Annotated in this window: 46 protein-coding genes, 1 tRNA gene and 1 pseudogene (1 of these 48 cut by a window edge); 24 read left to right on the top strand and 24 right to left on the bottom strand. The window is 69.9% G+C overall.

Features of this window, described 5'->3' with window-relative positions; translation table 11 throughout:
* Window positions 1–367: the 3' portion of a cadherin repeat domain-containing protein gene (locus ACZ6ZQ_RS05695; protein WP_469767267.1), read on the top strand. Its footprint begins 347 nt before the window's first position; only the last 367 of its 714 coding nucleotides appear in the window; its start codon lies off the left edge, out of view; it ends in the stop codon at window positions 365–367.
* A gap of 227 nt (window positions 368–594) precedes the next feature.
* A complete protein-coding gene (locus ACZ6ZQ_RS05690) occupies window positions 595–1041 on the top strand; it encodes a lamin tail domain-containing protein (RefSeq protein ID WP_469767266.1) in 447 nt (148 codons plus the stop codon).
* Between the two features lie 91 nt (window positions 1042–1132).
* On the opposite strand, the gene ACZ6ZQ_RS05685 is transcribed toward ACZ6ZQ_RS05690, so the two are convergent.
* Both ACZ6ZQ_RS05685 and ACZ6ZQ_RS05680 read right to left on the bottom strand, forming a co-directional pair.
* Window positions 1133–1738, bottom strand: coding sequence for a gamma carbonic anhydrase family protein (locus tag ACZ6ZQ_RS05685; protein ID WP_469767265.1), 606 nt, complete (start codon window positions 1736–1738; stop codon window positions 1133–1135).
* Between the two features lie 180 nt (window positions 1739–1918).
* Window positions 1919–2047, bottom strand: coding sequence for a hypothetical protein (locus ACZ6ZQ_RS05680; protein WP_469767264.1), 129 nt, complete (start codon window positions 2045–2047; stop codon window positions 1919–1921).
* 80 nt (window positions 2048–2127) lie between these two features.
* Between ACZ6ZQ_RS05680 and ACZ6ZQ_RS05675 the strand changes: the two genes are divergently transcribed.
* Both ACZ6ZQ_RS05675 and ACZ6ZQ_RS05670 read left to right on the top strand, forming a co-directional pair.
* Window positions 2128–2274, top strand: coding sequence for a hypothetical protein (locus ACZ6ZQ_RS05675; protein ID WP_469767263.1), 147 nt, complete (start codon window positions 2128–2130; stop codon window positions 2272–2274).
* A complete protein-coding gene (locus ACZ6ZQ_RS05670; RefSeq protein WP_469767262.1) occupies window positions 2271–2555 on the top strand; it encodes a hypothetical protein in 285 nt (94 codons plus the stop codon). Before ACZ6ZQ_RS05675 ends, ACZ6ZQ_RS05670 begins: the two co-directional genes overlap by 4 nt.
* A gap of 270 nt (window positions 2556–2825) precedes the next feature.
* Here ACZ6ZQ_RS05670 and ACZ6ZQ_RS05665 read toward each other — a convergent pair whose 3' ends face one another.
* The 5 genes from ACZ6ZQ_RS05665 to ACZ6ZQ_RS05645 all read right to left on the bottom strand — a co-directional run bounded on the left by ACZ6ZQ_RS05665 (window position 2826) and on the right by ACZ6ZQ_RS05645 (window position 15914).
* Complete coding sequence (locus tag ACZ6ZQ_RS05665) at window positions 2826–3143, bottom strand: hypothetical protein (RefSeq protein ID WP_469767261.1); 318 nt, start codon at window positions 3141–3143, stop codon at window positions 2826–2828.
* Complete coding sequence (locus ACZ6ZQ_RS05660; RefSeq protein WP_469767260.1) at window positions 3140–13813, bottom strand: LamG-like jellyroll fold domain-containing protein; 10674 nt, start codon at window positions 13811–13813, stop codon at window positions 3140–3142. Before ACZ6ZQ_RS05660 ends, ACZ6ZQ_RS05665 begins: the two co-directional genes overlap by 4 nt.
* A gap of 235 nt (window positions 13814–14048) precedes the next feature.
* Window positions 14049–14687: a BMP family ABC transporter substrate-binding protein gene (locus tag ACZ6ZQ_RS05655; protein WP_469767259.1), complete on the bottom strand. Its 639-nt coding sequence runs from the start codon at window positions 14685–14687 to the stop codon at window positions 14049–14051.
* On the bottom strand, window positions 14684–14977 hold the full coding sequence (locus tag ACZ6ZQ_RS05650; RefSeq protein WP_469767258.1) for a hypothetical protein: 294 nt from the start codon (window positions 14975–14977) through the stop codon (window positions 14684–14686). The genes ACZ6ZQ_RS05655 and ACZ6ZQ_RS05650 overlap by 4 nt, the downstream gene beginning before the upstream one ends.
* Before the next feature lie 172 nt (window positions 14978–15149).
* Window positions 15150–15914: an N-acetyltransferase gene (locus ACZ6ZQ_RS05645; protein WP_469767257.1), complete on the bottom strand. Its 765-nt coding sequence runs from the start codon at window positions 15912–15914 to the stop codon at window positions 15150–15152.
* A gap of 141 nt (window positions 15915–16055) precedes the next feature.
* On the opposite strand from ACZ6ZQ_RS05645, the gene ACZ6ZQ_RS05640 reads away from it, so the two are divergent.
* Window positions 16056–16658, top strand: coding sequence for a Type-2Aa cytolytic delta-endotoxin (locus tag ACZ6ZQ_RS05640; RefSeq protein ID WP_469767256.1), 603 nt, complete (start codon window positions 16056–16058; stop codon window positions 16656–16658).
* 277 nt (window positions 16659–16935) lie between these two features.
* Here the strand turns inward: ACZ6ZQ_RS05640 and ACZ6ZQ_RS05635 are convergent, their stop codons facing one another.
* Both ACZ6ZQ_RS05635 and ACZ6ZQ_RS05630 read right to left on the bottom strand, forming a co-directional pair.
* Window positions 16936–17730: an HNH endonuclease family protein gene (locus ACZ6ZQ_RS05635; RefSeq protein ID WP_469767255.1), complete on the bottom strand. Its 795-nt coding sequence runs from the start codon at window positions 17728–17730 to the stop codon at window positions 16936–16938.
* Between the two features lie 27 nt (window positions 17731–17757).
* Window positions 17758–18451, bottom strand: a pseudogene (locus ACZ6ZQ_RS05630) (SCO6745 family protein); the annotation flags it as partial.
* 13 nt (window positions 18452–18464) lie between these two features.
* Here ACZ6ZQ_RS05630 and ACZ6ZQ_RS05625 point away from each other — a divergent pair.
* On the top strand, window positions 18465–18947 hold the full coding sequence (locus ACZ6ZQ_RS05625) for a TetR-like C-terminal domain-containing protein (RefSeq protein WP_469767331.1): 483 nt from the start codon (window positions 18465–18467) through the stop codon (window positions 18945–18947).
* Between the two features lie 162 nt (window positions 18948–19109).
* On the opposite strand, the gene ACZ6ZQ_RS05620 is transcribed toward ACZ6ZQ_RS05625, so the two are convergent.
* The gene (locus ACZ6ZQ_RS05620) at window positions 19110–19499 is read right to left on the bottom strand and encodes a cupin domain-containing protein (protein WP_469767254.1); all 390 of its coding nucleotides are present in this window, start codon (window positions 19497–19499) and stop codon (window positions 19110–19112) included.
* Window positions 19496–23056, bottom strand: coding sequence for a transcription-repair coupling factor (gene mfd / locus ACZ6ZQ_RS05615; RefSeq protein ID WP_469767253.1), 3561 nt, complete (start codon window positions 23054–23056; stop codon window positions 19496–19498). The genes ACZ6ZQ_RS05620 and mfd overlap by 4 nt, the downstream gene beginning before the upstream one ends.
* A 215-nt stretch (window positions 23057–23271) precedes the next feature.
* Here mfd and ACZ6ZQ_RS05610 point away from each other — a divergent pair, with 215 nt between their 5' ends.
* Together ACZ6ZQ_RS05610 and ACZ6ZQ_RS05605 are read left to right on the top strand one after the other, a co-directional pair.
* Window positions 23272–23793: a SigE family RNA polymerase sigma factor gene (locus ACZ6ZQ_RS05610; RefSeq protein WP_469767252.1), complete on the top strand. Its 522-nt coding sequence runs from the start codon at window positions 23272–23274 to the stop codon at window positions 23791–23793.
* A complete protein-coding gene (locus ACZ6ZQ_RS05605) occupies window positions 23786–24292 on the top strand; it encodes a hypothetical protein (RefSeq protein ID WP_469767251.1) in 507 nt (168 codons plus the stop codon). The genes ACZ6ZQ_RS05610 and ACZ6ZQ_RS05605 overlap by 8 nt, the downstream gene beginning before the upstream one ends.
* 189 nt (window positions 24293–24481) lie before the next feature.
* Here ACZ6ZQ_RS05605 and ACZ6ZQ_RS05600 read toward each other — a convergent pair whose 3' ends face one another.
* From ACZ6ZQ_RS05600 to ACZ6ZQ_RS05590, 3 genes are all read right to left on the bottom strand, one after another.
* Entirely contained in the window at window positions 24482–25051 is a 570-nt protein-coding gene (locus ACZ6ZQ_RS05600) for a phospholipase (protein WP_469767250.1), read from the bottom strand.
* Window positions 25052–25312: 261 nt separating this feature from the next.
* Entirely contained in the window at window positions 25313–27886 is a 2574-nt protein-coding gene (locus ACZ6ZQ_RS05595; protein WP_469767249.1) for an ABC transporter permease, read from the bottom strand.
* The gene (locus tag ACZ6ZQ_RS05590) at window positions 27883–28671 is read right to left on the bottom strand and encodes an ABC transporter ATP-binding protein (RefSeq protein ID WP_469767248.1); all 789 of its coding nucleotides are present in this window, start codon (window positions 28669–28671) and stop codon (window positions 27883–27885) included. Before ACZ6ZQ_RS05590 ends, ACZ6ZQ_RS05595 begins: the two co-directional genes overlap by 4 nt.
* A 357-nt stretch (window positions 28672–29028) precedes the next feature.
* Between ACZ6ZQ_RS05590 and ACZ6ZQ_RS05585 the strand changes: the two genes are divergently transcribed.
* The 3 genes from ACZ6ZQ_RS05585 to ACZ6ZQ_RS05575 all read left to right on the top strand — a co-directional run bounded on the left by ACZ6ZQ_RS05585 (window position 29029) and on the right by ACZ6ZQ_RS05575 (window position 33006).
* On the top strand, window positions 29029–30669 hold the full coding sequence (locus ACZ6ZQ_RS05585) for an MFS transporter (RefSeq protein WP_469767247.1): 1641 nt from the start codon (window positions 29029–29031) through the stop codon (window positions 30667–30669).
* Window positions 30670–30943: 274 nt separating this feature from the next.
* Window positions 30944–31396, top strand: coding sequence for a DUF485 domain-containing protein (locus ACZ6ZQ_RS05580; RefSeq protein WP_469767246.1), 453 nt, complete (start codon window positions 30944–30946; stop codon window positions 31394–31396).
* A complete protein-coding gene (locus ACZ6ZQ_RS05575; RefSeq protein ID WP_469767245.1) occupies window positions 31393–33006 on the top strand; it encodes a sodium/solute symporter in 1614 nt (537 codons plus the stop codon). The genes ACZ6ZQ_RS05580 and ACZ6ZQ_RS05575 overlap by 4 nt, the downstream gene beginning before the upstream one ends.
* A 334-nt stretch (window positions 33007–33340) precedes the next feature.
* On the opposite strand, the gene ACZ6ZQ_RS05570 is transcribed toward ACZ6ZQ_RS05575, so the two are convergent.
* Window positions 33341–36121 (bottom strand): SUKH-4 family immunity protein, encoded by a 2781-nt coding sequence (locus tag ACZ6ZQ_RS05570; protein ID WP_469767330.1) that lies wholly within the window; start codon window positions 36119–36121, stop codon window positions 33341–33343.
* 8 nt (window positions 36122–36129) lie between these two features.
* Window positions 36130–37107 carry an SMI1/KNR4 family protein gene (locus ACZ6ZQ_RS05565; RefSeq protein ID WP_469767244.1) on the bottom strand — a complete coding sequence of 326 codons (978 nt, stop codon included), beginning with the start codon at window positions 37105–37107 and terminating at the stop codon, window positions 36130–36132.
* A gap of 253 nt (window positions 37108–37360) precedes the next feature.
* On the opposite strand from ACZ6ZQ_RS05565, the gene ACZ6ZQ_RS05560 reads away from it, so the two are divergent.
* Together ACZ6ZQ_RS05560 and ACZ6ZQ_RS05555 are read left to right on the top strand one after the other, a co-directional pair.
* Complete coding sequence (locus tag ACZ6ZQ_RS05560) at window positions 37361–37870, top strand: YwqJ-related putative deaminase (RefSeq protein WP_469767243.1); 510 nt, start codon at window positions 37361–37363, stop codon at window positions 37868–37870.
* Between the two features lie 10 nt (window positions 37871–37880).
* Window positions 37881–38375 (top strand): SUKH-3 domain-containing protein, encoded by a 495-nt coding sequence (locus ACZ6ZQ_RS05555; RefSeq protein WP_469767242.1) that lies wholly within the window; start codon window positions 37881–37883, stop codon window positions 38373–38375.
* A gap of 30 nt (window positions 38376–38405) precedes the next feature.
* On the opposite strand, the gene ACZ6ZQ_RS05550 is transcribed toward ACZ6ZQ_RS05555, so the two are convergent.
* Entirely contained in the window at window positions 38406–39722 is a 1317-nt protein-coding gene (locus ACZ6ZQ_RS05550) for a sensor histidine kinase (protein WP_469767241.1), read from the bottom strand.
* 211 nt (window positions 39723–39933) lie between these two features.
* Between ACZ6ZQ_RS05550 and ACZ6ZQ_RS05545 the strand changes: the two genes are divergently transcribed.
* The 7 genes from ACZ6ZQ_RS05545 to ACZ6ZQ_RS05515 all read left to right on the top strand — a co-directional run bounded on the left by ACZ6ZQ_RS05545 (window position 39934) and on the right by ACZ6ZQ_RS05515 (window position 45635).
* Window positions 39934–40005: transfer RNA gene (locus tag ACZ6ZQ_RS05545), tRNA-Gln, on the top strand.
* A 118-nt stretch (window positions 40006–40123) separates the two neighbouring features.
* Window positions 40124–41572, top strand: coding sequence for a bifunctional UDP-N-acetylglucosamine diphosphorylase/glucosamine-1-phosphate N-acetyltransferase GlmU (gene glmU, locus ACZ6ZQ_RS05540; RefSeq protein WP_469767240.1), 1449 nt, complete (start codon window positions 40124–40126; stop codon window positions 41570–41572).
* A 117-nt stretch (window positions 41573–41689) separates the two neighbouring features.
* Window positions 41690–42664, top strand: coding sequence for a ribose-phosphate diphosphokinase (locus tag ACZ6ZQ_RS05535; RefSeq protein WP_469767239.1), 975 nt, complete (start codon window positions 41690–41692; stop codon window positions 42662–42664).
* A gap of 220 nt (window positions 42665–42884) precedes the next feature.
* Entirely contained in the window at window positions 42885–43490 is a 606-nt protein-coding gene (locus tag ACZ6ZQ_RS05530; RefSeq protein WP_469767238.1) for a 50S ribosomal protein L25/general stress protein Ctc, read from the top strand.
* A gap of 103 nt (window positions 43491–43593) precedes the next feature.
* Entirely contained in the window at window positions 43594–44193 is a 600-nt protein-coding gene (pth, locus tag ACZ6ZQ_RS05525) for an aminoacyl-tRNA hydrolase (RefSeq protein ID WP_469767237.1), read from the top strand.
* Window positions 44194–44258: 65 nt separating this feature from the next.
* The gene (locus tag ACZ6ZQ_RS05520) at window positions 44259–44729 is read left to right on the top strand and encodes a hypothetical protein (RefSeq protein ID WP_469767236.1); all 471 of its coding nucleotides are present in this window, start codon (window positions 44259–44261) and stop codon (window positions 44727–44729) included.
* Between the two features lie 222 nt (window positions 44730–44951).
* Window positions 44952–45635, top strand: a complete 684-nt coding sequence (locus ACZ6ZQ_RS05515; RefSeq protein WP_469767235.1) for an LPXTG cell wall anchor domain-containing protein — start codon at window positions 44952–44954, stop codon at window positions 45633–45635.
* 166 nt (window positions 45636–45801) lie between these two features.
* Here the strand turns inward: ACZ6ZQ_RS05515 and ppc are convergent, their stop codons facing one another.
* Complete coding sequence (ppc, locus tag ACZ6ZQ_RS05510) at window positions 45802–48531, bottom strand: phosphoenolpyruvate carboxylase (RefSeq protein ID WP_469767234.1); 2730 nt, start codon at window positions 48529–48531, stop codon at window positions 45802–45804.
* 217 nt (window positions 48532–48748) lie between these two features.
* Between ppc and ACZ6ZQ_RS05505 the strand changes: the two genes are divergently transcribed.
* Window positions 48749–49729, top strand: a complete 981-nt coding sequence (locus ACZ6ZQ_RS05505; protein WP_469767233.1) for an acyl-CoA desaturase — start codon at window positions 48749–48751, stop codon at window positions 49727–49729.
* The gene (locus ACZ6ZQ_RS05500) at window positions 49726–50397 is read left to right on the top strand and encodes a TetR/AcrR family transcriptional regulator (RefSeq protein WP_469767232.1); all 672 of its coding nucleotides are present in this window, start codon (window positions 49726–49728) and stop codon (window positions 50395–50397) included. Before ACZ6ZQ_RS05505 ends, ACZ6ZQ_RS05500 begins: the two co-directional genes overlap by 4 nt.
* A gap of 324 nt (window positions 50398–50721) precedes the next feature.
* On the opposite strand, the gene ACZ6ZQ_RS05495 is transcribed toward ACZ6ZQ_RS05500, so the two are convergent.
* Together ACZ6ZQ_RS05495 and ACZ6ZQ_RS05490 are read right to left on the bottom strand one after the other, a co-directional pair.
* Window positions 50722–51096 (bottom strand): VOC family protein, encoded by a 375-nt coding sequence (locus ACZ6ZQ_RS05495; protein WP_469767231.1) that lies wholly within the window; start codon window positions 51094–51096, stop codon window positions 50722–50724.
* 18 nt (window positions 51097–51114) lie between these two features.
* A complete protein-coding gene (locus tag ACZ6ZQ_RS05490; protein WP_469767230.1) occupies window positions 51115–51936 on the bottom strand; it encodes a trans-aconitate 2-methyltransferase in 822 nt (273 codons plus the stop codon).
* A 131-nt stretch (window positions 51937–52067) separates the two neighbouring features.
* On the opposite strand from ACZ6ZQ_RS05490, the gene tamR reads away from it, so the two are divergent.
* Complete coding sequence (tamR, locus tag ACZ6ZQ_RS05485; protein WP_469767229.1) at window positions 52068–52565, top strand: MarR family transcriptional regulator TamR; 498 nt, start codon at window positions 52068–52070, stop codon at window positions 52563–52565.
* On the opposite strand, the gene ACZ6ZQ_RS05480 is transcribed toward tamR, so the two are convergent.
* On the bottom strand, window positions 52524–53342 hold the full coding sequence (locus ACZ6ZQ_RS05480; RefSeq protein ID WP_469767228.1) for a LuxR C-terminal-related transcriptional regulator: 819 nt from the start codon (window positions 53340–53342) through the stop codon (window positions 52524–52526). The genes tamR and ACZ6ZQ_RS05480 overlap by 42 nt on opposite strands.
* 212 nt (window positions 53343–53554) lie before the next feature.
* Between ACZ6ZQ_RS05480 and ACZ6ZQ_RS05475 the strand changes: the two genes are divergently transcribed.
* Entirely contained in the window at window positions 53555–54001 is a 447-nt protein-coding gene (locus tag ACZ6ZQ_RS05475) for a GNAT family N-acetyltransferase (protein ID WP_469767227.1), read from the top strand.
* A gap of 299 nt (window positions 54002–54300) precedes the next feature.
* Here the strand turns inward: ACZ6ZQ_RS05475 and galK are convergent, their stop codons facing one another.
* Genes galK through galT form a run of 3 tightly spaced genes read right to left on the bottom strand, consistent with a single transcriptional unit; the run spans window position 54301 to window position 57493 of the window.
* Complete coding sequence (gene galK, locus ACZ6ZQ_RS05470; RefSeq protein ID WP_469767329.1) at window positions 54301–55443, bottom strand: galactokinase; 1143 nt, start codon at window positions 55441–55443, stop codon at window positions 54301–54303.
* On the bottom strand, window positions 55440–56453 hold the full coding sequence (galE, locus tag ACZ6ZQ_RS05465; RefSeq protein ID WP_469767226.1) for a UDP-glucose 4-epimerase GalE: 1014 nt from the start codon (window positions 56451–56453) through the stop codon (window positions 55440–55442). The genes galK and galE overlap by 4 nt, the downstream gene beginning before the upstream one ends.
* A complete protein-coding gene (gene galT, locus ACZ6ZQ_RS05460) occupies window positions 56450–57493 on the bottom strand; it encodes a galactose-1-phosphate uridylyltransferase (RefSeq protein ID WP_469767328.1) in 1044 nt (347 codons plus the stop codon). The genes galE and galT overlap by 4 nt, the downstream gene beginning before the upstream one ends.
* Between the last annotated feature and the right edge of the window lie 178 nt (window positions 57494–57671).

The raw sequence follows: 57671 nt of genomic DNA, 5'->3' as shown, positions 1-57671 counted from the left end.
GATCCTCGCCAACGACAATGTCAGCGGGACGAGTTACGTGACGCTCAAGGCCACCGACAAGATCTTCAAGTCCACCGGCTGCAAGGACTGGGAGGCCGTCGACGAGAAGGCCAAGGGCAGCCCGAAGTCCGGGATGAAGGGCGACGGCGGCATGTTCAAGGTGGGCGTCGACATCACCCCCGGCACGTACAAGTCCACGGGCAACACCGACGACATGTGCTACTGGGAGCGCTCGAAGGACGCCGCCCACAGCGTGGACTCGATCCTGGCGAACGAGAACGCGAAGGGGACGGCGATCGTGAAGATCGGCGCGAGCGACGGGTTCTTCAAGACGACAGGCTGCCAGGACTGGACGAGGACCGGCTGACGCCGCCCGTGGACACCAACGGACCGCGCCCCCGGCACGACACCGGCGGTGCGGTCCGCCGCCCGCATCCGGTCAGACATCCGGATCAGGTCGCGCAACAAGGCGATCAAAAACGACCCTCTTTGACATTCATCCAGACTCTCCCCACATTTCCTTCACACCCGGATGTACTCTCTCCGTCGTTCGGACTCCGTCGTCCGAGCACTGTTCAACTCTGGGGAGGGTCCTTGAAGCTCCGTTACGCCGCCTCGGCCGCCGCTGTGGCCGCTGTTGTCGCCGGTGGTCTGCTGACCGCCACTCCGGCCCAGGCCGCCGGTGGAGTGAGCATCTACCGCGTGTACTACAACTCGCCGGGCTCCGACACCGGATCGAACACGTCGCTGAACGGCGAGTGGGTGCAGCTCTACAACTCCAGCACGTCCGCGATCTCCATCCAGGGCTGGAAACTGCGCGACGTCACCGGCTACACGTACACCTTCAGCGGCAAGATCGGCGCGAAGTCCTACGTCAAGGTCCACACCGGCAAGGGCTCCAACACGGCCGGGTACCGCTACTGGGGCCGGTCCTGGTACGTGTGGAACAACACCGGGGACACGGCGTACCTGCGGAAGTCCACGGGGGCGCTGGCCGACTCGTGCTCGTGGGGTTCGAGCGGGTCCTCCAAGTACTGCTGAGTCCTTCCCCCCAATCTCCCCGCCGGGCCGCGCCGCACTGCGGCCGGCCAGGTTGCGGTTCCCCGCCCTGGTTCCCCGCCCTGGTTCCGCGTCAGCCGTCGAGACGCCGGTCGCCCTTGTGGGCCCCGTAGAACTCGGCTTGGCGGGCCATGATCGCGCGCATCGACGTACCGCGCGGGACCCCGTACACCGTGCCGGGGAAGTCGAGACCGCGCTGCTTCTCCCACAGCTCGTCGTGCCGGTCCGGCGAGAAGAGCTCAGCCGGGTCTCCGGCGGCGACCCACCCAGTGGGCACGACCGTCCCCGGCTCCAGCCGGGAGTTGACGTGCAGCACGCTGTTGATCCTCAGCTCGGACCCCGCCCCGACCACGGCTCCCGGGAACACCGCCGCCCCCGTCGCCACGAATGCCTCGTCCTCGATGGTCGCCCCGTTGATGTGCGCGTGCGGCCCGATGAGCACGGCGTCCCCCAGGACCGCCGAGTGCTTCGACCGACCGCGGATCAGTGCGTTCTCCATCACCACCACGTCCGCGCCGGTACGCACCTCGCCGTCCTCTGCGGTGAGCACGGCGCCGTGCAGGACGCGCGCGCGTTCACCGAGAACGACGGCGCCGCACAGCACGGCCGAGGGGGCGACGTACGCGGACTCGGGGACGACGGGCCGCTTGCCGCGATGCTCGTACAGCAACTCACTCACCCTCACGTCTGCCGGACGGACGGCCGTCCGAGGGACGGGATCCCCAGGACGCCGATGCCACGAGTCGGGCATGGGAAACCTCTACCAGTACTCAGCGCCCCGGACGACGCGACGGCTCTGAGACCTTGAGGAAGTGGCTGCTCAGCCACGCTTCAACCACATGCTCCGGTCGGGTCATTGTCAGCCCCTCACCATCAGCCGCGACAGAAACTCACCGAAGGAGTCGGCCACCCGCCGCGGGATCCGGTCCTCGTCGATGTACGCAACGGCGGGTTCGCCCTCGGGCCCGCACTCCGAATAGTCGAGCATGACCGCGCACGCTCTACGCCCGATTCATCCCACGCGGTCGGCACCGCACCAGGGGGTCACGTCCCGCGCGCTCGCCTGTGTTGCCCACCACCGCATTCCTCCCGGCGGCGACCGTCCGCGCCTGGTACGAGCCCATCGACGGCAGTACAACAGCACTGGTCCGGCCGTACCTGTACGGATCGGACCTCGGGACCAGGAACCTCTATGCCGAGGAGGCATGCGCATGACCGAGTCACATTCGATCCGGCTGCTGCCCTGGCGCGGCCGGGAGGGCAAACCCTGCTACGTGATCGGCGACGGCCGCGGCCCCGTCTCACGCCTCGCCGACCAGATCGAAGCGGTCCAGCTCGGCCTGGCGGGACAGCTGCTCGATCAGGTGCAGTCCGTGCTCGACGAACCCGACGTGACTCCTGTCGAACTCCACACCCTGGTGACCCACTTGTCAGAGGCTCTGAGCGACGCCCTGCGCATCATCAAGAGCCGGGGACTCGCACCCGGCGACCACTGAACACTGAGCCGACGCGGGTGGGGCGGAGAGGCGAGCAAGGACGTCCGTCGCGCGCACACCGTATCCCCGCCTCGAATCAATCCGGGCGCTCCGCCCATTCTTTGAAGAACACAGGCGGGCTGTACCGCCCGGGACTCCGTCGGAGGTCGCCTTCGTCAGGCCTTCCGTCGGTATCCCCTCGCCGGAAAACGCAATGGCCCGCCGGAAACATCCGGCGGGCCACCCATCACCGCCGCCCTCGGGGCGAACCCTTCAGGCGGAACCCGTGACCTAGTCGGTCAAGGTGTTCCGGTAACGCGTCCACAATCTTGTGATCCACACATTCGAGCCTTCGGGCGGCTCAGAGGTCACCACTGGCGACGGGGCCGACTCCACCAGATGGAGCAGTGTCCATGCCAATCCGAAGCAGTTGTCGTCCCCGAAGCACTCCGACAGGAGTCGGGCCTCTTCGTCGGTGACGGGCTTCTCGATCGCATGCAGTGCCCGTTCCATCTCGTCGAAGGCCTCGTCGCCCTCCTCGGAGTTGTCCTCCTCGGACGGAAGCGGTGCGAGCCGGACAAACTCGCGAACCTCATCCCTGATCGTCATGGGTCCCTCTTCAGAAGATCCGGATAGTTAGTCCTGTAGTACTGCATGATACCTGCGATATCGGCATTGAAGTAGCCGGGGTCACCGTGATTTCGCTGGCCGATACTTCGAAGGTTCATGAAGTCCGCGGCGAGGACTTGCCGGAAAGACAGCCCGGCATCCACGCGTGCGGTTCTTCTTCCCGCGCCGCCATATGTGCGAGTCATTCTATGGTCGGCGTCCGTCATCATGTGCGCCGCGTAGTCGCGGTAATTCGCTATGCGACCCGACGCAGCTTGCGGAATGTGATTCGGCGTGAGGTCGTCTCCCGTTCGCGCCCTGCCATCCAGGTCGCCGAACCGCCCCACCTCATGTTCCTGGACCGCCGGGCGCGCCGGCGCGCCATTGGCGCATCGGCAGGAAGTGGCGTGATCCGGGTTCGAGCCACCGCAGTTGTGTACGAGAACCGGCATTTCACCGGCCACCACGTAGTACGTGTGCAGACCCTCGATGCTCAGGTCGTAGGTGACGCGCTGCGCCTTGTACGACTTGACCTCGACGATGAGGGCCGGTGCACCCGAGTCGTCCTGGAGCTTCTGGCCGGGCTTCAGGTCGCCGGCCTGGGTCCAGGAGTTGCGGCTCGACTCGTAGAACTGGTGGTGCTTGGTGGTCTCGATCGTCTGCGGACCGGTCTTGGTGGCCACGACGACATCGACGTAGTCACGGTCCGTCGTGGTGACGATCACCTTCTTGACGCGGTGCTTCTCGTGGGATTTCTTGCCCGGCTCGGCCGTCAGGACGAGGTCCCCGGCCTTCACCTTGGAGATCGGCTTGGTCTTGCCGTTCGCGAGCTTCACCGGCGTCTTTGCCGTGAAGCTGTGCCGCGGCACCCGGCAGCCGGGCCCACTCGTCGCCTGCGGCGCGGAGGGCTGGGCGTCGGGCTCCGGGGACGGCTTGCCCTTGCGGCCGAACTTGCTGCCGGCGGCACCGAAGACGCCACCGAGGGCCGCGCCTCCCGCCGTGGCCTTGGCCGCGCCGCTGACGCTGCAGCCTTCCTCGCTGGACGCGCAGGAGACGCCGTAGGCGACAGCGCCGTCGACGGCACCCTCCACCGCGCCTTCCACAGCGCCCCGGAGGACCTTGCCGCCGACGCCGGACAGCAGACGACCTGCCGCGCCACCCAGCATTCCGGCCGCGCCACCGGCCGCACCGGTAATGGCACCGATGGCGACCGAGCCGAGGAAGCCACCGATGGACTTCGGGCCGTCACTCATCAGGTAGCCCACGCCGTTGGCCGCCGCACCCGCGAGGGCGCCGCAGCCGATCACACCGACACCACCTGTGGCAGCGGTGCAGCCGGCGAAGACCGCGATACCGACGGCCACCGAGGCGATGGTCGCGGCGTGCTGCTTGACGAAGTTGGCTGTGGCCTTGGCCGCCTTCTTGACGGCTCTGCCGACCTTCTTGGCTGCCTTCACCACCTTCTTCGCCACGTGTCTGACGGCCTTGGCCACCTTCCGCACGGTCTTCTTGACGTGCTTGACGACCTTGTGGACGTAGCGTTTGACACGCTTGTACGTGCGTTTGACGTATCTCTTGACCTTGCGGACGCTGTCGCGCACGTACCGCACGGCCTTGCGGACCGCCCGGTGGGCCTTCCTGACCACCTTCTTGACCGCGCGCTTGATCTTCTTCGCGGCCTTGCGGACAGCCTTGGCGACCTTCTTGACGGTGCGCTTGGCCTTCTTCCAGGCCGACTTGACGACCTTCTTGACCTTCTTCTTGACCTTGTTGATCGCCTTGTCGATGAAGCTCGGCCAGTGACCGGTCGGGTCGGTGGCAGTCATCGGGTTGCCGTCCGCGTACGCGTAACGGTTCGCGGTGACCGACGTGGGCAGCGGGTCGAGACCCACCGTGTCGCGGCTGTTGAACTGGCCGGTCTCCGGTGAGTACCAGCGCGCGGCCATGTTGACCTTGGCCGTCTCGGGATCGGTCCAGCCGGACTGGTAGCCGAGGTTGCCGAGCATGCCCGCGGTCTGGAGGACCTTGCCGAACGGCGAGTACGTCGTCGAGCCGGTCAGTGCCTCACCGGTGTCGGTGAACTGACCGATCACGTCGTCGTGCAGGTCCGTCATGACCAGCGCCGAAGACACAGCCGTCTTCACGCCGAGCAGTGAGCCGTCCGCGTTGCGGCTGTAGGACGTCACACCGTCCGAGGCCACATCGTTTCCGAAGCCGCCGTACTTGAACGAGAACACCGCGGTGCCGGTCTCGTCCTTGGCGTCCAGGACGCGGTCCAGACCGTCGTACGTGTACGTCCGGTCGCCCTCGTTGATGACGCGGTTGAAGGCGTCGGCCTTGACCGCGGTCTGCGTGCCTCCCTCGTCCGTGACCGAGCTCATCGTGCCGCGCGAGGTGTACGTGTACGTGCTGTGCCCGTCCGACGTAAGCCGGTTGCGGGCGTCGTACGTGTACGTGTCGCCACCGACACGCGTCCGGTTGCCGGACGCGTCGTAGCCGTACTGCTCCGTCGTGGTCCCGTTGTTCCAGGAAGCCAGACGGTTCGCCCAGTCGTACGTGTACGTGTTCGTGGACGCGCCCGCGACACCGGTCGTCGTCTTCGACGTCTCGTTGCCGTTCTCGTCCCACCCGTAGGTGATGGAGGACAGCACGTTGCCGGTGGGCGAGGTCAGCTTGTCGCTGGTGATCCGCTCCAGGGCGTCGTACGAGAACGTCCGCTTGGACTTGCCTGCCCCGTAGTCGACCGACTTGACGTTGCTGTTGACGTCGTAGTCGTAGGTCATCGTGGAGCCGGTGGCCCCGTCATTGACCGTCTTCAGGCGGGCGGCGGTGTCGTACCCATAGGTCGACGTGCCGGCGGCGTCGGTCCGCGAGGTCATCTGTCCGTCGCCGTTGTAGGCGAAGGACGAGGCGCCCGACGGGCCGGACGTGGACAGCAGCAGCCCGCGGTCGTCGTAGGTGAAGGTGTTCTTGTCCTCACCCACACCGGCCACGGCCGTGATGCGGTCGTCGGAGTCGTAGTCGAAGGTGTGGTCGACCGTGGCGGCCTCCGCACCCGTACCGGCCTGTCGGATCAGCCGGCCCTTGACGTCGTACTCATTGGTGGTGACCACACCACCCGGGGAGCGCAGCTCCTTGGCCTGCCCGTTGGGGTCGTACACCGTGGTGAAGGTGCGGTCCGCCGGGTTCGGGTGGGCCGGGGTGGAGGGTTCGATCAACGATTCCGGCAGCCCCCAGCTGTTGTACGTCGTGAGGAACGGATTGCCTCGGCCGTCGGTGAAACGCGTCCGGTTGCCCGCCGCGTCGTAGCCGAAGGTCGTAGTGATCGACTCAGTCGCCGAGACCGGCTGTACGGCCCTGGTCACCAGACCCGTCGGATCCACCGTGAACGTGGTGGTGTGGCCCCGGTAGTCGGTCACCGACGTCGGATTGCCCGCACGGTCGTACGTGGAACTCGAAGTCCGCAGGGTCGCGCCGGTCGCGTCCAGGTCGCTGGTGGAAACCAGCTGGCCGAACCCGTCGTAGGTGTTCTTGGTGCTGGTGTTGTCCGGGTCCGTCGAGGTCAGGACCTGACCGTCCATGTCGTAGGTGAACTTGGACGTGTTACCGGCACTGTCGGTGACCTCGGTGGTCTCGCCGATCGCGTTGTACTTGTACGACTCCGAGACGCCCGTCGGGCTCACGGTCCGGGACAGCTCGCCGCCCGGAGCGTTGTACTCGTTGATCGCCGTGAACGCCCGCTGCGTCGGCTGACGCACGATGTCCGTGCTGGTGACCGGACGCCCCAGGTAGTCCCAGGTGGACTCCTCACGGGCGCCGTTCGGCCGCGTCGCCGACAGCTGGTCGCCGTTGGTGTCGTACGAGTACTTCGTCGTGCCGCCACCCGGATCCGTGACCGAAGCCAGATCGCCGAGCTGCGTGTACGAGTAGGTGGTGCGGTTGCCGAGCGCGTCGACCTCCGCCGTGACCTGGCCGAGCTTGTTGTACTCGTTCCAGGCCGTGGCCGTGATCGGCGTCGGGGACCCCGGCGCGGTGTAGTTCGGCAGCGTCGTCGAGGACTCCTGGCCCTCGGCGTCGTACGCGGTGACCGAGACATTGCCGAGCGGGTCGGACGACTCGGTCGCCTCACCGAAGGTGTTGTAGCCGGTCATCGACACAGGACGGACGGAGACCGGAGTCCCGCCGTTCTGCTCCGCGTTGACGGCCGGCTCGGTGACAGTGGTCTGCTGCGCAGCCTCGTCATAGCCGTAGTCCGTCGTGTTGCCGCTCGTATCGGTCACGGCGACCGGCAGACCACGCTGGTCCAGCTTCCACGTCGTCGTACGGACCGAACTGCCCGCCGCCGGAAGCGTCCCACCGTTCACCGCGGACACCTGCGACGCGCTCAGCGCCTCGCCGTAGACCTGCACGTCCGCGATGCCACCCGGCCAGAAGCCGTCGTACGCGCCCGCGTACTTGACCCGGCCGATCTGCAGCTTGCCGTTGGCCGACCAGACCGACGTACGGTCGTCGGTGCCCTGCAGGGCGCCGTTGACGTACAGCGAGATCTTGCCGGTCGACTGGTCGTAGACCGACGTCAGATGGGTCCACTGGCCGGTCACCGGGGCAGCGGTGGAGTACACCAGCTGGTCCCCGAGCGCGCCGGAGGCGTCGTCACGGGTCGGGAAGCGGATGGCCCACTTGTTCGCCGACTGGACATAGCCCAGGTAGAAGCCCGAGTGGTAGGTGCCGTCCTGGCCGACCGCCGTGTAGTTGGACGAGGTCGAGTTCAGCTTGACCCACGCCGAGACGGTGAAGCTGCCGCCGGTGTCGACCGCGGAGCCGTCCGTCGTGCCGTAAGCGTTCGCCGTCCCGTTGAAGACCGCCGAGCCGCCCTTCTCGGTGGAGCGGGTGACCGCGCTGCCGAGAGTGACCTTGCGGTTGCCGCCCGAGGAGTCGTCGGCCGTCAGGCCGCTGGTCTCGTCGAGCTTCCAACGTGCCACCGGAGCGGTGGTGCCGTCGTGCGCCGTCACACCCGTGACGTTGCCGAGGTTGTCGTACGTCGTGTCCGACGTGCTGACCTCACCGGTCGACGGGTCGGTCTCCGTCTCGGACAGCACATTGTCGTCCGGGTCGTACGAGACCTTCGTGGTGCGGTTCACACCGGCCGGGTCGAGCACGGACGACGTGACGCGGTCGGACGCGTCCACCGCGAAGGTGCTCGTCGTCAGACCGTCGTTGGTCACCTGCTTGATCAGGTTCCCGGCCATGTCGTACTCGTTGGACTGCTCGGTGAACTGCTTGCCGTTCGCCGGGTCCTTGCGCACCACGCTCGCCGACAGACCGTCGTCGGTGTAGGTGTACGCCGTCACCCAGCCCATCGCGTCGGTGACCGACGCGAGCCGGCCCGCCGGGTCGTACGCCCGCGACTCCTGGACCAGCGTCGTCGGCGGGGACGGGTTGTGCGGGTCGCCGGTGTAATTCAGCAGGTTGGTGGTGAGCGGACGGCCTTCGGCGTCGAAGGTGTAGGTGTTGACGGTCCCCTCGGGGTCGGTCTCCTTGACCTTGTTGCCGTAGACGTCGTACTCGAACGACGTGGTGTCGCCGCCCGGGTCCGTCCTCGTCGCCACGCGGTTGTACGCGTCGTACGTCATCGACGTGACACGCGAGGCGTCACCGCCGGTGAGGTCCGCGACGGTCTGCGACGTGACGTTACCGTCTGCGTCGAAGACCGTGGTCGACTTGGCCTGGTGCACCGCACCCGTCACGCGGTTGGTGACCGCGGGGCTGGTCTCGGTGGCGACCTGGTCGTTCTTGTCGTAGGTGAACGTGGTCGTCAGCCCGCTGGGCTGGGCGTCCGATACCTCGGTCTCGGTGATCTTCCGGCCGAGCGCGTCGTACGTGTACTTCACCTTGGCGCCGTTGGCGTCGGTGATCTCGGCGAGGTCACCGTTGGCGAAGTAGACGTTCTTCGTTGTCTTGCCGCCCGCCGTGGTCACCGTGTCCACCAGACCGGCCGGCGCCTTCGCCGTGCCGCCCTCCGCCGCCGGGGTGGCGGTGGTGGTGTAGGTGGTGGAAGCGGTCCGTCCGTTCGGATGACCGGCCACCGGCGGGGTGGTCACCGAGAGGAGGTTGCCGCCCGTGTCGTAGCTGTAGCTGGTCAGATAGGCGTTGTCCGTCGGGCCCGAGGAACGGGCGTCCCGCTCGGTGAGGAGCAGGTCGTTCCGGGGGTCCATCGTCGGAAACGCCGTGGTCGCGTCCGGGTAGTACGTGTAGTACTCGGTGGCGCACTTGTTGGCCGCGGTGTCCTGGCAGTCGGTCTGGGAGACCGTGTTGCCGCGGATGTCGTGGCCGGTGATGCTGCGGTTGCCGTTGGCGTCGGTCACGGTGTGCTGGAAGCCCGCCGTGTCGTAGCCGTACGTCGTCCGCTTGCCGTTGGTGTCGATCGCGGCCAGCAGACGGTTACCCATCTCCGCGTCGTACACGTACTTCAGCGTCTTGTCGGTGGGGTCGGTGAGCGTGACCGTGCGCACCGGTGCGACACCGGAGGACGCCTTGTACGCCGACCAGTGCTGCTCGACCTCGTCGGCGGACAGCGGGTGGCCGTACGCGGCGACCTCGGCGATGGAGCCGTTGAAGAAGCTCACGTCACCGGGCGACTGGTACCAGTACTTGCCGAAGCCCGCGCCGATGAAGGTGCGCGTGTTGGACTGGTCCTTCGCGGCACCGCTGTAGTCGGCCTGCTTGACTCCGTCGACGTACAGGGTCTGGGTCGTGCCGGAGGCCGACAGGACCGCGTGGTGCCACCTGTTGTCGTTGACGGCGCCGGTGGAACCGAAGGCGGTGCTGCCGGATCCGGAGACGCTCCACCAGTGACCGTGCAGCTTTCCGTCGGCACCCACGTACAGCAGCGGGTTCCACGAGCCGGTCGGCGTGGCGCCGGTCGGCAGCTGCGACTGGTCGGAAAGGATCACGCCGGGCGAACTGGTCTTGAACCACAGCTCGACGGCGCGCTCTCCCGATCCGTGCCACGGGTTGAACGGGATCTCCGCGTACGACGACGTCCCGTTGAACTGCGCCGCCGTCACATCGCCCGCGCCGAACGGACCCGCCACACCCTGCGTGACGGTGTTGTACGTACCGAAGCCGGTGTTGAGTTCGTTGGCCGCCTGCGGTGCGCCGAGGGTGTCGTCCAGGCGCCAGTAGCCGCCCGGGGCGGAGCCCATCACGGCCGACCGGTACACCTGTGAGGAGCCGGTGACGGTGGCCGGGTTGAGCTTCCAGGTGCCGCCGTCGCCGTCCGTGGCCTGCAGGACCAGGTCGTCGGTGGTGCCGTAGACGACCGACGCCTGGGTCTTCAGGCCCGGTGTGGTGATCTTGTTGAGCAGGCCCGCGGACCGCTTGGCGGCCTGGTACTGCGTGGTGATCACCGAGGGGTCGAGCGGCTCGGAGTAGATGGCGACCTCGGCCATCTGGCCCGTGTAGTGCCCGAGCTGGTCGTTCGGGTTCATGGACGGCCAGCCGTCGGTGTTCACACCGGCGCCGAGCGAGATGTAGGGCTGCACCCAGTCGTTGATCGTGCCGGGGAGGTTGCCCTGGGAGACACCGTCGAGGTACAGGGTCTGGCTGTTGGCCACACCCGTGAGCACCGCGTTGTGCCACTGACCGTCGGTTACGGTGGCGCCGGACGTGATCGTCGACATGCAGCCGGGCGACATGGCCAGGCAGCCGCGCAGCTTGCCGTCCATGCCCACGTACACCGCGGGGGTGTTCTTCGTCGTGTTGGCGACCGGGTTGGGGTCGCTCAGCGGCTTGTCACCGTAGTAGAAGAGGACACCGCCGGCCGTGGTCGTCTTGAACCACAGGGACACCGTCATGTACGACGGCGTGGCGCCGGGGGCGCTCGGCATCTCGACGTACGAGGTGGTGCCGTTGAAGGTGGCCGTCTTCTGCGTGGAGCCGGCGAGGACGGACGAGCTGCCCAGGGTCACATTGCGGTACGTGCCGTTGTACTTGCCCTGGTTGGTGTCGATCGTGTCCTTCGCGACCGTGCCGGACGTCTCACCGAGCCGCCAGTACGCGAACGGGTCGGCGTCCAGCACCGTGGTGCGGTAGTGGTTGCCGGTGGCGTAGGTGTACGTCGTGCACTTGGTCGGGTCGCCGGGCGGGCAGACCGACGTGAGCTGGTCGCCCGAGTAACCGTACGTCCAGAGCTGCTCCGTGGTCGTGTCACCCGGGGTGGCCGGATCGGTCTTGACCGTCGAGACGTGGTAGGTGCCTCCGGTCTGCGGCGCCCAGGCGAAGGTCAGGGACCGCTTGGACGTGTCGTTGGTGATCTTCGACAGCCGCTTGTCCGTGTCGTAGGTGAACGTCTCCGTGCGGCCCGCGTAGTCCTTGATGCTGGATATCGCGTACGTGCCGGCCTTCGCGGTCGCCTGCTTGAAGGCGTATTCCGTGAAGTCCTTGTCCGTCAGCGCGTATCCGCCGGTCACGGCCTGGAGCCGGGCGTACCGGCCGAGCGGGGGCACGAACGTGCCGTCGGTGTTGCGGCCGAAGGCGACCTGCTCACCGCCCGGGTAGGTGATCACAACACTGGTGACCGTGCCCGCGCCGTCCTTGACCTCGGCGGCCTTCATGTCGACGACCGTCGACCAGCCGGCTCCGAAGGCACTGTCGACGCGTGGGTCGAGGCTGTTGTAGGAGCGGTCGATCTCCAGCGAGGGGCCGACCACCTCCACGTCGGCGTCGGTGTCCTCGGTGGTGTAGTTGCCGTCACTGGGGTCGAACTCGTGGCCGTCGGTGTTCATGGCCAGGCCCGAGGTGACCGGCGGCTGCGGCACGGCGGTGGTGAAGCGGCTGGAGTACGTCACTTCCTCGTAGCCGTCGCTGACGCCGACGTACCACAGGTAGTTCTTGCTCCACTTCAGCTTGCCCGCGGGTATCTTCCAGTTGCTCTTCGTGAGCGCACCGGAGGTGGCGACCGGAGTGGTGCCCTCGCTGTCGGCGTCGTACACCTCGTAGGTGTACGTCAGCGCCGTCTGCGGCCACTTGTCGGCGTCGCTCGCGTAGACGAGCAGCTCGGGCTGAAGGGTGTTGGCCTGGAAGTTCTCCGGCGGGTACTGGGCGTTGACCTGCGGCTTGGTGTTCGGCGCGTAGGTCAGGTCCAGCGACGGGCGCCAGCCCGCGGTCGCCGAGTTGTCCGAGTGGAACTTCTTCCAGTGCAGCCCGTCCGAGGTCGGCGCGGTGATCGCGAGACCGTAGTTGGCACCGCCGGTGGCGACCTGGGTGAACCAGCTCGTGCCGAGCGTCACCGGCATCTTCACACCGACGCCGGTACTGCCGCTGGTGTTGGTGCAGGAGGCGCCCGGCGCGGGCGTGGCCGAGCCGATGGCCGCTCCGTACGTGGGCCCGGGGTAGCTGGTCACGCCGGTCGGGGTCCAGGACTGGGTCACCGGGTGGACCGAGAAGTCCTCCGCGGTGCAGGTCGCGGACCAGAGCGCCCAGACGTTGAGGGTCGCCGCGGAGACCTTCTGCCCGGCGAGCGTGGTGCCGAGCGAGGAGAACTGCAGGAAGGAGTTCGCCTTGTTGGTGCCCGAGTCGTACGAACCGATCTTGATCTGGTTCTCGGTGGAGTGGTCACCGGAGATCGTGTTCTGCGTGTACGTCGAGTTGCTCGCCACGATGGTCGGGTCGACGGTGACCGGGTAGACCCGCTCGGGGGCGTCCAGCCACTCCCGGTCGGCGGTCAGCCGCAGCGCCGGCTCGCCGTCCACGGTGATCAGCTCGTAGCTGACGGCCCTGGACTGCGCGGCGTCGCCGGAGCGCCGGTCGATCTTCGAGTCCTCCATGTAGGCATGGGGGATGTTGGCGACCACCTTGCCGTCGGCGTCGGTGAACTCCACGTCGCCGTCGGCCGCGACGCGGGGCGTGAGGCCCTTGACGTCGAGCGGGAAGACCCAGGAGTTGGCGGCGTCCTTGCTGTGCAGGACGACGTTCTCCTTGAGGCCCTCGGCGAGCGGCACGAGCTGCACATCGGTCTCGGGCAGCACACCGGGGTAGGTGACGGTGCCGTCGGCGGCGACGGTGGGCGTCGCCTTCGCGGAGCCGCGGAGCGCGTACGCGAGGCTACGGCCGTCGCCGAAGTCGACGGAGACGAGCTGCTGGTCGGCGGCGTTCGGGGCGAACTCGACGTCGAGCGAGTTGGCGCGCTCCTGAAGTCTGCCGTCCTTGTCCTTGACCAGCTCGGTGTCGATCGGCTTCCATGTGCCGTCGTCACCCTTGAAGTTGGTTCGGCCCGAATAGTGCCGAATGGTGGTGGATCCGTCGGCGTTGACGTAGTAGTCCGACGTCGCCGTGGACTTCTTGGCGTCCCGCTTGCTGGTCCTGGCGTCGAAGCTCTTCGCCGTGCCGGCGGCCTTGCCGGTCGTGGACGTACTGGTCCGGTCCTCGGCGCGCTTGTACGCGTCGAGTTCCCCCTTGCCCTTTCCGGGCTTACGGCCGGAGCCGCCGTCGGCGCTGGTGGCGTCGGAGGAGGCGACGTGGCTCTTGCCCCTCGCGGTGCCGTTCTGCTGGTCGGGGGTGTCCAGCGGGGACTTGTTGGCCCAGTCCCACAGGCCGGAGAGGGACAGTTCGGGCATGCTCAGCGCCGGCAGCGTGGCCCCGGTGGCCGCGGCTGTCTCCGTGGTGAGCATGAAGGAGAAGGAAACAAGGACAGATAGAGCCGTAGCCCTCGCTCTGCGTCTGCCGGTACGACCCGGCGGGAACAAGCGAGGGCTGCGGACCCAGCGAACGCGCATGGGCAAGCCTTTACTTACACGAAGCCTACAAAAGCTTCGTGAGCCTGCCCGATGACCGCACAAGAGTTCCACTCAAGATCGGCCTCTTTAGCTGATCTTTACCTTCCGAATGGAACCCGTTGCTTGCTTGTCATGATTCCGATGCTTTGACGGCCTGTCTGATGACGTCCGCCACCGATGACTTGAGCCCGTCACCCTGCTTCGCCACCGTGAGGTTCCCGCTCTTTTCGGCAGCCGTTCCGGAGCCGGCAGCCGCGCCCGACGCTCCGTCGACCACGACGAAGCGCACCTTGGGGTGCTGGTTCGCCCCGGCCCTGGTGACCTCCACCTGAGGCGCGCCGACCGCCAGCACGACATCGCACTGACGCTGGACGAGGCTGTTGAAGAACGGACGGGCGTTCTCCGTCGACTGCGGCCCCATGACCGGCACGTAGTTGACCCGGGCCCGGGTCTCCAGGGAAGCCTGCTGCATGCCCTCCCACACCGGTGCGGCCGGCGTACCGGCCGCAATGCCCTTCTCCCCCGTCAGCAGACAGGCGTCGAATTCCTTGTACTGGCGGGCCCTGGGGTCGGGCGGCCCGGACTCCTCATCGCCGGCGAACAGCCAGACGCCGACCAGCCCGAGCACGATCACGGCGGCGCTGCCCGCCGCCCAGGCCGCGCGGCCGCGCAGCAGGCCGGGCGCGGCGGCCAGCCACCGGCCGATGCGCGCACCGACGCCGGAACCGGAGGTCTTCGCAGTGGTACGCCAGGTACGCCGGGTCTTCATCGGGTCTCACCCGCCGGCGGTCTGACGAGCAGGCAGTGGAGCGAGGCGCCGACCGTGGCGAGGCCCAGCAGCAGGAAGTCCGCGGCGAACTGCCAGCCATGGGTCTGAACCGGAGTGAGCACGGCCTGCAGCAGCCAGCCGACGGTGGCGGCGGTGAAGACGGCCACGGCCGCCCAGTCGGCACGGGTCCCCCGTCGAGCGGCGATGACGTACGAAGGAACCGCGCCCAGCATCCCGAGGCTCACCACCGGCACCGCCGCCAGCAGGACCCTGGGAAACAATCCGGGCACGGCTCCGCTCGTCGGTTGAACCGCACTCACGGCGGCGACGTCGGGCTTCACGATCGGCTACCTCTCGGGGAGCGTGCGTACGCATGGCTCGCACACGTACACGACAGACGGGAAGCCGTACGGTACATCCCCTCCTGCATGCCGTCCGCCCCGGGGCGCCTCGACCCGTACGTCAGAGCTGGTGCCGCACCCACACATTGGGCTCGACGTACACGGCGTACCCGTGCCGGGTGGAGCACTGCACCGGGACCAGGGCTCCGGGCACTATCACCGGCCCGTCCGTGTCGAACGGCAGCCCGGTCCATCCGCGCCACTGCTCCAGGGAGCCGGAGACCGTCATGGAGGCCGGGGCGACCGCCTCGATCGTGGCGCCCGCGCGGACATGCACGCGCAGCCACGGGTCGTGCGGAAGCCCGTCCGCGTCGCGGGTACGGAAGGCGTACTCGGCCATCGGCGCCTCCGGCTCGAGGTTCTTGGCGCTCGGCCGGATCGGGGCGACGAGCTCCTTGAAACCGCGCGCGCGGGCGTTGTCCCGCATCGCTGCGACCATCCGCGCGGAGATCCCGCGGCCCAGCATGCCCGACGTCACGGTGATCTCGATCGCGCTCACGGTGTCCGGCGTCCGGCCGTGCCGCAGGTCGTGGAAGGCCCACAGCAGCGCCTGGTCCCAGCCGGTGTCCGGCAGCTCCCGCCGCCCGTCCACGTCCAGCTCGAACGGCACACTGAACCCCCGGGCCACGACGACGCCTTCGGGGTCGGTCGCAACCAGGACGAACTCGGGCAGCTCGGCGACGATGCGGCCCATGTTCGCCCAGCCCACGGGGTCGGCCAGGATGAACTCCGGCCAGGTGTCGAGCATCCGCCACATGGGGTCCCGCAGTTCGGGGCGCTCGGCGAGGGTGGTGATCGTCAGTTCCGGGGTACGGTCCGTGTCCATGCGGCGCAGGCTACTGCCGCGACCGGAAATGTTTGCCGGGAGGGGCACCAGCGACGGACCGCCCGTCCCCCCAAGCGCTTTCGGCCCTGGCCATACTGGCTCCGACCTGAGTGATCACCGCTGACACATCGAGGAGCACGCATGGCCGACCTGCCCATCATGGGGAAGAGCAGATTCAGGAGGGTCGCCGAAGTGGAACCGTCCTGCACGGACCAGGTGCAGGCGATCGAGGACACGTTCCATCGGGCGATCGATCCGGCCGCCGGGGCCTTCGACTTCGGGAACGTACGGAAGGCGGCGGGCACTCTCCCCGCCACTTCCCTCGTCAAGATCGTCCCCGCGTTCGGCCTCCAGGAGACGACACCGGTCTCCGTCATCGTCCTGTCGCTCAAGGAGTCCGTACGCCAGGCACTCTCACAACCGTTCACCAATCCGGCCTTCTGGGAGAAGGTCGAGCACGCGCTCACCCGCGCCTTCACCGGCCTGGACGAACAGGAGGACGCACCGCACTTCGCCTTCCGCCAGGACAGCGGGGACGGCAGCACGAGCTACTTCTACAACCTGCTGTTCGCACTGCAGGGCGAGGAGACCGAGGGCTTCCTCTACGCCATGGCGTTCTGCATCGATGTGACCTTCGCGCTGGAGAAGGGCAAGGTCCGCTCCCTGAGCGTCGAGGACACCGCGCCGTACACGATCCGCCTCAACGCGATGACCGTGCGTCAGGACCTGCGGTCCGCGGCCTGACGCCCGTCCTGCGGGCCCTGGGGTCCCCGCCCTGAGCAGCGGGTCCCGAGTCGCTCCTGGCGCTGTTGGCCGGTCCGTCCACCGGCAACGGGTCGAGCGGCGCCCACTCCCCTTCGCATCCCATCTCATTCGTGCTGGACGGTCACCGCCAGCGCCCTGTCCCGTACATCGGCCACCGGGTGGCGCCTCAACGAGCGCAGTGCGGCCCGCCACTGTTCGGGCCAGCCGAGCCGGCAGCCGTGGGTCTGCGACGACTCAGAACCTCATTCTGAAATGATCAGTTAGACTCCCCGCCCCGCGTCACCTCTTCGCACTGCTTCAGCATCATCGCCTTGTCCGCCGTCGTCACCGCGAGGTCGTACTTGAGGGCAACCTGTGCGAAGCGGACCACGTAGGAGCACCTGATCCGCTTGTCCGGAGGTAGCCATGACGCCGGTCCGGAATCACCCTTGGCAGAATTGGCCCGGCCCTGGACCGGGATCAGATTGAGCACGTCGTTGGCGAGCTGCTCGCGCTTGCTCTTCGGCCAGCGCGACGAACCCATCTGCCAGCTGTACGACAGCGGCACCACGTGGTCTATCTGCACCTCGGAGGCCTGCTGCTTGCGCCACTCGATGGTCGTCCCGGTGTACGGGTCGTGCAGTGTCATGGCGGTGACCACACAGTCGGAGCCGGTTCGGAAACGAAGCTTCTGACCATCGCGACGAATGAGATCGTTTCGAGTGTCACACCCGTTCCTCGCGAGGGGGACACCGTCGGCCGTGTCCATCCACGCGTACCCGAACTCCCGTCGCGAGTACCCCGTTTTCGGGCCGCGGCCCTTCGTCGCCACCGCCTCGATCAGCTTCCTGGCCGCTGCCCTGTCCGTCTCGGACGCGAGCGGCGAGAGACCCGGCTTCGTACCCTCCGGGTTGTCGAGCGGGCTGACCGCGCGACCGGCAGACGGGCCACGGGCGTTGCCGTGGCCCGGAGAGTCGCCGCCACCGTCGCCCGGTGTGCAGCCTGTGAGGAGGGCGGAGACCAGGGCGACGGCGGTCAGGACGGCGCGCGGCGTACGTATCGAGTCGGGCACGCAAGGATCGTAGGGCCCTGGGTGGCGTCAGACCTTGCCGATGCCGAGCGTGGTCTCGCGGGGCAGCATTCCTGAGCCGACGACCTCAAGCCAGAGCGGGCCGAGGAGGTCGGCGAGCCGGGCGGTGTCCTCGGCGCCGAGCGCCTGCCAGGGGGCGGCGGCCAGTTCGTCGGTGCGGCGCTCGACCTCGGCGCGCAGGGCGCGGCCCGCGTCGGTCGCGGCGCCGTCGGCGTCCAGCAGCCCCCGTGCGACGAGCCGTTCACGGGCGGCGGCCCACTCGTGCCCACTCCAGCCGCGACTGGTGAAGACCTCGGCCGGCGCCGCGGTGCTCGCGCAGGATCGTCGCGGCCTGCCACAGCACGAGGTGCGGCTCCTCGGGCCAGGGCAGCGCGGCATTGGCGGCGGCGAGCGGGCGGCCCTCGGTGTGCACGGCCTCGGCCGCCCGGCGGGCGAGCACGGCGGCCTCGGCGAGATCGGGACCGCCCGTCCGGTCACCGATGAGCGTGCGGTACGCCCGGTCGACGCCGCGCGTCCGGGCCGCCAGCACCCTGTCCGGTGCGGCGACGTCCCAGGCGGCGGGGATGTGCTCGGCGATCTTGCGCGGGCTGAAGCTGTAGAACGCGGAAGCCACCTGACGGGCGCCGGGGGCGCCGAGGGGCGCCGCCCGCAGGGCGAAGTAGCTCGGCCAGCGCTCGCCGGTGTCGTAGCCGAGCGCTGCCGAAGGGCCGGCGGCCCTGTCCCTGCGCGACCTGGCCCGCCGCGCGGGCGTCTCCCATGCCGCGCCCGCGCACCACTTCAAGGACCGCGCGGGCCTGCTCACCGCCATCGCGGCCGAGGGCTACGGCCTCCTGTCCGCCACCCTCGGCGAGGCGAAGGACCTGCGCGACCTGGGCGTCCGGTACGTACGCTTCGCCACCGCGCACCCGGCGCACTTCCAGGTCATGTTCCGCCCGGAACTCCTGCGTCCCGACGACCAGGAGCTCCGCGCGGCGCGCGAGCGGACGCGGAACCGGCTCCGTGCGGCGGTGGAGGGCTACGGCGACGACCCGGCCACCGGCTTCATCGCGGCCTGGTCGATGGCGCACGGCTTCGCGACGCTGCTGCTCTCCCACAACCTGGACGGCCCGCTGGACGGGCGGGACGCAGAGGAGACCTTCCGGTCGCTGACCCGGACCATGTTCGGTCCGGAGGGGCGGCGCGCGAGAACATCCGGATGACGGGGCCGGGCGGTCGACCCCCGCGGCCCGACGGTCGACCCCCGCGGCCCGACGTTCGGGCTCACGGAGGCAGAGCGGGAGCCCTCATCCGCATGCCTCAGCGGCGCCGCCGCGCACGGTGGTGGGCGCTTCAGCCGGCGTCGAACGGCCCGCAGGACGATGTCACCAGCGGCCCTGTTCCGGCCTGGCCTCGTCCGGGCTGTCCGACGGCCATGGCGGGACCGTTGCCGCAACGACTCGCAGTCCGTCCTGCCCGGCCCTGAACTGGAACGACGTGCCCAGGGGAATGGTCAGACAGATGCCGGACCCGAGCGAGGTGATCTCCTCACGGCCGTCCTGGCTCCGCCACATCTCACCGCCTCCGGATATGACGTACCAGACCTCCTGGACGGTGGCGTGGGACACCGCCTTGGACACCTGCCCCGGCGCGAGTTCGAACTGCGCGAAACTCGCGGCCCCCGGCAGAACGCACAGCGGCCGCACCGCCGCACCGTCCGGTGCCGTGACTTCTGCTGCCTCGTCGACCCTCATCGTGCTGAAGCGTGTCGTCATGACCCCAGGATCGTCGTCAGGAACTCGCCCGTCCACGCGAGCAGCTCCCGGCCCACCACCGGCTTGCCGCCGATCTTGCCCGTCGTCGGGCGCGGCACCAGCACCTGGTGCACCGCCGGCTTGATGACCGAGCGCGGATGGAGCCGCTTCAGCCGCAGCTCCTGCGACTCCCTCAACTCCACCGGCGCGAAGCGGATGTTCGGACCCTGGAGGACGATCTCGCCGACCCCGCACGCCCGTGCGAGCATCCGCAGACCGGCCACCAGCAGCAGGTTCTCGACCGGCTCCGGCAGCTTGCCGTAGCGGTCGGTGAGCTCCTCCCGTACGGCCCTGATGTCCTCCTCCGAGTTGGCGGACGCGATCGCCCGGTAGGCCTGCAGGCGCAGCCGCTCGCCCGGCGCGTAGTCGTGCGGGACGTGCGCGTCGACGGGAAGCTCGATCTTGACCTCGAGCGGGGGCTGCTCGTCCGGGGACACGCCGCCCTCGACCGCGGCGCGGTAGTCGGCGACCGCCTCGCCCACCATGCGGATGTACAGGTCGAAGCCGACGCCCGCGATATGGCCCGACTGCTCGCCGCCGAGCAGATTGCCCGCGCCGCGGATCTCCAGGTCCTTCATCGCGACATACATGCCCGCGCCCATCTCGGTGTGCTGGGCGATCGTCGCGAGCCGCTCGTGGGCGGTCTCGGTGAGCGGCTTCTCCGGCGGGTAGAGGAAATAGGCGTAGCCGCGCTCGCGGCCACGGCCCACACGGCCGCGCAGCTGGTGCAGCTGCGAGAGACCGAAGTTGTCGCCGCGCTCCACGATCAGGGTGTTCGCGTTGGAGATGTCGATGCCGGACTCGACGATCGTGGTCGAGACGAGCACGTCGAACTTCTTCTCCCAGAAGTCCACCACGACCTGCTCGAGTTGCGACTCGGGCATCTGGCCGTGGGCGGTCGCGATGCGGGCCTCGGGCACGATGTCGCGCAGCCGGGCCGCGGCCCGGTCGATCGACTCCACCCGGTTGTGGATGTAGAAGACCTGGCCCTCGCGCAGCAGTTCACGGCGGATGGCAGCGCCGAGCTGCTTCTCCTCGTACGGACCGACGAAGGTGAGGACCGGGTGCCGCTCCTCCGGGGGCGTCGTGATCGTGGACATCTCGCGGATGCCGGTGACCGCCATTTCGAGCGTACGCGGGATGGGGGTGGCGGACATGGTGAGGACGTCGACGTTCGCGCGGAGCTTCTTCAGCTGCTCCTTGTGCTCGACACCGAACCGCTGCTCCTCGTCCACGATGACCAGGCCCAGGTCCTTGAACGTGGTCTCGGAGGAGAAGAGGCGGTGCGTGCCGATGACGATGTCGACCGAACCGTCCCGCAGCCCCTCCAGCGTCGCCTTCGCCTCCGTGTCGGACTGGAAACGGGACAACGCCCGGGTCACGACCGGGAATTGGGAGTACCGCTCGGAGAAGGTGCCGTAGTGCTGCTGGACCAGCAGCGTCGTGGGGACGAGGACCGCGACCTGCTTGCCGTCCTGAACGGCCTTGAAGGCCGCCCGTACCGCGATCTCCGTCTTTCCGTAGCCGACGTCGCCGCAGATCAGCCGGTCCATGGGGACCGACTTCTCCATGTCCTCCTTCACCTCGGCGATGGTCGACAGCTGGTCGGGCGTCTCCACGTACGGGAAGGCGTCCTCAAGTTCGCGCTGCCAGGGGGTGTCCGTGCCGAAGGCGTGGCCGGGCGCCGCCATCCGGGCGCTGTACAGCTTGATCAGATCCGCGGCGATCTCCTTGACCGCCTTCTTCGCGCGCGCCTTCGTCTTCGTCCAGTCCGCGCCGCCGAGCCGGTGCAGCGTCGGCGCCTCACCGCCCACGTACTTGGTGACCTGCTCCAGCTGGTCGGTGGGGATGTACAGGCGGTCGCCGGGCTGGCCGCGCTTGGCCGGGGCGTACTCGACGAGCAGATACTCGCGGGTCGCGCCCTGGACGGTGCGCTGCACCATCTCCAGGTAGCGGCCCACGCCGTGCTGCTCGTGCACGATGTAGTCGCCGACCTCCAGGGTGAGCGGGTCGATCTGCTTGCGGCGCCGGGTCGGCATCCGGGCGCCGTCCTTGCCCGCGGCCTTCTGGCCGGTCAGGTCGGTCTCGGTCAGGACGGCGATCCTGAGGCCGGGGTCGATGAAGCCGTAGTCGATGGAGCCGGTGGCGACGTGGACGACGGACGGGGAGATCGCGTCCAGATCGGCATCGAGACGCGCCGCGATGCCCTCGCCGCCGAGGACCTCGACGGTGCGGGCCGCGGGGCCGTGTCCCTCGGTCACGAAGACCGTGCGCCAGCCGTCCGCGAGCCAGCCCTTGGTGTCGGCGAGGGCGCGGGCGGTGTCGCCGCGGTACATCTCCGGCGCGTGCATGCCCAGCTTCAGCGTGTCGGGGTCGCCCGCCGCGTCGGCGTCGGACGTCAGAGCCTCGTCGGCCGCGAACGGCGACACCGACCACCACATCATCCCGAGCTCGCGCGCCCGGTCCCGGATGTCCGCGATGCCCCACAGCGAGGCCGCGCCGACGTCGATCGGGGCCTTGCCCCCGCCCGCGCTCGCCGCCCAGGAGGCCTGCAGGAACTCCTGACTCGTCGCGACGAGATCCGCCGCCCGCGTGCGCACCCGCTCCGGGTCGCACACCACGGCCATCGAGCCCGCCGGGAGGGCGTCGAGCAGCAGCTCCATGTCGTCCACGAGGACGGGGGCGAGGGACTCCATGCCCTCGACCGCGATGCCCTCGGCGATCCTGCCGAGCAGTTCGCCGAGCTCGGGGTGGGCTTCGGCGAGGGCCGCCGCCCGCTCCCGTACTTCGTCCGTGAGCAGCAGCTCACGGCACGGCGGCGCCCACAGACCGTGTTCGGCGACCTCCAGGGAGCGCTGGTCGGCGACCTTGAAGTAACGGATCTCCTCGACGTCGTCGCCCCAGAACTCGATCCGGAGCGGATGCTCCTCGGTCGGCGGGAACACATCGAGTATGCCGCCGCGCACCGCGAACTCACCGCGCTTCTCGACCAGCTCCACCCGTGAGTACGCGGCGGCCGCGAGCCCGTCCACGACCTCTTCCAGATCGGCGGTCTGTCCGGTGCGCAGCGCTACCGGCTCCAGGTCCCCGAGGCCCTTCACCTGCGGCTGCAGCACGGACCGTACGGGCGCGACGACGACGCTGACCGGACCGGCGGTGGGGTCGTCCTGGCTGGGGTGGGCGAGGCGGCGCAGCACGGCGAGCCGCCGGCCCACGGTGTCGGAGCGGGGGGAGAGCCGCTCGTGCGGCAGGGTCTCCCACGACGGGTACTCGACGACCGTGTCCGGGTCGAGCAGCGAGCGCAGCGCCGCCGCGAGATCCTCGGCCTCACGTCCGGTCGCGGTCACGGCGAGCACCGGCCGCCCGGCCTCCCGGGCCAGCGCGGCCACCGCGAAGGGCCGCGCGGCCGGCGGGCCGACCAGGTCGACATACGTCCGGTTACCGTCCGTGGCCGCTTGGACCGCTTCGGCGAGGGCGGGGTCCTTGACGACGGCGTCGAGCAGACCGTGCAGGCTCATGAAGGGGTTCCGTCCGGAGTCCGAGGGGGCGAGCAGGGGGTGGGCAACGCGAACCGCCCGACACGTCTGGGGTCCCCCATGTCGAAGACCAGGGGAGGGCCGGGGGTCTCCAGGGTAAACCGCCGGGATTTTCGGTGCGCGGGTAAACCGGGGCGCTGCCCCGGTGCGTATACCGCGTGAGATCTCACCGCCGACCAGTACTACGGAGCCGCGAAGTGACCACCGAGGAGTTCGAGGAGTTCTACGCGCTTTCCGTGAAACGGCTGGTCGGGCAGGTGTACCTGATGACCGGGGACCTCCATGAGGCGCAGGACGTCGTCCAGGAGGCGTTCGTACGGGCCTGGGGGCGGCGCTCGAAGCTGCGCCGCGACGCCGGACCCGAGGCCTGGATCAGGACGGTCGCCTGGCGGCTCGCGGTCAGCCGGTGGCGTCGCCGCGGGCGGTCGGCGGAGGCCTGGCGGCGGCATCAGGAGGGCCGGGTTCCGGCCGCGCCGGAGCCGGATCCCGGCACGGTGGCGCTGGTCGCGGCGCTGCGGCGGCTGTCCGAGCGGCAGCGGCGGGTGGCCGTCCTGCACTACGTCTGCGATCTGCCGGTGGAGCAGGTGGCGGCCGAGACGGGCATAGCCGCCGGAACCGTGAAGTCGCATCTGTCCCGCGCGAGGGCCGCACTCGCGCCCCATCTCGACGATTCGATCGACCCGATCGAGTCGATCATGCCGGAGGAGCACGGTGTCTGACTTCGACGAGCAGGAAGCCCCGCTGTCGGCGGCACTCAAGCGGGCGGCCGCGGCGGGCGGGGCCCGGGCCGTGCCCGCCGCGGCCGCCCACGTATCCGCCCTGGGCGCGCGCCGCAGAGCCCGCAGGGCCGCCGTGGCGGCCGCGTGCGCGGTGTGCGTGCTGGCGGGCGGTGCCACGGTCGCCGCGGTACAGCTGACCTCGGACGGCCCCACGGCTCCGGCCGCGCCGCCCGTGCCCGTCGACTCGGGCAACGGGAGGTCCCCGGCGCCGTCCCCGGGCAGCCCGAGTGGCTCCCCGACCGCGCCCCCCGCACCCCCCACCCCGACCGTGCCGCCCACGTCGGTGTCCCCGACGGCGCCGCCGTCGTTCTCGGTCCCGCCCCCGGCGACGCCGTCCGCGCCTCCCACGACGCCACCGTGGAACGGCGGTCGGTCCGTCAGTCCCAGCGCCCCGCCGCCGGGTTACGCCACCGGCTCCCCCACCCCCGGCGAGCGCTGACCACGTACCGCGGGAGCGACCGCAACACGCCCTGGGCGAAACAGCTGCACCCGGAGGCCCGTTGCACCGTCAGGGCCGCCGTGGGCGGGCACGTACCCCTGGAGCGCCGCCCGTGAATGGCCCGGCCCCGGGTGCGCTGGAGGTGCGCACCCGGGGCCGGGCCGGCCTGGCTTCCAGGCTACGGGACGACTACGGGCGGAGTTCGCCGAAGGTCCTGACCGCCTGGTAGTACTTCGTGGCGACGCCACGGCAGGCCTTGCGCTGCGCGGACGTGTAGGGACCCCACTGGGTATTGCACACCCGGTTCATGTCGTTCAGGAACGCCTGGTCGATACGCAGCTTGTTCGCCGAGCTGAACACCCGCAGCTTCTTGTGGTTGCGGTAGCCGAAGTCGTGCCGCCAGCACGCGGAGTAGAAATTGAATCCGAGCGGCTTGGAGGTCACGTTGGAGCAGCCGTCGGTCGACCACTCGAAGCGGTAGTAGTTCGAGCCCTGCTGGTAGAGGTCGAGGTACTTGAACCACTCCGTCTGGGAGGACTGCTCCTTGCCGGTCAGGGCACGGAGCTTGTTGAGCCGCACCTGATGCCCGACACGCGGGGTGACTTCTCCCTCCGGCGAGACGGAAGACCCGGTCACGGTCGTCACGTCCGCCGTCTTCACGTCCGCGGGCGCGGGCGCAGCAACCGCAGGAGTCACCGAGGCGAAGCCGACGACGCCGGCCAGTACAGCGCCGGTGAAAGCAGCCTGAACCTTATTCACATGTAAACCTTTCCCCGATTTGCGAATGACCGGCGAACTGGTCGGGACCCGCCGGCTCCGGGAAGAAAATTAGCGCACAAGATTCGTACAGAGAAGGGGTTTTGAGGATCTTCCGGAAGCCTGGAACGCACCCTCAGGAAAAGCTCGGATTCCGATGGCCGGAGCAACTCGGAAGCATCAACTCCCTTTCCCGAAGGGAGACGGAACGCAACGGGCCCCTGTGGGCACGAGGTGCTCACAGGGGCCCGGTCACCACCGCCGCTATTCCGTGGCGATGGCATTCAGCACGTTCATCCGGCCCGCCCGGAAGGCCGGGACCAAAGCCGCGAACAGTCCCACGAACGCCGATCCGACGAAGACCGTGAGGATCGTCGGCCAGGGGATCTCCAGAACGCCGAGGCCTTCCAGGGCCAGCAGCCTCTGCGCCGCCGTGCCCCAGCCCATGCCCAGGCCGAGACCGAGCAGGGCGCCGAAGAGGGCGATGACCACCGACTCCAGACGGATCATGCGGCGCAGCTGCCTCCGCGACAGGCCGATCGCCCGCATCAGGCCGATCTCCCTGGTGCGCTCGACCACCGACAGGGCGAGGGTGTTCACGACGCCCAGGACCGCCACGATGATCGCAAGCGCCAGCAGCCCGTACACGATGTTCAGGAGCTGACCGACCTGGTCCTTCAGGTCCTGCTTGAAGTCGGTCTGGTTCTGCACCTTGTACTGCGGGTACTTGGCGACCGCAGCCTTCAGCGAGGCGTACGCCTCCTTCTCCTTGCCGTCCTCGGCCGAGGCGAACATGATCCGGTTCTTGGGCATCTTCGGGGCGGGGACGTACTGCGCGGCGGTCGCGATGCCGGTGTACATCGCGCCCTTGTCGACATTGGTGTCGTCGGAGGTGATCGCGGCCACCTTCAGCCTGGCCGTCTCGCCGCCCGTGAAGGCGACCGTGATCTCGTCGCCGACCTTCACCCCGTGCCGCTCGGCGTAGCCGTCGCCGACGGACATGGCGTTCTTCCCGTACGCCGCCGAGAGCTCGCCCGCGACGGTCTCACGGCGCACATCCTGCGCGTACGTCGGATCGGCGGCGACGATCCGCTCCTCCTCGGTCTTGCCGTCCGGGGTGGTGAGCTTGGTCCTGAACTGCTTGTACTCGGTGACGTGGCTGATGTGCGGGGCCTTCTCCAGGGCTTGCTGCACCTTCGGCACGATCGCCTGGTTGTTGGTCGACTGGACGATGAAGTCGGCGCCGACGGACTTGTCGAGCTCCTCCGTCGCCGAGGCGACCATGGACGAGCCGACCACCGACAGACAGGCGACCAGGGCGAGTCCGATCATCAGGGCGGCGCCGGTGGCGCCGGTGCGGCGCGGGTTGCGCAGGGCGTTGCGTTCGGCCATCCGCCCGACCGGACCGAAGATCCGCAGGACGAGCGCGCTGATGACCCGGACCACACCGCCCGCGAGCAGCGGGCCGACGACGATGAAGCCGATGAGGCTGAGGACGACGCCGAGCCCGAGCCAGCTCGAACCCTCGCCGGCCTTGTCGGCCCGGGTGGCGGTCCACAGCGCGAACGCCCCCGCACCGGTGAGGAGCACACCGACCACGCCGCGGACGAGTCCTGCCCTGCCGTCCGCCGGTGTGCCGGCCTCGCGCAGCGCGGCCATCGGCGAGACCTTCCCGGCCCGGCGGGCCGGGATGTAGGCGGCGAGTACGGTGACGACGACTCCGAGCACGAGGCCGATCGCCGGGGTCGTCCACTTCACGGTCAGGTCCTGGGTGGACAGTTCCATGCCCATCGAGGACATGAGCTCCATCAGCCCGACGGCGAGGCCGACACCGGCGGCGACACCGGCGACGGAGCCGACGAGGCCGAGCAGCACCGCCTCGACGAGCACCGAGCGGTTGATCTGCCTCCGGCTCGATCCGATGGCCCGCATCAGCCCGATCTCCCGGGTGCGCTGGGCGACCAGCATCGAGAAGGTGTTGACGATGAGGAAGATGCCGACGAGGACGGCGATCCCGGCGAAGCCGAGCATCGCGTACTTCATGACGTCGAGGAAGCTGCCGATGTCCTCACGGCCGGCGTCCGCCGCCTCCTGCTGGGTCTGGAACTTGTACGGCCCCTCGACGGCCGCGGCCACGTTCTTCTTCAGCTGCTCGTGGCTGATGCCGGGCGCCGCGGTGACGGCGACATGAGTGAACGCACCGGCCTTGCCGAGGAGTTCGCGCTGGGCGGTGGCGGTGTCGAAGTAGACGACGGCCGCACCCGGGTTGGTGACCTTGAAGGAGGCGATGCCGGAGATCTTCGCCGTGAGATCACCGGTGACGGCGATGGTGCGCAGCTCGTCACCGAGCTTCAGCCCGTGCTTCTCGGCGGTGTCGGCGTCGACCATCACCTCGGTGGGGCCCCGCGGGGCGTGGCCGGAGGTGATCTCCATCGAACGCAGGTCGTTCCGCGTCCAGTTGCCGGCGATCGTCGGGGCGCCGGTGGAGGAGCCCATGTTCTTGTTGTCCGCGTCGACGACGGTCACGCTCATGGAGACGACGGCGCCTTCGGCGGACTTCACGCCCTCGGCCTTCTCCACCTTCGTGACGAGAGACGCGGGCAGCGTCTCGGGCACGCCGGTCTCCGGCATCTCGTCGTCCGTCGCCGCGTTCTTGGGGCTGACCGTGACGTCCGACGCGGTCGCCGCGAAGAGCTTGTCGAACGTCGTGTTCATGGTGTCGGTGAAGACGAGCGTGCCGGACACGAACGCCACCGACAGCAGGACGGCCACGGCGGAGAGCGCCATGCGTCCCTTGTGGGCGAAGAAATTGCGCAGGGAGGTCTTGAGGACGGTCACGACGTCCGCCCGCGGGCGTCGAAGTCCTTCATGCGGTCCAGGACCTGGTCCGCGGTGGGGTTGAACATCTCGTCCACGATCCGGCCGTCGGCGAGGTAGAGGACGCGGTCGGCGTACGAGGCCGCCACCGGGTCGTGGGTGACCATGACGATGGTCTGGCCGAGCTCGTCGACGGACCTGCGCAGGAAGCCGAGCACTTCGGCGCCGGCCCGCGAGTCCAGGTTTCCGGTCGGCTCGTCACCGAAGATGATCTCGGGCCGGGCGGCCAGGGCGCGGGCCACGGCGACACGCTGCTGCTGGCCGCCGGAGAGCTGGGTGGGCCGGTGCTTCAGCCGGTCCGCGAGGCCGACGGTCTCCACCACCCGGTTCAGCCAGCCGGCGTCCGGCTTACGGCCGGCGATGTCCATCGGCAGCGTGATGTTCTCGATGGCGTTGAGCGTCGGCAGCAGGTTGAACGCCTGGAAGATGAAGCCGATCCGGTCCCGGCGCAGCTGGGTGAGCTTCTTGTCCTTGAGCCGGGTGATCTCGGTCTCGTCGAGGTGTATCTCGCCCGAGCTCACGGTGTCGAGTCCGGCCAGGCAGTGCATGAGCGTGGATTTGCCGGAGCCCGACGGACCCATGATCGCGGTGAACTGCCCGCGCATGATGTCCACGTCGACGTGGTCGAGCGCGACGACCCGCGTCTCGCCGGAGCCGTAGGCCTTGACGACCTGCCGCGCTCGTGCGGCGACGGCCGTACGTCCTCCGGTACCCCCGTGCCGGGGAATGGTCACAGCCGTTGTCACGGTAAGTCTCCTGTTTCGGTGAAGAGCAGCGATGAGCGCGCCGCGTGCGGTTCGAGTCTGGCGGCGGGAACGGTCCCGCCGCGCTGGGGCGCGGCACAGTCTTGAGCGGGGGTTTTCCCCACCCCACGGCGGCCGGTGAAGTCCGGTCCGCCGCGTAAGACCAAGCTAAAGAAGGGCCCCTGCGCCTCTCGTCCTCCAGGGGGACGAACGACCCCTGGGCAGAAGTAGGGAGGTCCCCCTAGGGGTCTCCTCCCCCGGGCCTACGCGCGTCCCCGTGCCGGCCGACCCCTCCCGCCGCAGGAGGAGCTAGTGAGAGGGTGTGTCCGGCGGAGATACGTGCATAGGGAAGGGATTTTGATGAGCGGGGGCGACACGGGCCCGGGCGGAGGCCATACGGGCAGGGACGAGGGAAGTACGGGCACCGGGGAGGGACGTACCGGCACGGGGGACGGACCTACCGGCACAGGCAGGGGCAGGGCGGCCGCGGGGGCGGCACCCGCGGCACCCGCGGCACCCGCGGCATCCGCGGCATCCGCGACCGGCCGCCGCGGACCGGTCGTCGCCGCACTGATGCTCGGCATGGCACTGGCCGCCCTGGACGGCACGATCGTCTCGACCGCCGTACCGCAGATCGTCGGCGACCTGGGCGGGCTCTCCGTCTTCTCCTGGCTGTTCTCCGGCTATCTGCTCGCCGTGACGGTCACCCTCCCCGTGTACGGAAAGCTCTCCGACACCTTCGGCCGCAAGCCCGTCCTGATCGCGGGCATCGCCCTCTTCCTGGTCGGCTCCCTGCTGTGCGCGGCCGCCTGGAACATGGCGTCGCTCATCGCCTTCCGCGTGATCCAGGGCCTGGGCGGCGGCGCGCTCCAGGGCACGATCCAGACGATCGCCGCCGATCTGTACCCGCTCAAGGAGCGCCCCAAGATCGTGTCCAAGCTGTCCACGGTGTGGGCGGTCTCGGCGGTCGCGGGCCCGGCGGTGGGCGGTCTGCTCGCCGCGTACGCCGACTGGCGCTGGATCTTCCTCGTCAACCTGCCGGTCGGGGCCGTCGCCCTCTGGCTGATCGGCCGTCACCTCGTGGAGCCGGTACGGGAACGAGGCCCCCGCACCCGTGTCGACTGGCCCGGCGCCCTCGCCGTCTTCCTCACCGGCGCCCTGCTGCTCACCGCCCTCGTGCAGGGCGGGGTGGCCTGGCCCTGGCCCTCCGCACCCTCACTCGGGCTCCTCGCGGGCAGCGCAGTGTGCGCGGGAGTCACGGTCCTGATCGAACGGCGGGCCGCAGAGCCGATCATCCCCGGGTGGGTGTGGCGGCGGCGCACCATAGCCGCGGTGAACCTGGCCCTCGGCGCACTCGGTCTGCTGATGGTCGCGCCGACCGTGTTCCTCCCCACGTACGCCCAGTCCGTCCTCGGACTCGGCCCGATCGCCGCCGGGTTCGTCCTGTCCGTGATGACACTGAGCTGGCCGGTCAGCGCCGCGTTCTCCAACCGGGTCTACAACCGCATCGGCTTCCGGTGGACGGCGGTCATCGGCATCTCCGCGGCCCTGCTGATCCTGCTGGCCTTTCCGGTGCTGCTGCCGTACCCGGGCGAACCCTGGCAGCCGGCGCTGATCATGCTGCTGCTCGGCGCGGCGCTCGGCTTCTTCCAGCTGCCGCTGCTCATCGGCGTCCAGTCGACCGTGCCGTGGGCCGAGCGCGGGACGACCACCGCGTCCGTGCTGTTCTGCCGTCAGGTCGGCCAGAGCGTCGGCGCGGCGCTCTTCGGGGCGCTCGCCAACGCGGTGCTCACCGACCGTCTCGGCGGCTCCGGCGATCTGGACTCGGTCGCCCACGCCCTGGCCGACGGCACACCGCAGGACCATCTGCGGCGCGCCGTGGCGACGGCGGTGGACTACGTGTACGTCGGCGCGGCGGGCGCGGCCGCACTGGCGCTGCTCGTCCTTCTGTTCGTGGCGCCGCGGAGGTTCCCGGTGATCACGGAGAAGCCGGAGTCCTGAGGGCCGCGAACCCCGGCGACCGGCCGGCGGGCACGCGCTGCTCACCGGCCGGGCAAGGGCCGCCCGGAGACCGGGCGCGCGACCTGCGGGCTGCGCCCGGCCACCTGCGTCCCGCACCCCGCGACCTGCGGACCGACATGTGATCCGACTGATGCCGAAACGACATACCGCCCAGTCGGTAACCCCTTACGCCAACCCTCTACCGACAAGTAACGTTCGCGGTTCCCCCCACAGCGACACCGCCCGTCCGCGAGGGCCCGCAAGGAGCCGCACGATGTCGTACGACCACTACTTTCCCGAGCCGCCCCCCTCGGCGGGGCAGCCCTGGCACGCACCACCGCCGCCGGTGCCGCCCTCCCCCGCCGAGAACGGCGATCTGGGCAGACTCCGCTCGGGCTACCGCAGGCTCCGCCGCGTCGCGACCCTCACGGCGCTCGGCTACTTCACCCTCTTCCTCATCCTCTCCGGCTACGCACCGGACCTGATGACCGGCGAGATCAGCGGCGGCCTCACCACAGGAGTGCTCCTGGGGCTCCTCACCCTGCCCGTGACCCTCGCGGCGATCGCCCTGTACGAGCGGATCGCACGCAACCGCGTCGACCCGATCGCCGCGACGATCCGGCAGCACGCCGAACAGGCGGCCGAGGCGGTCGCACCCCGTCAGAGCCGTCAGAGTCGTCCGGGGCCTGCCGGATGGCAGCAGCCGACGGGAGGCATGCACGCATGACCGGCTTCGACTCCGACGCCCAGACCATGTCGTTCGTCGCCTTCATCGCCGTCATCACGGTCACGCTGCTGCTGTGCGTGATGACCGGACCCGATCGCGACGACCTGGGCGAGTTCTACACCGGCTACCGCTCGCTCTCCCCCGTGCAGAGCGGCCTCGCCATCGCCGGCGACTACATCTCCGCGTCGACCGTGCTCGCCACCATCGGCGTCATCGCGCTCGTCGGCTACGACGGCCTGACGCTCGCCCTGAGCACCGTGGTCTCGCTGGTCCTGATGATGTTCCTGCTCGCCGAACCACTGCGGAACGCAGGCCGCTTCACCATGGGCGACGTCCTCACCCGCCGCACTCCCGGACCCGCCGTGCGGATCACCGCGTGCGCGGTCACCCTGGCCGCGCTGCTGCCGCTGGTGATCTTCCAGCTCGCCGGCGCGGGCGATCTGCTCGCCATCGTTCTCGGCTTCGACGCGGACGGCTTCAAGACCGGGTCCATCGTCTTCCTCGGCGTGCTGATGATCGCGTACGCGGCGATCGGCGGGATGAAGGGCACCGCCTTCATCCAGATCGTCAAGACCGTCGTCCTGCTCGGCGCGGCCACCGCCATCTCCGTACTCATCCTGAACCGCTTCGACTTCAGCGTGCCCGCACTGCTGGACGCGGCCAAGAAGGGCAGCGGTCTGGGAGACGCGTACCTCACCGCCGGACTGCAGTTCGGCGGCAGCGAACTGGACATGATCAGCGCGCAGCTGACGGTGGTGCTCGGCGCCGCGGTGCTGCCGCACATCACGATGCGCATGTTCACCTCGCGCAGCGCCACCGCCGTGCGCCGCTCGTTGTCCTGGGCGGTCTCGACCGTCGTCGTGACCTGCCTACTGCTCGCCGTGATCGGCTTCGGCGCGGCCGCGATCGTCGGGCACCAGGGCCTCACCGCGGGCGACCCGCAGGGCAAGACAGCACTCCTGATGGTCAGCCAGGCCGTCCTCGGAGCGGACGTCACCACTTTCGAGAGTCTGCTGTTCACGGCCGTGGCCACGGCGGTCTTCCTCACCCTCCTCGCCTCGGTCGCCGGGATCACCCTCGCCTGCGCCAACACGCTGGCCCACGACCTGATCGCGCACGGCCTGCGCAGGACCAAACTGAAGCACTCGACCGAGATGGTCGTGGCCCGCGGTGCGGCGGCGTGCGTCGGCCTCGTCGCGATCGCCGTCGCGGCCCTCGTCCGCGACGGGAACCTCCAGGCGCTGGTCACGCTGTCCTTCTGCGTCGGCGCGTCCGCGGTCGCCCCGGCGCTCGTCTACAGCCTCTTCTGGCGCGGCTACACGCGTACGGGCCTGCTCAGCACCCTCATCGTGGGCACCGCCACCGTGCTCATCCTGACGACCGGCACCAATCTGGTCTCCGGCTCCCCGCAGTCCGTCTTCCCCGACCACGACTTCAACTGGTTCCCGTTCACCACGACGGGCCTGGTCTCGGTCCCGGCAGGCTTCCTCGCGGGCTGGCTGGGCACGCGCCTGTCCCACCGCGAAGCCGCGGCGCAACGCCGGCGCTACGAGGAGGTCGAGCCCACCATCCTGGCGGGCGCGCCGGCGCCGTCGCAGGGCGTTCGGTAACAGGGCCGCGCCCGCGCCCCGGCACGGTCGCCGGACGGGCTCCGTGAGAGCCCGTCCGGCGGTTCGAGGACGGACACCCCGGGCCCACCCGCGGTAGCGGGCACACGACAAGCCAGTCCGGCGTTCGAGGACGGACAGCCCGGCTGCGCCGACGGGCACCCGCACGCTTCCAGGCCCCGCTGGGTCCCCCACGCCCGCAGGGCGTAAGGGAGTCGGAGGCACGAGGCGCGAGCACCGTCCGTACCGCGGGGCCCGGGACGGCGGGACCCGGCGTCCGCCCCGGGTGCGGGGCGGACGCCGGGTTCCGTGGGTCAGGACCGGGCACGTACCGCGGTCAGATCAGGCCGTCCCACATCTGCTCCAGAAGCACCGACCACCAGCTCTCCGGCGACGACAGCGCCGCCGGATCGAGCGCCGCGAGCTGCGACTGGAAGTCGACCGTCCAGCGGCCCGCCTGCTCCGGGTTGAGCCCGAAGCGCAGCCGCCACATCCGGCCGAGCAGCGCCAGGCAGCGGGTGAACTCCGGCAGCCCGCTGTTCACGAACTGCGGCGGCATCGGCTGCCCGCCGGGCCCGCCCTCCACCGGCACCGCCACGATCTGTGCCGTGCCGTACTGGACACAGATCGCCCGGCCGAAGTCGCTGCCCACGACCAGATACGAACCGGCGTCCGACGCCGGCTGGACCTGCCGCTGTGCGGCCAGTTCGGCCAGGGTCGGCACCACCGGCTGAGCCGGCTGCGCCCAGAAGAACGGCCCGAAGTCGGCCGGCAGACCCGCCCACACCAGGGTGCGCGCCACCACCTCCGGCACGCCCTGACGGGACACCGCCCGCTGGTCGAACCGGCAGATGCCCTGCGGTCCGAACGCCCCCGCCAGCTCCTGAGCGATGCCCTCCGGGGGCACCGGCGACGCCGGCTGCACCGGCTGCACCGGAGCACGCACCGGCGCGGGGCGTGCCGGGCCGTCCGCGACCTGGTGCAACTCGCCCTGGTGGGTGAGGAGCTGCTGCATGCCACCCTGCCGGCTGGCGTGGTCCTTGCCGTACGGGGCGATGTTGGTGATCCGCGCCTGCGGCCAGGTCTCCCGGATCATCCGGGCGCAGTAACCACCGGGCAGCTCACAGGACTCCAGCTCGGTGTGGAGCTCCAGCACCTGGTCGTTGGGGACGTTCATCCCGCGCAGCTCATGGAAGATCTGCCACTCCGGGTGCGGCGTGCCGGGCGCCGAGCGGCGGATGAGCTGCTGCTCGGAACCGTCGGGCGCGCGGTAGCGCAGCACAGCCTGGTAGCCGGGGCCGACGGTCGGCACACCGGCCGGCGGCTGCTGCTGCGGATAGCCGTAGGCGGGCGGCGGTCCCTGCGGCGCCAGTCCCTGCGGTGCCGGTCCCGGGGGACCCGGAGGCTGCGGAGCCTGCGGCGGCGGGACCTGGCCGGGTCCGGCCAGCATCGTCGCAGCATGGTGCACACCGCCGGGCGGCGTACCGGGAGCACCAGGAGCACCAGGAGGGCCGGGCGGCTGCGGAGCGTTCGGAGCACCCGGCGGACCGGGCGGCTGGGGCGCAGCCGGACCGACCTGACCCGGGCCCGCCAGCATCGTCGCAGCATGGTGCACACCGCCGGGCGGCGTACCGGGAGCACCAGGAGCACCAGGAGGGCCGGGCGGCTGCGGAGCGTTCGGAGCACCCGGCGGACCGGGCGGCTGGGGAGCACCCGGACCGACCTGACCCGGGCCCGCCAGCATCGTCGCGGCGTGATGCACACCGCCGGGCGGCGTACCGGGAGCGGCCGGCGGGGCCTGCGGCGGCTGCGGTCCGTCCGGGCCGAGCTGCGAGACCAGCTGCGTCGGTACGTACCCGCCCGCCGGAGCGCCGGGCGGCGGCGTGCTCGCCGGGCCCGACGGCGGCTGCCCGGTGCCGGGCCGGGCGCCGGGGACACCGGGCGCGCCGGGCGGCGGCGGAGTCGTCGGACCGCCGCCGCGCGAAGCACGCGGCGGCAGCACGGCCTTGCTGGTCGCGGCGTCGGCGATGTCACCGGCCGACGGCTGCGGCCCCGGCACCTGCGGTCCTGGCACCTGCGGGTCGAGCGCGGGGGCAACGGCGGTACGCGGCAGCTGGCTGCCGCCCGACATCAGCGCGGTCGGCGCGTCCGCACCCACCGCCGGCGGCGGGGTGTCGTCCTCGTCCGAACCGGCCAGCGGCGGAGCGAACACCGTCGCCGGCAACGGCACGGAACCGTCCTCCGCCGGGGCATTCGTGTCGGTCCCGGCCCACGGAGTCCCCTCCCCGGGCGCCGCGGGCACCCCGTCGGAGGCGGTGGGCTCGTAGTCGCCACCGCCGGCGGCAGGCCAGCCGGCCGCCGGCGTCGACGGCGCAGGCACGGAAGGTACGGAAGGCACGGAGGGTGCGGGACCCGCGGAAGGTGCGGGAGCCGCGGGAGAGGAATCCGCGCCGGCGCCTGCGGTCGGGACACCCTGCGACGGGCCACCGGCCGCCGGGGCCGGGGAGGCCTCGGGCGTCGGTGCGGAAGCGGGAGCCGCCGAGCCCGGCCAGGCATCACCGCCGACGTGCGAGCCACGACCAGCGGTACCACCACCGGGCACATCGGCACCCGCCGAAGCCGCCGCCGGCGAGCCTGCCACCGGGCCCGCGCCCGCCGGAGATTCACCGGCACCCGCGCTCGCACCGGCACCAGCACCCGTGCGCTGGTCCGCAATGCCCAGCTTGTCCGCCGCGTCCTGCAGCCACTCCGGCGGACTCAGCAGGAACGACGTCTGGTTCAGATCGATCCGCTCCGGCTGCGCCACGACCGGCGCCGCCGCCACGTCCGGAGTGCCGTACTCCTCCTCGTAACGACGGATCACCTCACCCACCGGCAACCCCGGCCACAGCGTGGCCTCCCCGCTGTCCCGGGCGATCACCAGCCGCTGCCGTCCGCCGTCCGACGTCGGACCTCCCCCATAGCCTTCGGCATGGGAGGTACCCCCAGCACGGTCCTCCGCCCACACCACGAAGCCCAGCTCGAACTCCCGCACCCGCACCTCACGATGCTGATACGCGGGCACATCGCCGTTGACCCACTCTTCCGCGCGCTCCTGCGCCTGCGCGAAGGTCACCATCGAGAAGCTCACTCCCCCACCGGAACGGCGCGCGCGAAGCCGCCGTCCACCATCAGGTTCGCCACGGTCTCCAGCTCGGGCGGATTGCCCGCCAGCCGGGACAGGAACACGTCGAAGTCCTCGCCGCACGGCAGCAACAGCCGCTCCACACGCTCGGCGACCGTCCAGCCGTCCCGGTCGCGGGCGTCGTCGTACGCGCAGAACCACACCGAACCGACATCGCCGCCCCGGACCTTGACCGCCAGCAGCCCGCCCTGGACGAAACCGACGCCCAGATAGTCCTTCGTCAGATGGTCCCGCAGACACTTGTTGACATACACGAGGTCATTGACCGCTGCCTCCTCACGCACCGTGAAGAACGGCTGGTCGACCAGCAGACCCAACTCCGCGTCGAGCGCGGCCCCCACCGGCGCGCACCCGCCCGCCGCCTTCAGGAAGGAGCGGTACGCGCCCGGCAGACGGTACCCCAAGTCCTCCTCCACACCCAGCAGTTGCTGCTCGGTCACCGACACCGCCCCCTTGGGCAGGCCGAAGTGCGCGGGCCGGGTCTCCTGCAGCGGACGCGTACCCCGCTTGGCGTGATCGACCGCGGTCGTCGCCATACCGCCGTGATGGCGCAGCAGCGCCTTCACCTCGACCGGCACCAGCTCCAGCCGGCGGCCGCCCGCGGCGTGGTGCCACGTCCAGCCGTGCGGCGTCGCCACCGCCGGGATGGTGTCCCACAGCTCATGACCGTCGGCGTGCAGCGCCGCGTTCGCCGATACGTAGTCGGTGAGCCGCAGTTCGTCGACACCGAAACCCTCAGGGGGTTCGGCGATCTCCGCGGCGGCACGCGCATACGGCGAGAAGTCCGGAAAGCCGTTCTCATCCACTCGTACACCCATGGGGTGACGAGCGGCCCTGACCGGGTCCGGGAAGTGCACGACCTGCCCGGCGTAGGCCGCGTTCGGTGGCGCGGCTTGCTGCCCGAGCCGACCTGTCGTCATGGCGGTTGCCCCCTGCTGCGTCTGGCTGGTTCACCACAGCCTATGCGGTGCGGCAACAGCGAGTACCGCCCCTCCACTTCCGTAACGAACCGTCACTCCCATGTGACCCTGAGCCGAAGGCAGCACGACACAGCTGCACGTTTCAGTCACCCCGCTTCCTTACCTGCCGCCCCATTTGGCAGGCTGTCCCAGCAACTCGGGGGCAGTGTCCATCAGCGGCTGACGCCGCGGGCACGGGAGGGACAACAGCACGATGCACACGGCACCATCAGGCACAACAGGTGACCCCAGGCTCAGCTGGAGCAGCGCGGAGGCCGACGGCCGCCCGCCCGCACTCCGCTTCCGCCGCGACGGAATCCTGCCAACCGTGGCCGCAGCACTCTCCGTGCGCGGCGAAACCCTCACCTGCACCGCCGCCAAGGGCGACCAGCCACCCCTGCTGCACCCCCTCGTCCAGGACTTCCTCGACACCCTCACCAGCGGCCAGCGGGAGCGCTTCACCGGCCGCTGCCCCGAAGCGATCCTGCTCTCCCGCCACGTCACCGCCACCGACGCCGCCCGCTCCAAACGCGCGCAGCGCAAACCCCTCACCCAGGGCGAGGTACGCCGCTCCCTCAAACACGCCAAACTCACCGCCCGGCGCATCCGCGAGGACGGCGACCCCCTCCACGGCAGCTACGCCGCACCCTGCCGCTCCTGTACGGCGATGCTCGCCCACTTCAACGTCCGTACCGTCGACCCGACCCAGACCGAGAACGGCTGAACGCACACCCATGCCCGACCACCCCCTCAGCACCACCCGCTTCCCCGTCGCCGTCGACGCCGCCCTGCGCGACGCGGGCTGGCAGCCGGGCCGCTGGGACATCAAACAGGCCGAACACTGGGCCGACGCCCTGCGCTCCCACGTCTCACCCGGCGGCCACCGGCACGCCGTCTTCCCCGCCGCGGTCGAAGCCTGGGCCGAATTCGGCACGCTCCTCCTCGCCCCACCCGGCCCCGGCCGGCAGACGGCGCCCACAACCGTACGCTTCGACCCGCTCGCCGGACTCCACCTCGCCCGCACCCTCGGCGACCTCGGACGAGCCCTCGACACCGAAATCGCCCCCCTCGGAGAAGAGGGCAACGCCCAGGCCGTCCTCGCCATCGACGCCGAAGGCCGCGTCTACAGCCTCGACCACACCGGCGACTGGTACCTCGGCCCGGACCTGGACCAGGCCCTCATCACACTGGTCACCGGCGCCCAGCCGGCACGACTGACGACATCCTGAGACAGCCCGGCAAGATCCGGGAGACAGGCCCTACGCCGCCGGCACGTCCATCGGCAGCACCGCGGAGACCCGGAACCCACCCGCGTCCGTCGGACCCGACACGAACACCCCGCCCAGCGCCGACACCCGCTCCCGCATTCCCACCAGACCGTTCCCCCCACTCGGCAGACCCGCATCCGCCGCACCACGCTCCGACGGACCGTTCTCCACCTGCATCGCGATCTCCGCCTCACGATGAGCGACCCGGACCCACGTCTTCGCACCCGCCGCATGCTTGTGCACGTTCGTCAACGCCTCCTGCACCACCCGGAAGGCCGTCTGCTCGACCTCCGGCCGGTACACCCGCATCTCGCCGTGCACCGTCAGCTCCACGGCCATCCCCGCCTGCCGGGACTGCTCCACCAGCGGCTCCAGATCCGCCAGCGAAGGACCGTCCCCCGCCGCCGCAGCGGCGGCAGCGGCCGCGGCCACCCCGACCGCCGCCAACGGCACCGGCTCCGCCGCCCTCGCCGCGACCTCGTCACCGGCCCGCAGCACCCCGAGCATCTCCCGCAGCTCCGTCAACGCCTGCCGGCCCATGTCGCCGACCAGCGCCGCGTTCCGCACCGCCTTCTGCGGATCCTTCAGCGCCACCGCCTGCAACGCCGCCGCATGCACCACCATCAGACTCACCCGGTGCGCGACCACGTCATGCATCTCGCGCGCGATCCGCGTCCGCTCCTCCGTACGCGCCCACTGCGCCCGCTGCTCCGCACGGTCCGCCAGCAGCGACAACTCCTGCTCCAGGCTGTCGGCCCGCTCCCGCAAGCTCTCCATCAGCCGCCGCCGCGCCCCGACATACAGACCGAGCAGCAACGGCGGCGCGGTCAGCCCGATCGACATCACGACGGACACGACCGGCACGTACCAGGGCCCCGGATCGAAGTCCGCGGAGACCACGTCCTGCTGGGTCCTCACAAAGGTGACGATCAACGTCCCCACCAGCGACATCCCGGCCAACGCGGCGATGATCCGACGGGGCGCCTCCGAGGCCGCGAGCGTGTAGAGCCCGACGATCCCCATCAGGAAACCCATCTCGGCCGGCGTGATCGCGATCGAGACGAGCACCACACCGACCGGCCACCGCCGCCGCAGCACCAGCGTCGACCCGGCGATCAGCCCGAAGACCACCCCGAACGCCACCGGCAACGCCGCCGTGTCCGCGAACCGGACCCCCTCCAGCGCACACTCCACCGCGGACACGAGCGCGAGCCCGACGTCCAACACGACACTGCGCCGCCGCCCCCACCACAGCCAGGCCCGGGCGTCCCCGCCCGCAGCGTCCTGGTGTGCCCCCGTTGTGGTCATGTCTCCCAGCCTACGGAAGCGCGCGACCGATTTTCCGGCGACTGTGCGCGCACTCGTGCGCGCGGGTCTCGCCCGTGTGCGTGCCGCGCAGGACGAGCAGCGCGTCACCCAGAGCGCCGATCTCTACCGTCGCACGGAAGGGGCTTGGTACGGCATAGTGTTGGGTGCCGGTCCGGCGGACTGACCAAGTGTCCGTTGTCGTTGGATTTCATCCCCTGTGGTGTAATTGGCAGCACTGAGGCTTTTGGTGCCTTATGTCCGGGTTCGAGTCCTGGCGGGGGAGCCGTCGCTTTCCGGGTCCTGACCTCCACGGTCAGGACCCGCCCTCATTTCACCCCTGAAACGTGCCGGTATCCTTCGGGTGTCCCCCACCCGAAGCATCGAAGCCGAAGGGCATTCCCGTGAGCGCCAACCGCCCGGCCGCCGTCGTCGTCCTCGCAGCGGGTGAGGGCACCCGCATGAAGTCGAAGACTCCCAAGGTCCTGCATGAAATCGCCGGGCGCTCGCTCGTCGGACATGTCGTGTCCGCCGCCCGTGAGCTGGAGCCCGAGCAGCTGGTCGTGGTCGTCGGTCACGCGAGTGAGCAGGTCAAGGAGCATCTCGCCACCCACTACGCCGGTACGCGCACGGCGTTCCAGGCCGAGCAGAACGGGACGGGGCACGCCGTCCGTATGGCGCTCGAGGAGCTCGGGCGGGCACCCGAGGGCACCGTGGTGGTCGTCTGCGGAGACACTCCCCTTCTTTCCGGTGAGACGCTGGCGGCACTCACCGCGACGCACGCCGCCGACGGGAATGCCGTGACCGTGCTGACGGCCGAGGTCCCGGATTCCACCGGCTACGGCCGGATCGTGCGGGACGCGGCGACGGGTGCGGTCACCGCGATCGTGGAGCACAAGGACGCGACCGAGGCCGAGCGGGCGATCAGCGAGATCAACTCCGGGGTGTTCGCGTTCGACGGGCAGCTGCTCGCGGATGCGCTGGGCAAGGTGCGTACGGACAACAGCCAGGGCGAGGAGTACCTCACCGATGTGCTCGGGATCCTGCGCGAGGCGGGGCACCGGGTCGGGGCCTCGGTCGCGGGTGATCACCGGGAGATCCTGGGCATCAACAACCGTGTGCAGCTCGCGGAGGCCCGCGGGCTGCTGAACGAGCGGCTGCTGGAGCGGGCCATGATGGCCGGCGTGACGGTCGTCGATCCGGCGTCGGTGCTTGTCGACGTGACGGTGACGTTCGAGCGGGACGCGGTGATCCACCCGGGTACGCAGCTGCTGGGCGCCACGCATGTCGCGGAGGACGCCGAGGTCGGCCCGAACACCCGGCTGAGGGACACGACCGTCGGCAGGGGCGCCCGGGTCGACAACACGGTGGCCGAGGGCGCGGTGATCGGCGAGTCGGCGTCCGTCGGCCCGTACGCCTATCTCCGCCCGGGTACGAAGCTCGGTCTGAAGGCCAAGGCGGGTACGTACGTGGAGATGAAGAACGCCACGATCGGCGAGGGCACGAAGGTTCCGCACCTGTCGTACGTGGGTGACGCGACGATCGGCGAGTACACGAACATCGGCGCCGCGAGCGTCTTCGTGAACTACGACGGCGAGGCGAAGCACCACACGACGATCGGGTCCCACTGCAAGACGGGCTCGGACAACATGTTTGTTGCTCCTGTCACAGTCGGGGACGGCGCGTACACCGCGGCGGGCTCCGTCATCACCAAGGATGTGCCGCCCGGTTCGCTTGCTGTGGCCCGTGGCCAGCAGCGGAATATCGAGGGTTGGGTGGCTCGTAAGCGTCCGGGAAGTGCGGCGGCGCAGGCTGCCGCGGAGGCGGGCAGGCAGGTCGACGCCGAGGGCTGACCGGAAACAGGTGCGTCAATCTCGGCGTACCGTGATACGTGCACACGATTCGGCTGGCTCGCCGCACCAGGGACGGGCGGATCAGCGGCAGAGAAACACGTCTGAGGAGACAGTGCTGTGACCGGGATCAAGACGACCGGCGAGAAGAAGCTGATGCTCTTCTCCGGCCGCGCCCACCCCGAGCTGGCCGAAGAGGTCGCACATCAGCTGGGTGTCGGTCTCGTGCCGACCAAGGCTTTCGACTTCGCGAACGGTGAGATCTACGTCCGCTTCCAGGAGTCGGCGCGTGGCGCGGACTGCTTTCTGATCCAGAGCCACACGGCTCCGATCAACAAGTGGATCATGGAGCAGTTGATCATGCTCGATGCTCTCAAGCGGGCCTCGGCCCGGAGCATCACTGTGATCGTCCCGTTCTACGGCTATGCCCGTCAGGACAAGAAGCACCGTGGCCGGGAGCCGATCTCGGCGCGTCTGGTCGCGGATCTGATGAAGACCGCGGGTGCCGACCGCATCCTCACGGTGGATCTGCACACGGATCAGATCCAGGGCTTCTTCGACGGCCCGGTGGACCACCTCTTCGCGCTGCCGCTGCTGGCGGACTACGTGGGTGCGAAGGTCGACCGTTCGAAGCTGACGGTGGTGTCCCCGGACGCCGGCCGTGTGCGTGTGGCCGACCGCTGGTGCGACCGGCTGGACGCTCCGCTGGCGATCGTGCACAAGCGCCGTGACAAGGACGTGGCGAACCAGGTCACCGTCCATGAGGTGGTCGGCAATGTCGAGGGCCGGGTCTGTGTCCTGGTCGACGACATGATCGACACCGGTGGCACGATCTGTGCGGCCGCGGACGCGCTGTTCGCGCACGGCGCGGAGGACGTCATCGTGACGGCGACGCACGGTGTGCTGTCCGGTCCGGCGGCGGACCGGCTGAAGAACTCCAAGGTGAGTGAGTTCGTGTTCACGAACACGCTGCCCGACCCGAACAATCTGGAGCTCGACAAGATCACGGTCCTGTCGATCGCTCCGACGATCGCGCGTGCGGTGCGTGAGGTCTTCGAGGACGGTTCGGTGACGAGCCTCTTCGAGGAGCAGTGAGATAGCCGGCGCCGGCTAGTGCCCCTCCCGGCAAGCTTTGCCCTGTCGCGGCACTAGATCGATTTCTGGGGCGGCCTCCCCGCCGAGTACACTGTCGAAGTTGCTCGGCGAGGGAGGCCGTACTCGTTTGTACGGCGGTCCGTTATCGACGCGCTCTTCGTAGCAGGCCAGTCGTGGCCGGGTGACCGTTCCTGTTCGTCACCACATACGAGGAGTGCATATGTCCGAGGTGAAGCTCGCCACCGAGACCCGTACCGAGTTCGGCAAGGGTGCCGCGCGCCGCATCCGCCGCGACAACAAGGTTCCGGGTGTTCTGTACGGCCACGGCGTCGACCCGATCCACCTCACGCTGCCGGGTCACGACCTGCTGCTCGCCCTGCGTACCCCGAACGTTCTGCTGTCGCTGGACATCGAGGGCAAGACGGAGCTGGCGATCCCGAAGTCCGTGCAGCGTGACCCGCTGAAGGGCTACCTGGAGCACGTCGACCTGCTGCTGGTGAAGCGCGGCGAGAAGGTCACGGTCGAGGTTCCGGTGGCCACCGAGGGCGAGCTGGCCCCGGGCGGCAACCTGCTGGAGCACGTTCTCAACGCGCTGCCGGTCGAGGCCGAGGCCACCCACATCCCCGAGTCCTTCACCGTCTCCGTCGAGGGCCTGGAGGCCGGTGCCTCCGTTCTCGCCAAGGACGTCGCGCTGCCGAACGGCGTGACCCTGGCCGTCGAGGAGGACGCTGTCGTGCTGCAGGTCCTGGCCGCGCAGGCCGAGGAGCCGACGGCCGAGGGCGAGGAGGCTGCCGAGGGCGAGGCCGCCGAGGCCACCGAGGCCTGAGCCGTACGCTCTGCTTGACGGGGTGGCGGGCCACGCGGCCCGCCACCCCGTTTGCTGTAGGTATGCGGGTACGAGTACGGGTACGCGAGGAGACGCGACGGACATGACGACGGACGACGCCAACGCCCCTTGGCTGATCGTGGGGCTCGGTAATCCGGGGCCGGATTATGCGGCGAACCGCCACAACGTGGGGTTCATGGTGGCCGATCTGCTCGCCGAGCGCGTGGGCGGGAAGTTCAAGCGGGCGACGAAGGCGCAGGCGCAGGTCGTCGAGGGCCGGATCGGTTCGCCCGGGCCGGCGAGCCGGCGGGTCGTTCTCGCCAAGCCCATGTCGTACATGAATCTGTCGGGCGGTCCGGTGACGGCGCTGCGGGATTTCTACAAGGTTCCGACGGCACGCATCGTTGCGGTCCATGACGAGCTGGACATCGACTACGGCGTTCTGCGGCTGAAGCTGGGCGGCGGGGACAACGGGCACAACGGTCTGAAGTCGATGACGAAGGCGATGGGCGCGGACTATCACCGGGTGCGGTTCGGGATCGGTCGTCCGCCGGGGCGGATGCAGGTCGCCGACTTCGTGCTGAAGGACTTCTCGTCGGCGGAGCGCAAGGAGCTGGATTACTTCGTGGACCGGGCGGCGGACTCGGTGGAGTGTCTGGTGACGGAGGGGCTGGAGCGGGCGCAGAGCGCGTACAACTCCTGACAACCCCGACGAACCACTGGTCAAAGGTTGACCGAGCGCGGTCGATTGCCGAAGGATCGCGCCCCATGAAGCGGAACTCCTCCGGCCGGATGCTCGACCACGGCCGCCGTGTGGCCATGCTCCTGGTCGCCCTGCTGCTGCTCGTCGCCGGAGTCTGGTCGTCCTGGGCCACGGCCCAGCACGTCGTGCTCGCCAAGGGCCGCGAGCACGGCACGCTCACTGTCGCCAGCTGCGGCGAGAAGACCTGCACGGGGCCGTTCGACCCCGAGGGCCCCGACGCCGCACGCAAGGGCATGGTCATCGAGCGGTCGGTCGCCGTCACCAAGGGCGCCACGCTCCAGGTCGTCGTGAAGCCCGGCACCGACGAGGTCGTCCGCACCGGCTGGTCCGGCGCGCTCCACGCCTGGCTCCCCTTCGGCGGCGCGCTCCTCCTGGCTGCCTGCGTCATCGGCGGCGGCCTCCGTATGACCCGCACGGCCTGGGCGACGGCAGCGGCGGGCGGAGCGCTGTTGCTGGGCGCGTTCTTCGCGCTCTGATCCGCCGGGGCCGGTGCCGCACTCCCTTGCCGAAACCGCCCTGCCGACCCGCCCTGGCCCGCTGCCGGAACGGCGCATTCACTGGATCGTTACAAGGGACCATTGGGGCAATTGGCAGCGCTTGGGGCGGATGCGTCACCCCGCGTATTGACGACCCGGCCGAGCCGACAGGAAGCTGAGCCGCCCCCCACTGCATCCCTCTTCTCCCCTGTTGGACTGCCCATGCGCATGCTCACTTCCACCGGCGCGGTGGTGACGGCCGCGGTCTGCTCGCTGCTGCTCGCCCCTTCCGCGCTCGCCACCCCGTCCGGCGACAACGGCACCGTGAAGATCCACGACGCCAAGACCGGCGAAGAACTCCGCAAGAACGAGCCGCACGTCTGCACCTTCTACCTCGACGCCTTCGGATTCGACGCCGGTCAGCAGGTCGACTGGCGTATCGAGGTCTGGGCCCCGACCGCCGGCGTCAAGGGCGAGGAGGTCGAGTCCGGTTCGCTGACGCTCGACGGCTCCGGCCACAGCCGGACCGCGGACCTGTCCCTCCCCGACGGCCACTACAAGCTGTTCTGGAACTTCGACGGCGAGCACGGCAGCGCCAAGCACAAGGTGTTCTGGACCGACTGCGCGTCCGAGGACACCAAGCCGGGCGACAAGCCCGGTGACAAGCCCGGTGACAAGCCGGGCGACGAGCCCTCGGCCGAGCCGTCCACCCCGGTGGACGAGGCGCCCTCCACGCCCGCGGACGACCGGCCCACCCCGGCTCCGTCCGTGAAGGGCGACTCCGGAGACCTCGCCGAGACCGGTTCGAGCGCACCCGTGGGCGCGCTCTCGGCGGTCGCGGCTGCTCTCGTCGCGGGCGGCGGCTACCTGGTGATGCGCCGCCGCAAGGCCCAGCAGCAGCACTGATGGCCGACGGGACTCCTGGCGCGCCCCAGCCGCCCCGGCTGGGGCGAAGCCCTGCCGGGGCGCGGCGGGGAGCCGGGGCGTAGCCCCGGAATTCCTTCGGAGCCCGGGAACACCGCCGGCCGGCGCCTCACGGCGCCGGCCGGCGGTGTTCGAGTGGGGCCGGGTGTCAGCCCGTGTTGCGGAGGCCCGCCGCGACGCCGTTGACCGTCAGGAGCAGGGCTCGTGACAGCAGCGGGTCGGCGGCCTCGCCGCGCTCCGCGGCGGAGCGCTGCCGGGCCAGCAGGGCGACCTGGAGGTAGGAGATCGGGTCCAGGTACGCGTCCCTGATCGCGAAGGTCTGCTGAAGCACCGGGTTGGAGTCGAGCAGCTGCTCACCGCCCGTGACCCGGAGCACCTCACGCACTGTCAGCTCGTGCTCCGCCTCGATGTCGTCGAAGACGTGCTTCAGCTCGTCCGGCACCAGCGTGTCCACGTAGTGCCGGGCGATCCGCAGGTCCGTCTTGGCCAGTGTCATCTCCACGTTCGAGATGAAGTTCCGGAAGAAGTGCCACTGCTCGTACATCTCCTCCAGGACGGAGTCGGGCCCCGCCTCGCGCACGGCGCGCAGTCCGGATCCGACGCCGAACCATCCCGGCACGATCTGCCGTGACTGGGTCCAGCCGAAGACCCACGGGATGGCCCGCAGTCCGTCCAGGCCCGCCCCGCTGTCGGGGCGGCGCGAGGGCCGCGAGCCCAGGTGCAGGTCGGCGAGCTGGTCGACGGGTGTGGAGGCGAAGAAGTACGCGGGCAGGTCGGGGTCCTCCACGAGGCGCCGGTACGCGGAGTGTGCCGCGTCCGAGACCGTGTCCATCGCGGCGTCCCAGCGTGCGAGCGCCTCGTCGGACTGCCGCGGCGCGGTGTGCAGGGCGGATGCCTGCAGTGTGGCGGCGACGGTCAGTTCGAGGTTCTCCCTGGCCAGGGACGGGATCAGGTACTTGTCGGAGATGACCTCGCCCTGCTCGGTCACCTTGATCTCGCCCTCCAGCGTGCCCCAGGGCTGCGCGAGGATCGCGTCGTGCGAAGGGCCGCCGCCGCGGCCGACCGTCCCCCCGCGGCCGTGGAACAGCCTCAGGCGAACTCCGTAGCGGTGAGCGACATCCCTCAGCCTCCGCTGTGCCCGGTGGATCTCCCACTGCGAGGTGGTGATGCCGCCGAACTTGGAGGAGTCGGAGTAGCCGAGCATGACCTCCTGGACGTCGCCGCGCAGCGAGACGAGACGGCGGTACGAGGGGTCGGCGAGCATTCCGTCGAGGATGACGTCCGCGGCCTTCAGCTCGTCGGTGGTCTCCAGCAGCGGCACGATGCCGATCTTCGCCCAGCCGGCGTGCAGATCGATCAGCCCGGCCTCGCGGGCGAGCACGGCGGCCGCGAAGACATCGTCGGCGCCCTGGCACATCGAGATGATGTACGACTCGATGACCTCGGGCCCGAAGCGTTCGAAGGCTTCCTTCACGGTGTGGAAGACGCCGAGGGTCCTGGCTCCGGCGGCGTCCAGCGGCGCGGGCGTCGGGGCGAGCGGCCGCCGCGAGCGGAGTTCCTTGGCGAGCAGCTTCTGCCGGTAGTCGCGGGGCATGTCGGCGTAGCGCCAGGACTCCTCGCCGAGCCGGTCGAAGAGCTGGCCGAGCGCGTGGTGGTGGGCGTCGGCGTGCTCGCGTACGTCCATCGTCGCGAGCTGCAGTCCGAAGGCGGCGAGCGTGCGGATCGTACGGTCGAGGCGGCCGTCGGCGAACAGTCCGCCGCGGTGCTCGCGCAGTGACGTCTGGATCAGTTCCAGGTCGTGGAGGAGCTCGGCCGTGCCGAGGTAGTCGCGGCCGTTCTCGTGGGCCGTGCCCTTGGCGAGGCGCTCGCGCGTGTTGACGAGCTTCTGGCGGATGCAGGTGGCCTTGAGGCGGTACGGCTCTTCTGCGTTGAGGCGCTTGTAGCGGGGGCTGATCTCGGGGAGGCACTCCAGGTCGCTCTGGAGGGAGCCGAGGAGTTCCTCGGTGGCCCCTGCGTACCTGATCGAGTTGGACAGCAGTCCGCGCAGCGAGTCGATGGCTTCCAGGGCGTCGGTGATGCCGTGCTCGTGCTGGAGGATCAGCACCTCACGGGTGACGTCCGGGGTGACGTTGGGGTTGCCGTCGCGGTCGCCGCCGATCCAGGTGCCGAAGGTGAGGGGCCGGGTGCCGGGCGGCAGCTCGACGCCGACGCGCTCCAGCTCGGCGGCGAGGTCCTCCAGGACGTCGCCGACCGCCCCCGCGTGGAGCTCGTCGAGGTAGTAGATGGCGTTGCGGGCCTCGTCCGCCGGCTCGGGGCGTACGACGCGCAGCTCGTCGGTCTGCCAGACGAGGTCGATGTTCTCGGCGAGCCGCAGGTCGTGCCGGCGCCGGTCGCCGGCGATGACCGGGGTCTCCAGCAGCTCGGCGATGCGCCGGAGCTTGTTCAGCACGGACCGGCGTGCGGCCTCGGTGGGGTGCGCCGTGAACACGGGCCGGACGTTCAGGTGCCGGACCGTCTCGCGCAGATGCTCGGGGTCGGCTTCCTTGAGCATGTCGGCGGTGCGGGAGAGCAGTCCGCCCTCGGCGGCGCGGCGCTCGCGCAGCTCGCGTCCGCGGTGCACCTGCTCGGTGACGTTGGCAAGATGGAAATAGGTGGAGAACGCACGTACGAGCTTCGCTGCGGTCTCCAGGTCGGTGTCTCCCAGCAGCGCGGCGGCGGCTTCGCCGTCCGTACGGGTGAGGGCGCGAACGCGTTCGACGAGCTCCAGGAGCTCGGGGCCTTCTTGCCGTACGAGGGTTTCACCCAGGAGATCGCCCAGTCGGCGGATGTCGGAGCGCAGCTCCACGCTGGCGGATGAGGTCTGGTCGGCACTGCTCACAGGTGCGGCTCCTTGCAGTGTTTGAGCACGTCTGGAGGTTTTCTGGAGGCTTGCGGACCGCGCTGTCCGACGACACCCAGGATAGGTGTCCGTTCACGCGCCGTTGTCCACAGCCCTCTTGCCGCGAGGCTTCGCGCTGCCATACTTACGACGCCGTAGGTTACGGATCCGTAGCCTTACGGATCGGACACACCTCTCACCCCACAGGGGACACCCCATGACCACAAGCCCCGATGTGATCGACGACGCCCGGAAGCCGTCACCATCCGACCTGCCCTCCGCCACGCTCGGCGGCGACAAGAAGCGTTCGATCGAGCAGATCGCCCTGCTGCTGTTCATCACGGTGCCCTTCCTCGCCCTGCTCGCGGCGGTGCCGCTGGCCTGGGGCTGGGGCGTGAGCTGGCTCGACCTCGGCCTGATGGTGGCGATGTACTTCATCGGTTGCCATGGCATCACGATCGGTTTCCACCGCTATTTCACGCATGGCTCCTTCAAGGCGAAGCGTCCGCTGCGGATCGCGCTCGCGGTCATGGGTTCGCTGGCCGTGGAGGGCCCGCTGGTCCGCTGGGTGGCGGATCACCGCAAGCATCACAAGTTCTCGGACGCCGAGGGTGACCCGCATTCGCCGTGGCGCTTCGGCGAGACGGTCCCGGCGCTGATGAAGGGCCTGTGGTGGGCGCACATCGGCTGGCTGTTCGACGAGGAGCAGACGCCGCAGCACAAGTACGCGCCGGATCTGATCAAGGACCCGGCGATCCGGGCGGTCTCCCGCCAGTTCGTCTACTGGACGATCGTCTCGCTGGCGATCCCGCCGCTGGTCGGCGGTCTGGTGACGATGTCCTGGTGGGGCGCGTTCACGGCGTTCTTCTGGGGCTCGCTGGTCCGGGTCGCGCTGCTGCACCACGTCACATGGTCGATCAACTCGATCTGCCACGCCGTGGGCAAGCGCCCCTTCAAGTCGCGTGACCGCTCGGGCAACGTGTGGTGGCTGGCGGTGCTGTCGTGCGGCGAGTCCTGGCACAACCTGCACCACGCGGACCCGACGAGCGCGCGGCACGGCGTGATGCGTGGGCAGATCGACTCCAGCGCCCGGCTGATCCGCTGGTTCGAGCTGGCGGGCTGGGCGTACGACGTGCGCTGGCCGAGCGCGGACCGGATCGACGCCCGGCGCAGGACGGAGGCCGCGGAGGCGGCATGATTGAGGACGTGGCGATCGACGGCAGTAGCAGCAGCGACAGGCCCCGGCGTGGGCGCAGGGTCCGGATGACCGGGGCGGAGCGCCGCCAGCAACTGCTCGACATCGGCCGCACGCTCTTCGCCGAGAAAGGCTTCGAGGGCACGTCGGTGGAGGAGATCGCGGCGAAGGCCGGGGTCTCCAAGCCGGTGGTGTACGAGCACTTCGGCGGCAAGGAAGGTCTGTACGCGGTCGTGGTGGACCGGGAGATGCGTCAGCTCCTCGACATGGTGACCGGGGCCCTGACCGCGGGTCATCCGCGTGAGCTGCTGGAGCAGGCTGCGTTCGCCCTGCTCGACTACATCGAGACGTACACGGACGGGTTCCGCATCCTGGTCCGTGACTCGCCGGTCGCCCAGTCCACGGGCACGTTCGCTTCGCTGATCAGCGATATCGCCACGCAGGTCGAGGACATCCTGGGCCTGGAGTTCAAGGCCCGCGGCTTCGATCCGAAGCTGGCTCCGCTGTACGCGCAGGCACTGGTGGGGATGGTCGCGCTGACCGGCCAGTGGTGGCTGGACGCCCGCAAGCCGAAGAAGGCGGAGGTCGCGGCGCATCTGGTGAATCTTGCGTGGCACGGCCTGGACGGTCTGGAGCCGAAGCCGCGGCTGATAGGGCACCGCAAGAGCTGAGCCCGCGGGCACGCATGACCCGGTCGGCGGTCGGTCCGGTCGCCGCGACGAGACGGACCGGTCGCCGACCGGTCGGTTAGGCCGTGTTTGAGAACTAGCGCCGTCCGCCCGTAGGGCGGGGCTCGCGGCGTCCGGTGCCTGCAATCGCAAGGCGGTGGGGCACCTCCCAGGCGCAGCTCTGGGGGAGATCATCCTCGTACTGGACGTACGTGGATGACTCCGACAACGCAGCGTGGGGGCACCTCCCGTGCCCGAAGGGCTACGGGGGAGTGCGTGCCAGGCGTCGCGAGCCAGGCGGGAGTTCTCAAACACGGCCTAAACCGATCATGGCGCCGACTCGGGGTCGGGCTCCAGGAACTCCAGCCGGTTGCCGACCGGGTCCTCGGAGAAGAAGCGCCGGTGGCCCGGGAGGTCGTGGTCCCGGACGACCTCGGCCCCGTGGGATGCGAGGCGGTCGGCATACGCCTCGATGCCGCTGACACGCAGGCCGGGATGGGCCTTCTTCGCGGGGCGGAAGTCACTCTGGATGCCGACGTGGAGCTGCACGGCCCCGGCCGTGAACCAGCAGCCGCCGTTGGCGGCGAGGGCCGGGGGCTTGGGGATCTCGGTCATGCCGAGGGCGTCGGCGTAGTAGGCGCGCAGGGTGGCCTCCGAGCCCGGTGGCGCGGCGAGCTGGACGTGGTCGAGTGCGGTCAGCACCTGTTTCCCCCTCTGCCTCTACAGCGGTTTGCGGGCCACGGCGAAGATGCGGCGGAACGGGAACACCGTGCCGTGCGGCCCGGGCGGATAGGCCTTGCGGAGCAGATCGCGGTACTGGCTGAGGAATTCCTCGGTGGCCTCGCCGTCCCTTTCGAGGGCGGTGAGGACCGGGCGGAGCGCGGTGCCCTTCACCCAGTCGAGGACGGGGTCCTCGCCGGTGAGCAGCTGGAGGTACGTCGTTTCCCAGGTGTCCGTCACACAGCCGAGGTCGGCGAGACGCAGGAGGTAGTCGGCGGGTTCCAGGACGTGGACGAAACGGCGGCCCTGGCCGCTCAGACGGTCGCGCCACTGCGGGGTGTCGCACAGTTCGCCGAGCAGCGCGTGGCTGGGTGAGGCGAAGTTGCCGGGGACCTGGAAGGCGAAGGTGCCGCCGGGTGCCAGGCCGTCGATCCAGGTGGAGAAGGATTCGGGGTGGTTGGGCACCCATTGAAGTGCCGCGTTGGAGACGATGAGGTCGTACGGCTCGTCCGGTGTCCAGTGCGCGGCGTCGGCAGGACGGAAATCGAGCCAGCCGCCGCCCGAGGTGGTGCCCGCGTACTCCTTGTCGGCGAGGGCGAGCATTTCGGGTGAGAGGTCGAATCCGGTGATACGGGCGTCCGGCCAGCGGTCGGCCAGCAGGATGGTGACGTTGCCCGGCCCGCAGCCGATGTCGGCGATCCGGGCCGGCCGTCCTCCTTGAGGCAGATCCGGTATTCGGGCGAGTAGATCCAGGAACGGACGGGTGCGATGGCCTGAGTGCCGGAGGTACTGCTGTGGATCCCAGGTTGGAACGGAATGCATGCTCGAGCCCCCTTGCTGGAACGTTTTCCGGAACCGGAACAGGGTTCCGGCCCGACCATGCCCAATAGTCCAGCGAAATATATCTTGACGTCAAGAGACTTCACGTCGACAGACCATTTACACTGATCGTCATGGAGGACGAGGTCGATCGACTGGTTGCTGCGTGGCGCCGCGAGCGCCCCGACCTCGACGTGGAACCACTCGAGGTGCTCAGCCGCGTCTCGAGGCTGGCGCGGCATCTCGACCGCGCGCGTCGGCTCGCGTTCTCCGAGCACAATCTGGAGCCCTGGGAATTCGACGTACTGACGTCGCTGCGGCGCGCGGGCGCGCCCTACCAGCTGTCCCCCGGCCAGCTCCTCACCCAGACCCTGGTCACCTCGGGCACGATGACCAACCGCATCGACAGGCTCACGAAGAAGGGTCTGGTCGAGCGGCTGCCCGATCCGAGCGACCGGCGCGGGGTGTTGGTGCGGCTCACTTCCGAAGGCCGCGACCGCGCCGATCAGGCGCTCGCCGGGCTGCTCGCCCAGGAGCGCGCCATCCTCTCGGAGCTCTCCCGGGCCCAGCGTAATGAACTGGCCGGACTGCTACGCCAGTTGACCGCCCCGTTCGACAACATCCCCGGCTGAGGACCTGCCGAGCTCGGCAGGTCCGACGCCGGCCCGGCGCGCCAGCGCCACCGCGGCGAGGGTGGAGTGCACGCCCAGCTTGCCCAGCACGTTCTGCATATGCGTGCGGACCGTGTGCGGGGAGAGGAAGAGGCGCTCGGCGACCGCCTTGCGGCCGAGGCCTGCCACCATGCAGCGCAGCACCTCGCGCTCGCGCGGGGTGAGCGACTCGACGAGCCGCTCGCTCTCGGTGCGGTGCTTGCGCGCGGCGGTCAGCTCCCGCAGAACGCCGGTGAGCAGCGCGGGCGGCAGATGTGTCTCGTCGCGCAGCACCCCGCGGATCACCGTGAGCAGCCGCTGCAGCGAGCAGTCCTTGGCCACCCAGCCCGAGGCGCCCGCCTGGAGCGAGAGCGCGGCGCGGCGCGGGTCGTCCTTCTCGGCGAGGACGACCGTGCGGACCGCGGGCCGGGCCGAACGGACCCCGGCCACCAGGGAGATGCCGTCGACGAAGCCGTCCCCGTTGTCGGGGACCGCGCGGGCGACGACCGGGGCCGCCGGCCCCACCGCCGCGCCCAGATCGGCGTCGATGAGCATGACGTCGAACTTGCGGCCGTCGGCCGCCGCGCGCTCGAGGCAGCGCAGTGCTGCCGGGCCACTGCCCGCCGCGGCGACCTCCACGTCCGGCTCGGCGGCGAGCGCCGCGGCGAGGGACTCGGCGAAGATCCGGTGGTCGTCCACCACGAGAACCCGGATACGAACCACAGACACCCCCAGGCTGCGTTTTCCGGCGGAGGTCATGAAGCACGGGTACGGCGCCCGGGAATGGTGGTACGCAATCCCACGGCCGCCGCCGTGCTTGACTGCTACCCCGCCCCGGGCGTCGTACCCGACTGTCTCGCCCCCTGAACAGCACCGGCCCCCACCGGTGCTGTGCATCAGAGTAAGGCCGGGGGCCGGGAGCGGAAGGATATTTGCAGAACTGGTTGGCCAGGGTGTTTAGGGTGTGCCCCATGTTTCGATTTGAGACAGAAGTCGACAAGGAACGCCGCACTCTGCTCGGCGAGCGGCTGGAGGCCACGAACGCACGACGCTCCCCGGCGATGCGCGCCCTGACCGGTACCCCGCACGACGACGAAGTCCCGCTGCAGGTCTGGGTGCTGGACGAGACGACGGGTGAGCTGGCGGCGGGCCTGACGGGCCGTACCTGGGCCCGCTGGCTCCATGTCGACCTGCTCTGGGTCGACGACCCCCACCGCGGCGCGGGCCTCGGCTCCCAGCTCCTCACCGCGGCGGAACGTGAGGCGCGCATCGGCCGCGGCTGCGCGTACGCGCGCCTGGAGACCTGGGACTTCCAGGCGCCCGCGTTCTACAAGAAACACGGGTACGAGATCGTCGGCCGGGTCCCCGACTACCCACCGGGCGTCACCGAATACCTTCTGACGAAGAGGCTCGGCTGAGGTGCGAGGGCCTCACCGCCCGTGCGCGGAACGCACTGAACAAGCACAGCCTTCTGACGAAGAGGCTCGGCTGAGGTGCGAGGGCGTCACCGCCCGTGCGCAGAGCGCACTGAACAAGCACAGCATCCTGACGAAGAGGCTCGGCTGAGGTGCGAGGGCGTCACCGCCCGTGCGCAGAGCGCACTGAACAAGCACAGCCTTCTGACGAAGAGGCTCGGCTGAGGTGCGAGGGCGTCACCGCCCGTGCGCGGAACGCACTGAACAAGCACAGCATCCTGCTGAAGAAGCCGGGCTGATGCTCAGCCGACCCGGTACGCCCCGGCCGAAGGGACCGCCGGGAAGATGCGCGGGGTGGTGTGGCCCGCGGCCGCGAAGGCTTCGTGGACCGCCTTGGTCACCGTGTCCGCGTCCGCCGATTCGACCAGGACGATCGCCGAGCCGCCGAAGCCGCCGCCGGTCATGCGGGCTCCCAGCGCGCCCGCCGCGACCGCTGTGGAGACGGCCAGGTCCAACTCCGGGCAGGAGACCTCCAGATCGTCCCGCAGCGAGGCGTGGCCCTCGGTGAGGACCGGGCCGACCGCGCGGATGTCGCCCGCGTCGAGGAGCGCGATCGTCCGCTCGACCCGGTGGTTGTCGGTGACGACATGGCGGACGTACCGGCGAACCGTTGCGTTGTTCAAACGCGCGAGGGCGTCGAGCAGTTGCACGTACGGGACTTCGCGCAGCGTGCGCACGCCCAGCGCCCGCGCACCCTCCTCGCACCCCGCGCGCCGCTGCGCATACGCGCCGTCGTCGAGCGCGTGCTTCACGCGTGTGTCGACGACCAGCAGCCCCAGACCGTGCGCGGCGAGGTCGAAGGGGACCTGGCGGCAGCTCAGATCACGGGTGTCGAGGTGGAGGGCGTGGCCGTCGGTGCAGCAGGCCGAGGCCATCTGGTCCATGATCCCGCAGGGGACGCCGACGAACGCGTTCTCGGCGCGCTGAGCCAGTCGCGCGAGCTCCTCGCGGCGCAGGCCGAGCCCGTACAGCTCGTTCAGGGCCAGCGCGGTGACGACCTCCAGGGCCGCCGAGGAGGACAGTCCCGCGCCCGTCGGCACGGTCGAGGCGAGGTGGATGTCGGCACCGGTGACCGGGTGCCCGGCCTCCCGCAGCGCCCAGACCACCCCCGCCGGGTACGCCGACCAGCCGGAGCAGGAGCCCGGTACGAGACCGGAGACCGACAGCTCGGTCACGCCCTGGGTGACGTCCGCCGAGTGGACGCGGAGCACCCCGTCCGTGCGGCGGGCGACCGCCGCGACCGCCGTGTGGGGCAGCGCGAGCGGCATCACGAAGCCGTCGTTGAAGTCGGTGTACTCGCCGATCAGATTGACCCGGCCCGGCGCCGCCCAGACGCCCTCGGGGGCGTACCCGTACAGCTTCGTGAACTGCCCGGCGACGCTCACCTCTCCGTCGCCCTGTCCGTCGCCCTCTCCCGCGCGAACGCCCACGCGTCGGCCACGATGCCCGCGAGGTCCGCCCGCGTCGGGGTCCAGCCCAGCCGCTCCTGGGCAGCAGCGGCGGAGGCGACCAGCACGGCCGGGTCGCCGCCGCGGCGGGCGGCGGCGACCTCGGGGACCGGATGCCCGGTGACCTTGCGGACGGTCTCGATGACCTCGCGGACGGAGAAGCCGTTGCCGTTGCCGAGGTTGCAGATCAGATGCTCGCCGGGGACGACCTTGTCCATGGCGAGCAGATGCGCCTCCGCCAGGTCGGCGACGTGGATGTAGTCGCGTACACAGGTGCCGTCCGGGGTCGGGTAGTCGTCGCCGAAGACGGAGATCGCCTCGCGCCTGCCGAGGGCGACCTGGAGCACGAGCGGGATGAGGTGCGATTCGGGGTCGTGGCGCTCACCGGAGCTGCCGTACGCGCCCGCCACGTTGAAGTAGCGCAGCGAGGCCGCGGCCAGACCGTGCGCGGCGCACTCGCCGCTGATCATGTGGTCGACGGCGAGCTTCGAGGCCCCGTACGGGCTGGTCGGCGCGGTCGGGTCGGTCTCCCTGATCGGGGTGGAGACGGGCTCTCCGTAGGTCGCCGCGGTGGACGAGAAGACCAGTCTGCGGACCCCGGCGGAACGCATCGCGGCGAGCAGCGCCGTCGTGCCGCCGACGTTGTTGACCCAGTACTTCTCGGGATCCACGACCGACTCGCCGACCTGCGAGAACGCGGCGAAGTGCAGGACTCCGTCGTACGAGGAGTCCAGCCATCGGGCAGCGTCCTGGATCCGGCCCTCGATGAACTCGGCGCCCGCCGGGACGCCCTCGCGGAAGCCCGTGGACAGATCGTCGAGCACGGTCACCTCGTGCCCCGCCTCCAGCAGATGCGCGGCCACCACGCTGCCGACGTATCCGGCCCCGCCCGTCACCAGATACTTCCGGGTTCCGGGGGTCGCCCCCCGGTGAAGCGCAGTGCTCACGCGCTCGCCACCTCTCGCAGTCGCTGGGCCGCGGCCTCCGGCGGCACATCGTTGATGAACACGTTCATGCCGGACTCGGAACCGGCGAGGAACTTCAGCTTGCCGGAAGTGCGGCGCACGGTGAAAAGCTCGAGGTGCAGCGCGAACTCCTCGCGCGACACGTCACCGAACGGCGCCTGGTGCCAGGCGGCGATGTACGGCGTCGGCTGCTGGTCCGTGCCGAAGATCCGGTCGAAGCGCCTCAACAATTCCAGATAGACCTGTGGGAACTCTGTGCGCGCCGCCTCGTCCAGTGCCCGCAGGTCCGGCACCCGGCGCCGCGGGTAGAGGTGTACCTCGTAAGGCCAGTGGGCGGCGTAGGGCACGAACGCGACCCAGTGTTCGCCCTTCAGGACCACCCGGACGGAGTCGGCGATTTCACGCTCGACGGTGTCGTCGAAGAGATTGCGGCCGGTGGCGGCGAGGTGCTCGGCGACCGAGCGCTGCATGAGGGCGGTGCGGGGAGTGACGAAGGGGTACGCGTAGATCTGCCCGTGCGGATGGCCGAGCGTCACTCCGATCTCGGCGCCCCGGTTCTCGAAGCAGAACACCTGCCGGACCTGGGGAAGTCCGGCGAGCTCGGCGGTGCGGTCGGTCCAGGCGTCCAGGACCAGCGCGGCCTGCTGTTCGGTGAGGCCGGCGAAGGACGCGTCGTGGTCGGGGGTGAAGCAGACGACTTCGCAGCGGCCGGAGTCCCCGGCGAGGGAGGGGAAGCGGTTCTCGAAGACGACGACGTCGTAGTCGCTTTCCGGGATCTCGCTGAGCCTGCCGTCCCGGGAGGGGCAGAGGGGGCATTCGTCGGCGGGCGGGTGGTACGTACGGCCCTGGCGGTGGGAGGCGATCGCGACGGCGTCGCCGAGCAGCGGGTCGTGGCGGATCTCGGAGGTGGTGGCGGTGGCGTCCAGCGGCCGGAGGTCGACGGCGTCGCGGACGACGTCGTCGCGGGAGTCGTAGTAGAGCAGCTCTCGGCCGTCTGCGAGCCTGGTCACCGTCTTCTTCACGCGGAGCGCCTCCATGACTCCCACCCACCCAACATAACCGAACACAACAAACCATGAGCCAACAGAGACGTCAACTGCGGTGTGAGTGAACGCGTTGGATTCGGATGGTCGGACTTGGAGGGTGTCGTGTGACTCCGGCCGGGCCCGGAGCGAGCCTGATCCACACCCGGCGCCGGCG

Source organism: Streptomyces sp. NPDC053673, from assembly GCF_055585225.1.
The sequence above is the reverse complement of the archived record's forward strand: the minus strand, read 5'-3'. Positions and strand labels throughout refer to the sequence as shown.

Coding starts and splice junctions, on each gene's coding strand:
- ACZ6ZQ_RS05680 (WP_469767264.1), bottom strand. CDS start 2,047: ATGCTCGACTATTCGGAGTGCGGGCCCGAGGGCGAACCCGCCGTTGCG.
- ACZ6ZQ_RS05670 (WP_469767262.1), top strand. CDS start 2,271: ATGACCGAGTCACATTCGATCCGGCTGCTGCCCTGGCGCGGCCGGGAG.
- ACZ6ZQ_RS05665 (WP_469767261.1), bottom strand. CDS start 3,143: ATGACGATCAGGGATGAGGTTCGCGAGTTTGTCCGGCTCGCACCGCTT.
- ACZ6ZQ_RS05660 (WP_469767260.1), bottom strand. CDS start 13,813: ATGCTCACCACGGAGACAGCCGCGGCCACCGGGGCCACGCTGCCGGCG.
- ACZ6ZQ_RS05655 (WP_469767259.1), bottom strand. CDS start 14,687: ATGAAGACCCGGCGTACCTGGCGTACCACTGCGAAGACCTCCGGTTCC.
- ACZ6ZQ_RS05645 (WP_469767257.1), bottom strand. CDS start 15,914: ATGGACACGGACCGTACCCCGGAACTGACGATCACCACCCTCGCCGAG.
- ACZ6ZQ_RS05640 (WP_469767256.1), top strand. CDS start 16,056: ATGGCCGACCTGCCCATCATGGGGAAGAGCAGATTCAGGAGGGTCGCC.
- ACZ6ZQ_RS05620 (WP_469767254.1), bottom strand. CDS start 19,499: ATGACGACACGCTTCAGCACGATGAGGGTCGACGAGGCAGCAGAAGTC.
- mfd (WP_469767253.1), bottom strand. CDS start 23,056: ATGAGCCTGCACGGTCTGCTCGACGCCGTCGTCAAGGACCCCGCCCTC.
- ACZ6ZQ_RS05585 (WP_469767247.1), top strand. CDS start 29,029: ATGAGCGGGGGCGACACGGGCCCGGGCGGAGGCCATACGGGCAGGGAC.
- ACZ6ZQ_RS05580 (WP_469767246.1), top strand. CDS start 30,944: ATGTCGTACGACCACTACTTTCCCGAGCCGCCCCCCTCGGCGGGGCAG.
- ACZ6ZQ_RS05575 (WP_469767245.1), top strand. CDS start 31,393: ATGACCGGCTTCGACTCCGACGCCCAGACCATGTCGTTCGTCGCCTTC.
- ACZ6ZQ_RS05570 (WP_469767330.1), bottom strand. CDS start 36,121: ATGGTGACCTTCGCGCAGGCGCAGGAGCGCGCGGAAGAGTGGGTCAAC.
- ACZ6ZQ_RS05565 (WP_469767244.1), bottom strand. CDS start 37,107: ATGACGACAGGTCGGCTCGGGCAGCAAGCCGCGCCACCGAACGCGGCC.
- ACZ6ZQ_RS05560 (WP_469767243.1), top strand. CDS start 37,361: ATGCACACGGCACCATCAGGCACAACAGGTGACCCCAGGCTCAGCTGG.
- ACZ6ZQ_RS05555 (WP_469767242.1), top strand. CDS start 37,881: ATGCCCGACCACCCCCTCAGCACCACCCGCTTCCCCGTCGCCGTCGAC.
- ACZ6ZQ_RS05550 (WP_469767241.1), bottom strand. CDS start 39,722: ATGACCACAACGGGGGCACACCAGGACGCTGCGGGCGGGGACGCCCGG.
- ACZ6ZQ_RS05530 (WP_469767238.1), top strand. CDS start 42,885: ATGTCCGAGGTGAAGCTCGCCACCGAGACCCGTACCGAGTTCGGCAAG.
- pth (WP_469767237.1), top strand. CDS start 43,594: ATGACGACGGACGACGCCAACGCCCCTTGGCTGATCGTGGGGCTCGGT.
- ACZ6ZQ_RS05520 (WP_469767236.1), top strand. CDS start 44,259: ATGAAGCGGAACTCCTCCGGCCGGATGCTCGACCACGGCCGCCGTGTG.
- ACZ6ZQ_RS05515 (WP_469767235.1), top strand. CDS start 44,952: ATGCGCATGCTCACTTCCACCGGCGCGGTGGTGACGGCCGCGGTCTGC.
- ACZ6ZQ_RS05505 (WP_469767233.1), top strand. CDS start 48,749: ATGACCACAAGCCCCGATGTGATCGACGACGCCCGGAAGCCGTCACCA.
- ACZ6ZQ_RS05500 (WP_469767232.1), top strand. CDS start 49,726: ATGATTGAGGACGTGGCGATCGACGGCAGTAGCAGCAGCGACAGGCCC.
- ACZ6ZQ_RS05490 (WP_469767230.1), bottom strand. CDS start 51,936: ATGCATTCCGTTCCAACCTGGGATCCACAGCAGTACCTCCGGCACTCA.
- tamR (WP_469767229.1), top strand. CDS start 52,068: ATGGAGGACGAGGTCGATCGACTGGTTGCTGCGTGGCGCCGCGAGCGC.
- ACZ6ZQ_RS05480 (WP_469767228.1), bottom strand. CDS start 53,342: ATGACCTCCGCCGGAAAACGCAGCCTGGGGGTGTCTGTGGTTCGTATC.
- ACZ6ZQ_RS05475 (WP_469767227.1), top strand. CDS start 53,555: ATGTTTCGATTTGAGACAGAAGTCGACAAGGAACGCCGCACTCTGCTC.